The organism is Rhodococcus sp. NyZ502 (genome assembly GCF_041464245.1).
Classification (GTDB): Bacteria; Actinomycetota; Actinomycetes; order Mycobacteriales; family Mycobacteriaceae; genus Rhodococcus_F; species Rhodococcus_F qingshengii.
This window is the reverse complement of sequence record NZ_CP167156.1, coordinates 1-57671: the sequence shown is the minus strand read 5'-3', so window position 1 is coordinate 57671 and position 57671 is coordinate 1. Positions and strand designations below refer to the sequence as shown.

Annotated in this window: 53 protein-coding genes (1 of these 53 running past the window's edge); 23 read left to right on the top strand and 30 right to left on the bottom strand. The window is 60.6% G+C overall.

Going from position 1 to position 57671, the window contains the following annotated elements; all coding sequences use genetic code 11:
- The 13 genes from ACBG85_RS29260 to ACBG85_RS29200 form a co-directional block, all read right to left on the bottom strand.
- Positions 1-356 carry the 5' portion of a hypothetical protein gene (locus ACBG85_RS29260; RefSeq protein ID WP_064445001.1) on the bottom strand. The gene continues 211 nt to the left of window position 1, outside the view, so 356 of the gene's 567 nt are visible here — the first part of the coding sequence; it begins with the start codon at positions 354-356; its stop codon lies beyond the left edge, outside the window.
- A complete protein-coding gene (locus ACBG85_RS29255) occupies positions 353-3544 on the bottom strand; it encodes a LysM peptidoglycan-binding domain-containing protein (protein WP_372027930.1) in 3192 nt (1063 codons plus the stop codon). The genes ACBG85_RS29260 and ACBG85_RS29255 overlap by 4 nt, the downstream gene beginning before the upstream one ends.
- A complete protein-coding gene (locus ACBG85_RS29250) occupies positions 3541-3996 on the bottom strand; it encodes a TadE/TadG family type IV pilus assembly protein (protein ID WP_125053248.1) in 456 nt (151 codons plus the stop codon). The genes ACBG85_RS29255 and ACBG85_RS29250 overlap by 4 nt, the downstream gene beginning before the upstream one ends.
- Entirely contained in the window at positions 3993-4445 is a 453-nt protein-coding gene (locus tag ACBG85_RS29245; protein WP_125053250.1) for a pilus assembly protein TadG-related protein, read from the bottom strand. Before ACBG85_RS29245 ends, ACBG85_RS29250 begins: the two co-directional genes overlap by 4 nt.
- Complete coding sequence (locus ACBG85_RS29240; RefSeq protein ID WP_125053252.1) at positions 4442-4855, bottom strand: hypothetical protein; 414 nt, start codon at positions 4853-4855, stop codon at positions 4442-4444. The genes ACBG85_RS29245 and ACBG85_RS29240 overlap by 4 nt, the downstream gene beginning before the upstream one ends.
- Before the next feature lie 39 nt (positions 4856-4894).
- A complete protein-coding gene (locus tag ACBG85_RS29235; protein WP_125053254.1) occupies positions 4895-5209 on the bottom strand; it encodes a hypothetical protein in 315 nt (104 codons plus the stop codon).
- Positions 5210-5276: 67 nt separating this feature from the next.
- Complete coding sequence (locus ACBG85_RS29230; protein ID WP_241199220.1) at positions 5277-5534, bottom strand: hypothetical protein; 258 nt, start codon at positions 5532-5534, stop codon at positions 5277-5279.
- 154 nt (positions 5535-5688) lie between these two features.
- Positions 5689-5943, bottom strand: coding sequence for a hypothetical protein (locus tag ACBG85_RS29225; protein ID WP_125053257.1), 255 nt, complete (start codon positions 5941-5943; stop codon positions 5689-5691).
- Between the two features lie 116 nt (positions 5944-6059).
- Positions 6060-6959 (bottom strand): type II secretion system F family protein, encoded by a 900-nt coding sequence (locus ACBG85_RS29220; RefSeq protein WP_218694655.1) that lies wholly within the window; start codon positions 6957-6959, stop codon positions 6060-6062.
- On the bottom strand, positions 6956-7837 hold the full coding sequence (locus ACBG85_RS29215) for a type II secretion system F family protein (protein ID WP_225320446.1): 882 nt from the start codon (positions 7835-7837) through the stop codon (positions 6956-6958). The genes ACBG85_RS29220 and ACBG85_RS29215 overlap by 4 nt, the downstream gene beginning before the upstream one ends.
- On the bottom strand, positions 7834-9480 hold the full coding sequence (locus ACBG85_RS29210; protein WP_125053261.1) for an ATPase, T2SS/T4P/T4SS family: 1647 nt from the start codon (positions 9478-9480) through the stop codon (positions 7834-7836). The genes ACBG85_RS29215 and ACBG85_RS29210 overlap by 4 nt, the downstream gene beginning before the upstream one ends.
- Complete coding sequence (locus tag ACBG85_RS29205) at positions 9477-10274, bottom strand: hypothetical protein (RefSeq protein ID WP_011331693.1); 798 nt, start codon at positions 10272-10274, stop codon at positions 9477-9479. Before ACBG85_RS29205 ends, ACBG85_RS29210 begins: the two co-directional genes overlap by 4 nt.
- A 6-nt stretch (positions 10275-10280) precedes the next feature.
- A complete protein-coding gene (locus ACBG85_RS29200; RefSeq protein WP_125053263.1) occupies positions 10281-10985 on the bottom strand; it encodes an SAF domain-containing protein in 705 nt (234 codons plus the stop codon).
- A 206-nt stretch (positions 10986-11191) separates the two neighbouring features.
- On the opposite strand from ACBG85_RS29200, the gene ACBG85_RS29195 reads away from it, so the two are divergent.
- The gene (locus tag ACBG85_RS29195) at positions 11192-11668 is read left to right on the top strand and encodes a helix-turn-helix transcriptional regulator (RefSeq protein WP_125053265.1); all 477 of its coding nucleotides are present in this window, start codon (positions 11192-11194) and stop codon (positions 11666-11668) included.
- 266 nt (positions 11669-11934) lie between these two features.
- Complete coding sequence (locus ACBG85_RS29190; RefSeq protein ID WP_125053267.1) at positions 11935-12717, top strand: helix-turn-helix domain-containing protein; 783 nt, start codon at positions 11935-11937, stop codon at positions 12715-12717.
- Positions 12718-12729: 12 nt separating this feature from the next.
- Here the strand turns inward: ACBG85_RS29190 and ACBG85_RS29185 are convergent, their stop codons facing one another.
- From ACBG85_RS29185 to ACBG85_RS29170, 4 genes are all read right to left on the bottom strand, one after another.
- Entirely contained in the window at positions 12730-13533 is an 804-nt protein-coding gene (locus ACBG85_RS29185; RefSeq protein WP_125053269.1) for an alpha/beta fold hydrolase, read from the bottom strand.
- 139 nt (positions 13534-13672) lie between these two features.
- Positions 13673-14341, bottom strand: coding sequence for a TetR/AcrR family transcriptional regulator (locus ACBG85_RS29180; RefSeq protein ID WP_256933098.1), 669 nt, complete (start codon positions 14339-14341; stop codon positions 13673-13675).
- Positions 14334-14972, bottom strand: coding sequence for a hypothetical protein (locus ACBG85_RS29175; protein ID WP_182262187.1), 639 nt, complete (start codon positions 14970-14972; stop codon positions 14334-14336). Before ACBG85_RS29175 ends, ACBG85_RS29180 begins: the two co-directional genes overlap by 8 nt.
- A 131-nt stretch (positions 14973-15103) precedes the next feature.
- Complete coding sequence (locus ACBG85_RS29170; RefSeq protein ID WP_182262166.1) at positions 15104-16645, bottom strand: hypothetical protein; 1542 nt, start codon at positions 16643-16645, stop codon at positions 15104-15106.
- A gap of 173 nt (positions 16646-16818) precedes the next feature.
- Between ACBG85_RS29170 and ACBG85_RS29165 the strand changes: the two genes are divergently transcribed.
- Positions 16819-17298: a helix-turn-helix transcriptional regulator gene (locus ACBG85_RS29165; RefSeq protein WP_011331701.1), complete on the top strand. Its 480-nt coding sequence runs from the start codon at positions 16819-16821 to the stop codon at positions 17296-17298.
- A 26-nt stretch (positions 17299-17324) separates the two neighbouring features.
- Here ACBG85_RS29165 and ACBG85_RS29160 read toward each other — a convergent pair whose 3' ends face one another.
- Positions 17325-17690, bottom strand: coding sequence for a hypothetical protein (locus ACBG85_RS29160; RefSeq protein ID WP_182262167.1), 366 nt, complete (start codon positions 17688-17690; stop codon positions 17325-17327).
- Positions 17691-17912: 222 nt separating this feature from the next.
- Between ACBG85_RS29160 and ACBG85_RS29155 the strand changes: the two genes are divergently transcribed.
- Complete coding sequence (locus ACBG85_RS29155) at positions 17913-18710, top strand: type IV toxin-antitoxin system AbiEi family antitoxin domain-containing protein (protein ID WP_125053277.1); 798 nt, start codon at positions 17913-17915, stop codon at positions 18708-18710.
- On the top strand, positions 18710-19624 hold the full coding sequence (locus tag ACBG85_RS29150) for a nucleotidyl transferase AbiEii/AbiGii toxin family protein (protein ID WP_182262168.1): 915 nt from the start codon (positions 18710-18712) through the stop codon (positions 19622-19624). Before ACBG85_RS29155 ends, ACBG85_RS29150 begins: the two co-directional genes overlap by 1 nt.
- A 2-nt stretch (positions 19625-19626) precedes the next feature.
- Here ACBG85_RS29150 and ACBG85_RS29145 read toward each other — a convergent pair whose 3' ends face one another.
- Positions 19627-21984: an FtsK/SpoIIIE domain-containing protein gene (locus ACBG85_RS29145; RefSeq protein ID WP_225320448.1), complete on the bottom strand. Its 2358-nt coding sequence runs from the start codon at positions 21982-21984 to the stop codon at positions 19627-19629.
- 790 nt (positions 21985-22774) lie between these two features.
- On the bottom strand, positions 22775-23233 hold the full coding sequence (locus ACBG85_RS29140; RefSeq protein WP_182262170.1) for a hypothetical protein: 459 nt from the start codon (positions 23231-23233) through the stop codon (positions 22775-22777).
- Between the two features lie 487 nt (positions 23234-23720).
- Between ACBG85_RS29140 and ACBG85_RS29135 the strand changes: the two genes are divergently transcribed.
- A complete protein-coding gene (locus ACBG85_RS29135; protein WP_218694653.1) occupies positions 23721-24140 on the top strand; it encodes an SMI1/KNR4 family protein in 420 nt (139 codons plus the stop codon).
- Positions 24141-24316: 176 nt separating this feature from the next.
- Here ACBG85_RS29135 and ACBG85_RS29130 read toward each other — a convergent pair whose 3' ends face one another.
- The 8 genes from ACBG85_RS29130 to ACBG85_RS29095 all read right to left on the bottom strand — a co-directional run bounded on the left by ACBG85_RS29130 (position 24317) and on the right by ACBG85_RS29095 (position 34141).
- Positions 24317-24997, bottom strand: a complete 681-nt coding sequence (locus ACBG85_RS29130; RefSeq protein WP_182262172.1) for a hypothetical protein — start codon at positions 24995-24997, stop codon at positions 24317-24319.
- Positions 24998-25008: 11 nt separating this feature from the next.
- Entirely contained in the window at positions 25009-26727 is a 1719-nt protein-coding gene (locus tag ACBG85_RS29125) for a peptidoglycan DD-metalloendopeptidase family protein (RefSeq protein ID WP_182262173.1), read from the bottom strand.
- The gene (locus tag ACBG85_RS29120) at positions 26727-29075 is read right to left on the bottom strand and encodes a hypothetical protein (RefSeq protein WP_182262174.1); all 2349 of its coding nucleotides are present in this window, start codon (positions 29073-29075) and stop codon (positions 26727-26729) included. The genes ACBG85_RS29125 and ACBG85_RS29120 overlap by 1 nt, the downstream gene beginning before the upstream one ends.
- Entirely contained in the window at positions 29072-31567 is a 2496-nt protein-coding gene (locus ACBG85_RS29115) for an ATP-binding protein (protein ID WP_256933097.1), read from the bottom strand. The genes ACBG85_RS29120 and ACBG85_RS29115 overlap by 4 nt, the downstream gene beginning before the upstream one ends.
- A 37-nt stretch (positions 31568-31604) precedes the next feature.
- Positions 31605-32210, bottom strand: coding sequence for a hypothetical protein (locus tag ACBG85_RS29110; RefSeq protein ID WP_182262176.1), 606 nt, complete (start codon positions 32208-32210; stop codon positions 31605-31607).
- A gap of 139 nt (positions 32211-32349) precedes the next feature.
- On the bottom strand, positions 32350-32670 hold the full coding sequence (locus ACBG85_RS29105) for a hypothetical protein (protein WP_011331713.1): 321 nt from the start codon (positions 32668-32670) through the stop codon (positions 32350-32352).
- A gap of 26 nt (positions 32671-32696) precedes the next feature.
- The gene (locus ACBG85_RS29100) at positions 32697-33890 is read right to left on the bottom strand and encodes a conjugal transfer protein (RefSeq protein ID WP_182262177.1); all 1194 of its coding nucleotides are present in this window, start codon (positions 33888-33890) and stop codon (positions 32697-32699) included.
- Positions 33887-34141 (bottom strand): hypothetical protein, encoded by a 255-nt coding sequence (locus ACBG85_RS29095; protein WP_182262178.1) that lies wholly within the window; start codon positions 34139-34141, stop codon positions 33887-33889. The genes ACBG85_RS29100 and ACBG85_RS29095 overlap by 4 nt, the downstream gene beginning before the upstream one ends.
- A 340-nt stretch (positions 34142-34481) precedes the next feature.
- Between ACBG85_RS29095 and ACBG85_RS29090 the strand changes: the two genes are divergently transcribed.
- The 5 genes from ACBG85_RS29090 to ACBG85_RS29070 all read left to right on the top strand — a co-directional run bounded on the left by ACBG85_RS29090 (position 34482) and on the right by ACBG85_RS29070 (position 39010).
- Positions 34482-35321: a sigma-70 family RNA polymerase sigma factor gene (locus ACBG85_RS29090; protein WP_182262179.1), complete on the top strand. Its 840-nt coding sequence runs from the start codon at positions 34482-34484 to the stop codon at positions 35319-35321.
- Positions 35321-35578 (top strand): hypothetical protein, encoded by a 258-nt coding sequence (locus ACBG85_RS29085; RefSeq protein WP_182262180.1) that lies wholly within the window; start codon positions 35321-35323, stop codon positions 35576-35578. Before ACBG85_RS29090 ends, ACBG85_RS29085 begins: the two co-directional genes overlap by 1 nt.
- 23 nt (positions 35579-35601) lie before the next feature.
- Positions 35602-37602: a cutinase family protein gene (locus ACBG85_RS29080; protein ID WP_209922987.1), complete on the top strand. Its 2001-nt coding sequence runs from the start codon at positions 35602-35604 to the stop codon at positions 37600-37602.
- A gap of 143 nt (positions 37603-37745) precedes the next feature.
- Complete coding sequence (locus ACBG85_RS29075) at positions 37746-38411, top strand: hypothetical protein (RefSeq protein WP_182262182.1); 666 nt, start codon at positions 37746-37748, stop codon at positions 38409-38411.
- A 77-nt stretch (positions 38412-38488) separates the two neighbouring features.
- A complete protein-coding gene (locus tag ACBG85_RS29070) occupies positions 38489-39010 on the top strand; it encodes a hypothetical protein (RefSeq protein ID WP_232508943.1) in 522 nt (173 codons plus the stop codon).
- 261 nt (positions 39011-39271) lie between these two features.
- On the opposite strand, the gene ACBG85_RS29065 is transcribed toward ACBG85_RS29070, so the two are convergent.
- A complete protein-coding gene (locus ACBG85_RS29065; protein WP_003942447.1) occupies positions 39272-39559 on the bottom strand; it encodes a hypothetical protein in 288 nt (95 codons plus the stop codon).
- An 834-nt stretch (positions 39560-40393) separates the two neighbouring features.
- Between ACBG85_RS29065 and ACBG85_RS29060 the strand changes: the two genes are divergently transcribed.
- The 9 genes from ACBG85_RS29060 to ACBG85_RS29020 all read left to right on the top strand — a co-directional run bounded on the left by ACBG85_RS29060 (position 40394) and on the right by ACBG85_RS29020 (position 51901).
- Positions 40394-41068 (top strand): hypothetical protein, encoded by a 675-nt coding sequence (locus ACBG85_RS29060; protein ID WP_003942436.1) that lies wholly within the window; start codon positions 40394-40396, stop codon positions 41066-41068.
- A gap of 708 nt (positions 41069-41776) precedes the next feature.
- Positions 41777-42742 (top strand): ParA family protein, encoded by a 966-nt coding sequence (locus ACBG85_RS29055; RefSeq protein WP_003942441.1) that lies wholly within the window; start codon positions 41777-41779, stop codon positions 42740-42742.
- A complete protein-coding gene (locus ACBG85_RS29050) occupies positions 42739-43479 on the top strand; it encodes a hypothetical protein (RefSeq protein ID WP_037130214.1) in 741 nt (246 codons plus the stop codon). The genes ACBG85_RS29055 and ACBG85_RS29050 overlap by 4 nt, the downstream gene beginning before the upstream one ends.
- A gap of 537 nt (positions 43480-44016) precedes the next feature.
- Positions 44017-44292, top strand: a complete 276-nt coding sequence (locus ACBG85_RS29045; RefSeq protein WP_037130212.1) for a hypothetical protein — start codon at positions 44017-44019, stop codon at positions 44290-44292.
- A 198-nt stretch (positions 44293-44490) separates the two neighbouring features.
- The gene (locus ACBG85_RS29040; protein WP_182262183.1) at positions 44491-49803 is read left to right on the top strand and encodes a telomere-binding protein; all 5313 of its coding nucleotides are present in this window, start codon (positions 44491-44493) and stop codon (positions 49801-49803) included.
- The gene (locus ACBG85_RS29035; protein WP_003942446.1) at positions 49803-50534 is read left to right on the top strand and encodes a hypothetical protein; all 732 of its coding nucleotides are present in this window, start codon (positions 49803-49805) and stop codon (positions 50532-50534) included. The genes ACBG85_RS29040 and ACBG85_RS29035 overlap by 1 nt, the downstream gene beginning before the upstream one ends.
- A gap of 6 nt (positions 50535-50540) precedes the next feature.
- Positions 50541-51173 (top strand): helix-turn-helix domain-containing protein, encoded by a 633-nt coding sequence (locus ACBG85_RS29030; protein WP_037130206.1) that lies wholly within the window; start codon positions 50541-50543, stop codon positions 51171-51173.
- 21 nt (positions 51174-51194) lie between these two features.
- Positions 51195-51329 (top strand): hypothetical protein, encoded by a 135-nt coding sequence (locus ACBG85_RS29025; RefSeq protein WP_256931494.1) that lies wholly within the window; start codon positions 51195-51197, stop codon positions 51327-51329.
- Positions 51326-51901, top strand: a complete 576-nt coding sequence (locus ACBG85_RS29020) for a hypothetical protein (protein WP_003942445.1) — start codon at positions 51326-51328, stop codon at positions 51899-51901. Before ACBG85_RS29025 ends, ACBG85_RS29020 begins: the two co-directional genes overlap by 4 nt.
- A 63-nt stretch (positions 51902-51964) precedes the next feature.
- Here ACBG85_RS29020 and ACBG85_RS29015 read toward each other — a convergent pair whose 3' ends face one another.
- Positions 51965-54772, bottom strand: a complete 2808-nt coding sequence (locus ACBG85_RS29015; RefSeq protein WP_182262184.1) for a DUF4365 domain-containing protein — start codon at positions 54770-54772, stop codon at positions 51965-51967.
- 205 nt (positions 54773-54977) lie between these two features.
- Between ACBG85_RS29015 and ACBG85_RS29010 the strand changes: the two genes are divergently transcribed.
- From ACBG85_RS29010 to ACBG85_RS29000, 3 genes are all read left to right on the top strand, one after another.
- Positions 54978-55985 carry a DUF3560 domain-containing protein gene (locus tag ACBG85_RS29010; protein ID WP_182262185.1) on the top strand — a complete coding sequence of 336 codons (1008 nt, stop codon included), beginning with the start codon at positions 54978-54980 and terminating at the stop codon, positions 55983-55985.
- Entirely contained in the window at positions 55982-56338 is a 357-nt protein-coding gene (locus ACBG85_RS29005) for a hypothetical protein (RefSeq protein ID WP_003942448.1), read from the top strand. The genes ACBG85_RS29010 and ACBG85_RS29005 overlap by 4 nt, the downstream gene beginning before the upstream one ends.
- A gap of 194 nt (positions 56339-56532) precedes the next feature.
- Positions 56533-57519: a DUF4192 domain-containing protein gene (locus tag ACBG85_RS29000; protein WP_037130195.1), complete on the top strand. Its 987-nt coding sequence runs from the start codon at positions 56533-56535 to the stop codon at positions 57517-57519.
- Positions 57520-57671 lie beyond the last annotated feature (152 nt).

Sequence of the window (57671 nt, the reverse complement as noted above, 5' to 3'; positions counted from 1 at the left end):
ATCACGTTCTTGAGTACTTTGAGATCGCTTGGTGGCGTCGGGTTTCCGTTGCGACTGGTTGTGATCTCTTTCTTGGTCCTGTCGAGGAAACGGCCGGCCGCGACGGCATCGAGGTCAGAGAGCGGGGCAGCGGGGTCGGAATTCAATCGTGCGAGCACGGTGTAGTACTCGCTGATCTTGGCGAGGGCACCTTCTCCTGCTTGCTGTTCAGGTGATTTTCCCGATCCAGGGGGGCCGGTAAAGGTCGGGCCGCTGCTGGTGTCGAGGGTGCCGGGCTCCGGGCTGAGGATGCTGCAGCTTGCGGTCAGGCAGGCCGCCGCAGTGAGGGTGAGCATGGCTGCGAGGCGGCGGTTCATGATGCGGCTCCGATGCGGTAGTCGGTGGTGGTGTCGAGCTGTCTGAGAAGTTCGTTGGTCTCCGGGTGTGCGTCGACTTGCAGTTCGTCGAGTTCGCTTTTGAGGGTGTCGATGAGGGTTTGGGTAGTTTCGATGTCCCCGGAGAAGTGGGTGGCGATGATGGCTGCTCGCCAGCAGCCTTCGTGAGCACTGTCGACCGTGAGGCCGGCCCGGGCTGCCTTTCCTGCGGCATCGAGGTCCTGGGTGACCTGTTCGCCGCGGATGTAGCGGCCGGCGAGCTCTTCTGCGACGTCGGTGATCGCGGAGATCATTTCCTGCTTTATGTGATCTGCCCACCGGTAGGCAATCGGGTCGTCGCTGGTGAAGGGCTGACCGGTCACCAGCGCGAGAGCGGATTCAAGGCGTTCGGTTGTCGTCGTCGCAGGGTGAGCGTCGACGAGCTGGTTCCAGTAGTCCCAGTCTGTGGTCACTGAAGGGTGGAGGCGAAGTGGCGTTCGGCCGGTTCGGTCTCCGGACTTGATGAGCGCTGCGTCCCCGGTGTCGGTATCTCCCATCCAGCTGCGCAGTCGTGTGACGGCTTGGTTGCGGCGGCTACGGAGCCGCGCGTTTGCCGTCTTCGCTTCTTCGGCAGTGCTGGCCGCATTGACGAGTTCAACGTCGTGCGGCCACATCTTTGCGGTGAGCTCAGTTGCGGGCACTCCGCCGTCGCTGAATGCCAGTAGAGCTGCGATTTCGGTGAGGCTTCGCGAGTTCTCGCGGTCCGTTGAGCCCGGAGTAAGTGGCGCGAGGGTGGGCTCTCCGAGGACGCGAATCCAAATGTGTGGAGCCGCGGGAAGCTCGGGATGGGACGCAACAATCTCGGTTTCGGTCTCAGCCGCAGAGTCGGTGTCGATGTCGATGTCACCGACTGTCTCGGAGTTGATTTCCTCAAATACGTTGTCGTCGTTCCGAACTACCGTGAAAGCCGCAGGGTCGGTACTGGTGATGAGATTCTCGGTCGTGATCTCGCAGTCGAGACGTGCCCCCTCCCAACCGAAGTCCGAGGCCTCCGGTTCGACAGCTGGGGAAGAATCATGGGCGGTAGTGGCATACAGACTGACAATGCTCTCGTAGCCGGCTTCGTCGAGTGTTGTGACAGTGAGCTGTGCTGATGCGATACCAGGGCGGACCAGTGTTGCGGTGCCGTCGTCGGCGACATCCAATGTCCAGTCGGAGCGAGTGTTCGAGTTCTGCGTTGTGACTGCAGCGAACGCGATCCGCGGGGCGCTATGGGCGATCGAGGTCAGGATTTCTGTTTGTTCAGCTGTCAACGGGTCGGAGATGAGGACGATTTCCGGAGCAGTCAGCTCACTGGTCTCGTACACGCTCCGTGCCTGTGCGATGGATGCAACCTCGTTCTCGTCGAGGATGCCGGCGTCGCGTTCGAGATGGCGAGCCAAGCGCGCCAACACCTCGTCGGTGTTGTCGGAGTGCGTGATACGGCCAGTGTTCACTGCGCCTGCGAGGTCGCCGCAGTATCCGACGACGTTGAGGTGAAGGGAATCTGCCAGCGGCGATACGGCAAGCTCGACGGCCATCGCGCGAAGCACATTTGCGGTGGCGGTAGGTGTGCCGGTGATGGAGAGATGCCCTATTTCCTCCAAATTGAGCATGAGCTCTCGTCCATCGTCGCTCGTTCCCATCGCGGTCAGGGCTGGGTATGGGCTGACGTCGATGTCCGGGACCGAACGAGGGAACGCCCGTGGGTCGACCATCCACGTGTCGTCGTCTGATTGCATCCATGGCTGGGGCAGCGAGATCTCCTCGAGCAATCCGAGTTCGATCGTGTCGTCACCGATGAAAACCGCAAGGAGACTGGGGATGGAGATCTCGTTCGCTCGGCAGTACTGCGCGAGGTTCCGCAATGCAGTGTCGACATGAGCGGTGGTCAACGGATCGACAGCGGCCGTCAAGGCCTGTTCGGCAAGGATTGCTTCCTTGGCGGGCAGGGCGATGCGCTCGCCGCGGCGGCGGCGATGCTGCTGTTGCCGACGGCACAGCGCGAGATGGCCGGTCAGGCCGGCGGCGGCGAGCGCGGAGATACCGAGGGCGATGTAGACGACGCCGGACGAGCTGGAGGAGTCGTCTTCCGCGTCGGCGGTGATCACGGATGCTTCGGCATCAGGGGCCATATTCGCAGGCATCTGGGGCTCGATGGGGTCGAGTTGCCAGTTCGGTGTCGCTGCAACTTCTGGGAGGGGGTCCGGTGCCGCGTCGGGCACCTGCGCCTGGGGGGCTGGCACCGGCGCCTCAACCGGCGCAGGTACGGCCGCCGGCTGGGGGGCTGCCTCCGCTGCCGGCACGGGTGTTTGGGCGGACGCGGACGGAATGATCAATTGCTGTCCGACTGTGATCAGGTCTCCGGCTGGCGACCCGTCCGCAGTGGTGATCTCAGAAAAACGCAAAGGATCGCCGAGCTCTCGATCGGCGATGTCCCAGAGTGTGTCTCCAGCTTGGACGGTGTAGGCCCCTTGTACGACGTCCTGCACTGCCGCAGGGAGTTGCAGCGTCATTCCCTCTGCGAGGAATCCCGCTTCGGGCACAACGTCTTTGTTCAGTTCGAGCAGTTCGGTGAACAGCCTCCCGTCGCCGAGGTGAGTTTGGGCGAGTCCCCACAGGGTGTCTCCGCGGACGGTGGTCACGGTCGGGCCGGCGGGTTTAACCGCGGGCCGTGCAGCGCGCGGGTCCACCTGAGTGTGGGCGGGGCCGCTCGGGTCTTGCTGTGCGGCGATCGGTGCGTAGGGCGCAGGTGATGCACTGTCTACTGGTTGCGAGAGTGCAGGTGTCGCGGTTGCGGTGCCGGCTGTCAGCAGAAGCAGTGCACCACTGACGAGGAAAGTCGCCGTTTTCTGTTGCGACCCGAGAAGCCGGATCTTCGGTGCCTTGACGCCCCGGAGTGTGGCTGCGAGCTCGACAAGGATCGGGAGGGTAAATGTCGCCCACGCGACCCAGCCGACGAGCGGCAGAAGTGCGACGAGGAGGCTGCCGTCGTCGGGGTTAGAGAGCAGACTCTCGAAATCCGAAAAGGGGATGTCGAGAGGATTACCGCGCAATGCCCACAGTGCTGCGGGGATCCCTGCCACGAGCAGAAGCAGGATCAGGAGGTACCCGAGTCCTGCGAGGCGGGATCGGACTGTGCGAGCACTCATGGCCGGTACACCTCCCCCGCGTTGGTGCGGTTGAGGTTCACCGTTGCACTACCCGTGATCACTTTCGAACCAAGGGGCAAAAGCTTGTTGTCGTACACGATGCGGGTGGTGATCAGCAGTGTGCGAGGCCCTGTGGGGATGACCTCGCCCTCGACCCCGGCGTCGGCGAGGTAGCGTTTCGCGGCCGCCACTGCGCGTACGGGGTCGACAACCGTATCGATCCCTCGCGCACTGAGCGATCCGACGATCTGCTGTCCGGACGCGCGGGCGGCGTCTTCGGCGACGTTGTCCGCGCGTTGAGCTGCGGTGTGCATTCCACCGCCGTCGACGATGAGTCCCCACACGAAGAATATGAGGATGGGAGCGAGTATCACGGTCAGCAGCGTCACGGCGCCCTTATCGCGTTCCTCGGGGAGCCTGGAGGTGAGTCGCTTACGCAGGGTGGTGATCATCTGGTGCGCTCCCGGAAAGTGTCGATGGGTGAGATTGCAGTGACCTCGATAGTTCGTCCTCCGCTGACGCCGGGCCATCCGAGGGCGTCGTAGGAAACTTCACAACTGACGGTGACTTCGACGGTTGCGGATACTCCTGGGCGAGTACGGAATCCGGAGGTGTCAGCGCTGACGTTCATGGTCGTGCATTTGAGTCCTTGACCATCCATGGAGTCCAGGGCCGCTTGGTATGCGAGAGGGTTGGCTTGAGTGGCGGTACGTGAGAGTGATGCTGCCCGGGCGGCTTCTCCCGCGGCGTGCTCGACCTTTTGATGCGCCTGACGGTTGATGCCGTATGCGTACATCCAACCGAGTAGGACGAGGAGGACGATGATCGCGAGGCACAACTCGATGGTCACATCTCCTCGATCGTTTGAGCGGGCGCGAGCGATCCACTGGCTCAGCTTCATCCGACACCTCCGGGATTGGTCACGCGCTCAGTGGGTTTGGTGTGGTCGACGGTGATGGCGAATTCCAACCCCGGTACGAGGGACGGGGACTTTCCGGTGATCGTGACCGTGGTCTCGCGGAGTGTCTTGTTCACCGACACGACCGGCGATTGAAGGTCACCCGATCCGGATTTCGCGATGCACGCGTTCGCTGCGGCGAGGCCGAGCGCCTGGTTCCCTTGCTGAGAACGCGTGGCTTGCAATGCTTTTTCGGCGCAGGTGTTTGCGACGTCTCGTCCATGGAAGAACAGGGCGGTTTGCAGCATCACGGAGAACATCATCAGGAAAGCGACCATCGCGATGACGGTGACGAGCGTCGTGGGGCCCCGGTCGTCGTGGCGCCACCGGTCGATCAGCTGTTCCAGTGTCATGACTGTCCGTTTCTCTGCGGTCCGGTTGGCGAGGGTGGGCTAGGTGGCGAGCCCTTTTTGGGCTGCGGTACTGCGCTTGGTGTCGACGCGATTGCGCGCGAACATGGCAGTCCACATCGCGGCAACGACGAGGGCTATGGAGAGAGAAAATGCGGCCGCAAGTATGCCGAGCTGGGCTATGCCCGAGGTCTTCTCGTCCGTGATTACATTGAAACTCCCGAGCGTCAACGTGGGGACGGCGAGCGCCGCAACCATGGGCGGCAAATAGAACTTCAACCCGTCATCCGAGATGTAGAAGGCCCCGAACACCAGGAGATAGCTCGTCACTGCCAATACGATGATCGTGATAATCATTGGCCTTCTCCTTCACCCCTCAGGGCTTGTAGGTCTGTGAATTCTGTTCGTATGACGCAGATCCAAATCACTCGTTCGGCAACGAACGATCACGACGGAAGGTGGCGTAGCGATAAACGTAGGAAGCGCCCCCCGCGAGTGCGACGACACCGACTGCGGCCACGGCTCCCCAAAACAGGCCCAATACGCAGAAAGAAAGTGCCAGCACCATAACTGACCACCCCGCCCACAAAATCACTTCCTCCAGCGGTGACCCATCTAGAAGGATGATGAGGAGCAGCATTCCGAACAGCAAGAGAACCGCTACCGCTGTCAAAATCGTCATCACAGCATTTCCTCCTGTCCCATGCGGTTACTGCCGCCTGAGGTCGTGCATCGATAGCGCCGAGCACTGGAGAGCGACGTTGCACTCCATGTCCTCAGCGCTACCGATAGGCCCATGGTTTTGTTCTCCAGCATCCGAACTGCGCTCGGCAGTTTCAGTCGGGGATGGAGTCCGCGCGGGACTGGATCTTCTGGACGACTACAGCGCCGGCAGCGATGGCCGCGACGGCGAAGATTCCGGCGAGGATGACGTACTCGAGGGTGGACGGACCACGGTCCGAATTTTTACCGCCTGCACGCTGCAGAAGGCTGCCTGCGAGTGCGGCGACGAACATCATCGTGAGTGCGAGGTACGAGGTGATGGCAGCGCGGGTTGCGCGTCGGGTGGTGGTGATGGCCTTGGTGGTCATGGCGTGCTCCTTATTGGTGTGCTGGATGTGTAGCAGTTGTCCTGGACTGGATGAGTCCGGTCGATGGGTCCTTCTTTGTTTTGCCTGTTCAGAGGGCATTCCTTTCTTGTTGTTGGTTAGCCGCTGATGACGGTCACGGCCGGGATCAGGAGTAGTGCCATGAACAGGCCGGCGAGGCCGGCGAGGGGCATGGCGAGCTTCTCTGTTGCCTCGACGGCGGCGGACTGTTCAGCGGAGGTTTGTGCGGAACGCAGGCTGGCGGCTTTGGCTCGCAGTGAGGTGTAGACGCTGGCGCCTTTGTCGCCTGTCATCGTCATGATGTCTGCGAGGTCGCCGAGTTCTGCGAGTCCGAGCTGCTGAGAGACGCGAGTGAGGGCACTCCAGGGCGCTTCGCCGGAGCGGCCGGCTTCGTACAGTTCCTCGTCCAGTCGTAGGAACACCCAGCTGTCTCCGACTTGGGCGGCGATCTCGAGGGATTGCGTGGATCCGATTCCGCCTCGTCGGCATAGCGCGACCAGGTCGATGTAGGAGCTGAGGGCTTGTGCGAATTCGGCGCGAGCCGCAGCTGCGCGGCGCCGAATGTCGATGTCGGGAATCACGAAGAGGAAGACGGCGGTCGCGAGTGAGAGGATCGCCGGCATCGACCATGCCAATCCCAATCCGAACGCGGTCAGAACCAGATTCAGTATCGGGAAGATCAACAGACCGAAGAATGCCGCGACAAGTTTTTCGCCGAGTACGTGCGCCGGATCTTTGTGCAGCAGTGAGAGGTCCGATGTGGGGAGGGTGAGGAATCGGCTGTCTTGTAGGTAGGGATGTACGCGCAGGCCGAGCTTGTTGGCGAGCCCGTCGACGAGTGATGTCCCTGCTGTACTTGCCTTCTCCGGCGCGGGTCCGGACATCCTGGACATCACGTCGGTGAGGGCAGGTTGGGTTCGCAGGAAGTACAGGGCGACGAGATAGATGCCGATTGTGCCGACGCTGGTATAGACGATGATCGTCATGGTGATACTCATCGCTGCGCTCCTACAAGGTCAGTGCGTTCGACGCGGTCATTGGTTCCGATGAACCGCGGGTAGGTCGGCGGCTTGGTGGCTTGTTTCATCCAGTACAGATCTGCAGCGAAGAGCGTCAGCAGGATCAGTAGGACGATCTGCATGCCGCCTGAACGGTATGGCTCCATGAAATTCGTGAAGGCGAAAGCTGCAGCAAGGACGGCGATGGTGATGATGGTGACCCATTTGGCTTGTGTTCGAGTCGATTTGCGGTCCGCTTCGATGCGCCGGCGGCGGGCGACGGTATCGCCCACGTCTTCGGCGAGGCCTTCGAGAACATTGGCCAGACCGACACCACGCAGTTGCATGGCAAGGAGGAGGGCGCCGCAGATCTTATCTCCGACGCTGTCGTTGAGGTCGGATGCAAATCGTGTGACCGCTTCGGCCGGTGGGACATTGTTGCGGAGCCTGTTGATGAAGGCAGTGATCTCGTCTTTGAGCGTTTCCGGGATAGGAGTCGAGATGATGGTGTGTTCGATTCCGGAGCCAGCTCGCATGCTGCTCGACAAGTTGCGCGTCCATTCGTCCATCGCGGACAGACGGCGGATCTGGTGTTCCGCTTCCGGTCGGCTCAGGAGGTAGGGCAGACCCACGAGAAGGGCCGGGACGAGGAAGAGCGTGAAGAGCCATCCACTCAGGTAGTAGACGCTGGCACCTGCCACGATCCCTACCGCCAGGAGCATTTGGGTGGTCCCGGATATCTTTACTCTTTCGCCCTTACGTGGACGCTGCCGAGTGGGGGCTGTGGGATCGCGGCGGTCCCTCCACCCCAGGACAAGGCAGCCGACTCCCGCGCACAGAAGCAGGACGAGGAAAACGCCGATTTGCTGGTACATCATGCAGCTCCTTCGTCGTCGAAGAGTTCACGTTCTTCGTCGAAACTCCGAAGAGTGTCGGAGGGGAGGTTCAGTCTCTTGAATCCGCCGGCGAGAAGCTTGCGTAGCAGCGGCTGTGGGATGGTGCCGAATACCCCTGTGCCGTCGGAGTATCCGCGGTAGATGGTGGAAAAGCTGGGTAGCTTGTCGTCGCCAGGTTCGACGTAGACGACTTCGGAGACATACCGGACTGCGGTTGTGGTGCCTTCGCGGTTGACCCTGACCTTCGTCGCCAACTGAACGATCACATCGACGTGTTCTGCCAGCTGCCGTTCGATGTATTCCGCGGTGGCGTTCATCGGGGGCTCTTGGGCGAGGTTGGCGAGTCGGTCGATGACGCCGCGGGCGGTGTAGGCGTGGGTAGTGAAAAGGCCACCATTGGCTGTTTGGAGCGCCTTGACCAGGGCGAGGATCTCGTGGCCGGCGATTTCGCCGACTACGAGGTAGTCGAGTCCCTGGCGGACGAACTCATAGAGAATTGCGCTCAGGCTGAAGCCGCCGGCGAGCTGTCCGTCTGGACCGCGTTCGCCACCGCCCATGATCATTTCGGCGTCGACGACGAAGTCTCGCCGGCCGGGCAGTTCGTCGAGGAAGAGTTCTCGTTCGGTTTCGGCCACTCCGATTCGTGTGTGAACGGGGAGTGCGTTGGCGAGAGCGCGGGCGAATGTCGTTTTGCCGAAACCCATTCCGCCGCCGACGCCGGTCGACGCTCCGCCTCGCATGGCGCATCCGAGGATGTGCGCAAGTTCCGGAGGCATCATGTGGTGATCGAGCGATAGCTGCTCGAGGGTGATGTTGGTCAGGCGGTGGATGCGGATCGCGACGGAGGGCCGGATGGTGGTGTACCCCAGGACCGAAAGTCGATGGTTGCCTTGCATGTTGAGTCGAAGCGAGGGATTGATTCTGGAGAAGGGCCTGCCACCGTTATCGGCCCTGGATGCGAGCAGGCTCATCCACTCGAGAAGTTCGTCGCCGCTGTCGACGACGGAAGCTCGGTATTCGTAGTGTCCGTCGGGGTATTTGACGTATACGGCGTCACCGTTGAGGTAGATGTCGGTGATGTCGGGTTCTTCGACGAGATCTTGGAGGGGCCCGAGGCGGAACTGGGCGTCGAAGATCGCCTTGATGAGGGCATGTTCTTGGTCGAGGTTGAAGGCTTCGCCGCCGGAGCGGATCGTCTGTTGGACGTGGTTTTTCACCAATCCGGTGATTGTTTCTCGGCCGTATTCGCGTTCTTCGTCTTCGGTGAACGGCACGACGAGTTTGGTGTTCTTCGGATCGTTGAGCTCTCGGTCACGCTTGGTGCGGTGTTCGCGCAGTAGCTCGGCCGCTTCTCGCTGCAGGGCGCGGACGAGTTGTCGGTCGACCGCGATTTTCGGGGGCGTACTCCGCCGCGACCGCACGGCCTCGTCCGGAGGACTATGCCGTGGTGCTGGAGGTAGGTCGTGAAGGTGGTTGGTGCGGAAGAAATCAGCGGTCTCTGCCGACACCGGGGTTACTGGTTCGGGGGAAGCCGAGTGCTGATCGACGGAAGGAAGCGTCGCGGAGAAGAACGGGAGATCGGTGATGTTCTTGTGCGTACTCTGTGCTGTCTCGTCAGTTGTCATCGTCGGTCTCCTGTCACGGCGAGGCTGGACTTCCAGTCGGCCTGGTGGGTGGCCGCGAACTTTTCGATCTTGGGCCACGTGGTTCGGTGCAGCGCATGGAGATACAGCGATCGGCGGCGGCGCCACTTGGTCAGCACCTCGCCGTCGGAGAAGACCTTCGCGTCCTTCGAATCCGGGATGACGGCGATGACATCGAGTCCCGTGACCTTGGCTACTTCGTCGGCGTTGTACGGAGATTCACCGATGAGGATGAGTCCGAGGCTTGCCGTGGACTGTGTCGCTGACAGTTGTTGACGCAATCCGTTGATCGAAGCGCGCAGCGCCGCCAGTGCCGGACGGGTCGTGCGGGTAACGATGGCAATGGTCGTGGCGCTGACGATCATTTCGACAGGTGAGCCGTGTTGTCCGATCCGGCCGGCGTCGACGATGACGTTGGCATCGTCGACGGCAAGTCCTGCGAGATGGATTCCGAGTGGACTCCAGACGCCGCGCATTGCATCGACTTGAGCGGAATGTAGAAGGCCAGGGAGGACAGAGACCGTGGTGTCGGGGAAGGTGATCACCTCGGAGGCCAGCGCTGATTTGAGGCGTCCGTGGCGGTTGGCGTCGACGAGGTTGATCAATGATTTGTCGTGGTAGCGGCCGCCGAGGAGGTATCCGGCCAGCACGGGCGAGGATCCGATTGGATCAGCTTCGACCAAGAGCGTGTTCTTACTTGGTGAATTCAAGGCCAGAGCGAGTGCTGTCGTGGAGACTCCTGGTGCCCCGGATGCAGAGATGAGTGCGAGGTACATGGGAAATCACCGCACTCGGTTGTCGAGGACGATGGACACGCGCTTGGTCGCAGCCCGCGCGGCGACCCAGTTTGCTTCGGCTTCCGGGACCAGGAGGTTGAGAGTGGTTTCGCCCGCTTCCGCGATCGTGGTCGTCGAGTAGACCTGCGCCTTTGTGTTGATAGGTCCCGTAACCGGCGGGTCATCGCCTTCTCGGGGGGTGTCTACGACGCGAATCATGTCTCCGGGAAGAATTGCTTCCGACGGTAGGTGTGGGTATCCCACGGTGATGCCGACCATCGTCAAGCCTTCTCCGGGCACCACCTGGTCGGTGACGGCCGCGGGCATCAGCACTGTTCCTGCCGGCAATCGAGTGCCGGCACTCATTCCGATGACACGACCTCGTTCACCCGCCGAGAGGGCACCCAGGTCGGCGTCGACGTTGACGGTTTTCACCGCGAGGTCCTTCGATTCGATGATTTGGCCCTGTTGGACGTCGCGCGCGAGGACGAGAACGTCGGTCGTGGCGCGCATCGCGCTGACTGCGGCGAGCATGCCGATGACGGCGACGACGACAAGGGCGACGCCGATTGCAAGGTAGATCGGGCGTCTGCGCACTCGCGCGCGGGTAGTCAGGTCGGGTGGGCTATCCGGGTCTGCGCCGTTATGTGCTGGTTGTTTGTCACCGGACGAGCGGATGGAATCGATCTTTTTGGTCAGTAGGGATGCCATGTGTGGTGGTCCTTCACAGTGGACGAGTGGACAGGGTGGGCAGGTCGTACGGGGACAGTAGGTCGGGACCTGGACTGGCTGGCGCCAACTGCGCTGCAGAACGGTTTGCCTCGGCTTTTCGGTGGCGGTACGTTCGCCGCAATCCCTGTCAATCTTGGTGACAAATCTAAAAGCCAATCTGGATGGCATATTAGAAGGGTTGCGGCATGGTGTCTAGCGATGGACGGACCAATCCGATGAGCCGCAACGTCCTGCGCGGCTTCGATAAAGACGCATTCGCAGCTGCCCGAAAGGCAGCTCGGATGTCCCGTGGCGATGTCGCCCGCCTGGCGGACACGACCGCCGCGACCATCCGCAACTGGGAGATCGGCGCCGTGTCTCCTCAGATAGATTTCCTGGCCAGAGCCGCGAATGCGTTGAACATCCAAGTCGGCGACGTCGTCGTCACGGATCCAGAGGAGCGCTTTCTCAGTGACTATCGATGCTTGGTCGGACTTACCCAACCCCAGCTCGGCAAAGTGTGCGGGTTGACGACTACGACGATCACGCGCATCGAACGCGGTGAGATCGCCCTCACCGACAAGATCCAGACTGCTTTGGCGGAGGCGTTGGGGATTTCTGGGGAACAGGTGAATCGGGCGTACATGAAGGCCAAGCGGCGACCTCCTGGAACGCCTGCTTGAGCCTCGCCGTAAACGTGGCATGGCTATCCCCCTCTGGAGCAACTCCGAGGGTCTCCCCACCCCGGTGTTGACTCGCCTCCCTGCTGGTTTCACTCTCCTGCCTGCCACGCAGCTGTGAGTCTTTCGCGAAACAGCACAGCAGGTTTGTGTTACCGGCGCGAGTCTGGTCGGTACCACTAAAGAGTGTTACCTGCGAGTATTGACTTTTCGCCGTAGGTCAGCTTTTGGGTGTTTGTCTCGTTACAGATACTCACGAAAGGTCATGCATGGATACCGTCCGACCGCCCAACCTGGGCGATTACCTGCGCGCGTTGCGCACCAGATCCACACCGCAGCACCCGGACGGTCTGACGAGGAGCGAATTCGCGGCGAATATTTTCTGGAGCGTGAGCCATATCACGCAGATCGAACGTAACGAATCGCCGAACCCTTCAGTCAAATTTCTGGAAGCAGCATCACGGGAACTCGGCCTCGATCCGGCCCAGCGCCGACACCTGTACAACCTTGCTCGCCGCACTCAAACGGAACGGGAAACATCGACCACCCCGTGGACGATCGAGCAATACCGATCACTCATCACACCCGAGATGCGCACGGTCATCACAGCGCTCAATCCACATCTGGTGGCTTATCTGGATGAGCGATGGAATGTCATCGAATGCAACGCTGCCTATGATCGCGCCTTTCCAGGCCTTCTCGACGACGGCAATGTTTTGCGCTGGTTCTTCTCCACACCGCAGTCCAAGCAAGTCATGGTGGAGTGGGAAGCCGAGACGACCTTGACGGTGAACTGGTTCCGCGCATTGATGGGACGCTATTACAACCCTGAATGGGCGATCGAAACCCTGGAAGAACTGAGCAAGTTCCCTGCATTTCGGCGCCTGTGGGGCAAAGAGGATGTTCGATTCGGCCGACACCAGCCATTCATGCATCTGCGCGATGCCGACACCGGCGAGGAATACCGCGTTCATGTCCAGGTACACACGGAAATGCGTGGTGACTACCCCGTACAGATGTACCTAGGCGTGCGAATCCCGGGAACCGAATAGCTGCTCAAACTTCTACAGCCAGCCTGTTTCAACCATCGTCACGAAGGCCGCGATGGTCTCGTTCACGGGCTGCGGGTGGGTCCAATTGGCTGCGTGACCTGCGCCAGGAATGGTGAGGACTGGAACTGCGAGCGGTAAATGGTCGTACAACTGTTTTGCTTTGGCCGCAGGCGCGGACATGTCGTGTTCGCCACGGATGATCAACGCCGGCACCTCGATAGCACTCAACCGGTCGACGACATCGTCGCGTTCGATCAAGCACTCTGCGGCCGGTCGAATCGCTCGACGATCGCTTGTCGTCCATTTCTCGATCCACGGCGCCCACGACTCTCGCGAGTCACCGCCGATCAATTGTGGTGCCAGAGCTTCGACAAGCGGTTCGATCGGGGCATCGCTGCACCACTGATCGAACATGGCCTTGTATCCGGCTTTCTCGCCATCGGTGCAGGCAGATGCTTCGGTGTCGAGTAGCAGGAGCGCTTGGACTCTCTCGGGAGCGAGCAAAGCCGTCCGTAGCGCGGTGTAGCCGCCCTGCGACATTCCGCCGACGATTGCTGTCTCGATCTCGAGATCGTCGAGGACCGCCAGGGAGTCTCGAGCCAAATCCCAATACGTGAATGCGGCGCCGTGATCGGTTGTTCGTCCGTGTCTGCGCGAGTCCCAGGCAACCACCCTGACATTGCTGGCGAGGGCATCGATCTGCGGGGCGAACATCGACGAATCCATGAAGAATCCATGCCCGAGCAGCAGGACGGGCCCCTCTCCCCCACTGTCGGTGTAATAGATATCGGCGTCGGGCGTTCTCACGTTCGGCACGAACCCGATACTAGGGGTGACCTTTTCCGACCGGGGATTCGAGTCCGCTCACGTGCATACAACACGGGCGCGGTAGATTTTCAGGCTCCGTGGGAAGATCCAGGGCCTCTGCGGGGCGGCGTAGAAGGCGAGGTTTCGGCTAGTCCGGACCGCCGGTAAGTCCGTCGAACACGTCGACTATCCGTGTTCGCAGATTGGGTGAGCCCACATCAACCGAATGAAGTTGAGCCCCGCCAATGAATGTCGCGCACACCTGATCAGATAGTCGGTAGCTTGCGGGACGGTCGCTTATCTCGCCTGACTCTATGGAGCGGACAACCAATTCATCAATGCTCTTGTGCCACTTCATATATGCAGTTTTCCCGCCCGTAACGGATGGTTCGACAGTGAGAAGTAACCCAGCACGCAGGATGGGATCGGCATCGATACGGTGCGCCATCTCGCTGCAGAACCGCACCAGCTGGCGGTAGGGGGACCTATCACCAGCCTCTCCGAGAGCCACGTACTCGTCATTCACCATATTTGACCATCGTTCGATAACCTGTTGTGCCAGTTCCTCTTTGGAAGAGAAATGGAAATATATTGCACCTTTGGTCAGGTTCCCGTTTTCGATGATGGTGTTGATACTTGCCGCGGCAAATCCACAAGCATCGAACTGACGTGCGGCGGCGTCGACGATTTTCTCGCGAGTAATCCCCGCCCGTTTCTGCCGTCGCCTTCCTTTGACCGCGCCCCCGACGACGGATGGGCTGGGTGAACCGAAATGACCTGGACTCATCGGCTCTGATTGGACGACGGTTTCACGCATTCCCTCTCACTTTCAGCAGTGTCTTCTCGCTACATCCTGCAGAAACAACGGAAGCATTTGCAATCTGCCTATTGTCAGCGTTAGTGCGCGATTGTGCAGATCGGAGGCCTGACTGATCCGATTCTGTCCTCGCGACCCATTCTCCGATTGCAGTCAGAATCCAACTTCTGGACACCTCGCGGTCGACGGCCACCACCGATGTCAGCGCTTCGAATGCCAGCGTGACGGCGACCGAAAAATCAGGATGCGGAGTGTCCATTGCTTCCAGTGCGATGTCGTTGGCTGCGGAGAGCGCGAGGTGCAGGGCGTCTGCTGAGATCACCGCAGGGTCTTCTACCAGCGCTGTTGTGGATTGGTATGCCGATATCCAGACCTGCGGGTCTAGCGGATGCTGTGCTGCGGCGTGGCACATACGGGCAGCTTGCTCCAGTTCGGACATGACCGGCTCGGTCACGATGGGCGCGAGCCTGCCGGTTAACCCCCATTGCGAGTCGAGGAGATCGGCGAACCAGTGCCAGCGCATTGATTCCGGTGCGTCATCGAGAGCAAGCTCGACCGTTCCGGCAGCAAGACACATAACAGCGTCGCCGGGTGTCATGGTGTTGAGCGCGGAGGCGAATGTCGTGTTCATGAGCAGGTCCCGTCTGGGGTCTCGGGTCGAGACCGGAGATGTCTGTATATGAATAGAACGTGATGCGATTTTGTAATCCGCTGTCAAGAAACGCTTTTCAGCGTCCAATGGAGATCTTGCCGAGATGTACTTCAGCCGGTGTCGGCAATGTCGATCGGGCGCAAGTATCCCTGCGGTTGACTGCCACGGTTTACCTCTCGCCGCAGCTGACCATCCACCGGGCCGTATGTGAATGCCCTCCCGCCGGCCCCTGCGAAGAAGAGACCTCGCCGCCGCGAGGCGCGTGCGGGCGCCGATGGCGAGCGCAGCATTGCATCGTCTACATGTTGATTTGGCTTGATGGATCGATCAATCGGATTGGGACGCAGTATGTCTCGGCTGGATGTGTGGCGGGAAATGCCGCCAGGGCCTACACGGGGGCACCGCGTACTCAGAGTGCGCAGCATGTGGCGCGGCGGGCGGAGCGGTGTCGCGCCATTCCTATGTCCCGACCGAGAACCAGACAACTGGACTCGTTCGACCCTCCGGTTGAGCGCGGCGGACGCGCGAGCGCTCGATGTCGCATCTTCCAGCAATTCCTCGTCGAGCGAGATCGGTTCCAGCTCCCGACCCGACAGGGGCTCGACAGGAGACAGTTCGTCGGATTCTTCGCGAACACCAAGGACTTCAGCGGCCGTTTCCTGTGGGCCACTCTCTTCTGTCGATGAATCGCTGTTGGCCGCTGCATCACGTGCAAGTGCGCGCCGGTAGCGGCTCAATTCGGTGACTGCCGAGTCGTATTTGATGGAAAGCCGTGCCGCGAGCTCGGAAGGAGACCAACCTCGTTCGAACGCAATGCGCACGATCTCGCGTCGCTCGCAGAGGCGTAGCGGCAACTGCTCCCCACCGAGCCGGCGGATCACGACTGCCTCGTCAACGGGAACACCTCCCCCACCGTGTCGCGGTTGAACTCGTTCCTGACTCCGCGCCTTGGGGTTGTCGATTTCGTCGTCGTCCCACCCGAGCGGCGGCACGATGCCATCCGCGCGTGATCGGTCACGAATTTCGGCATCCGGGCCCGGGTGCATGGACAGCTCGTCGTAGATACCGGCGATCGCCTTCCATAGCCCACTGGAGATGAGGCTCTTGGTCGGCATGCCAGTGACGACGTCGATGTCGACGCCGAGACGAGCTGCCAGGAGACCGTCTCCATAGCCCATTGCGTTGAGTGCACGCAGACGTCGGTGTGCTCCCACCGCCGGCGTGAGATCGCGGCCGCGGCTGGGGCGGAAGGTGATTGAAAGGACGGCGTCGACGACACGTTGTGGTGCTGACGTCGTGGAAGTCTTGCGCAACGCCCGGATGATTTCGACGGGCAGTGATGCAAGTTGAGCGATCAGCTCGGTTGTCATTCCGGCGCACATCAGAGCGTTGACGTGGTAGCGAACGTCTGCGAGGTCGACTGATGTATCGACGTGACGGGCAGGTGTCCAAGCCTGCCCGTCACGTCCCCCTGAACCCGATTGTCGCGATGTCTGGAACCACCCGTCGTCGCGACTGGGTGTAGTAGACCGGGCGGGGATTCCGGCTGTATTCAGTCTAGCTACCGACGCTTGGCGTGCAGAGGAACGGCAGCCGCGTCGGCTGCTGGAGATTTCGGACGTGCGTTGTGGTGCTGCGGTGCTGGTGGTCATCGGAAGCTCTTTTCCGTTAGCGGCTGGTCAGGCCGCATGTACGTGTGAACAGTTCGTACTCGAGCGCACCGGGTGGTCGAGAACAGCGAATGGTCGCTGGTTGAGGCCGTTCTGGTGTTTATCACTGGAATCTAAACCCGGTATGCAACGATGGTATCTACATCTTCAATAGGATGTCCAGCGATGAACGGACAATCCAGGTGAGACTGCCTTTGAACGGCTTCCAGCCGAAGGCCCTCGAAAAGGCTCGAACCGCGGCCAAGATCAGCCGTGGCGACCTCTCCCGCGCAATCGGCGTGGACCCGACCACCGTTCACAATTGGGAAACCGAACGATCGCAACCGTCGCCTGACCATCTGGCGCGCGCCGCTGAGCAACTCGGCATCCCTCTTGATCAACTGATCGTCGTGCCAGAGAAGAACAGGACGATCGCTGACCTGCGCAATCTCGCGGGAATGACCCAGAAGGATATCGCCGGCCGCACAGGCCTGAGCACCACGACGATCGGCAGGATCGAGCGCGGCGAAGGGACTCTCGCCGATCGCCACGCCACCGCACTGGGCGAGGCTCTGCATGTGGAGATCCAGACGATCCGTGCCGCGTTCATCCGAGCCCGAACCAGACCTCTCCGCCCCCTTCCCAAGACCAGCTAGCGCGCATCCCGGACCTGCGAGTTTCCTCACCCTTGATCACCCACTCGCAGCCGCTGCTGACGACGACGATCAACTGCCTGGCGTAAGCCGCTGACCGCCAGGGCTACCGCTACCGCAAGCACTGCGGCCACGACGATGAGCCGGCGGATATCGAGGCCAGCGCCTTCCGCTCCAGGAAGGGCCAGCAAGGGCGATTCCGCTGCGGCGATGATCATGTTGTGTTCGAGAAGCCAGGCCGTGGCCCTTGCCGACATGGCCGGCATGGCGCCGACGACGATCCCGAAGATCAGTGGGGCTGCCATCAGCAGGGACATCTGATCCGCGTCAGACAGTCCTGCCGCGTTCGCCGTACCCGCGGTGGGCCGCTGGGGTTCTGACTGGCTCTCGAACATGACCGATCTCCTCGTGTCGCCGGAATTGGGCTTCTACGAGTAGGAAGATCCGGTCGAGACGTCCTGTGTGACACGAGTCGGCAAACAAATTTCGGCCCCTGGGCGGCGCACGTGACGGGCAGGTGATTGACACGCTTTCGGTCTGCGTCCGATGCGGGGCAGTATCACTAAAACTCCGTTTTGGGTCGTCGATAATTACACCTAGAGTGATATTATTGGTGCATGAAAGGTGATGATCGATTCCTGGCGCTGGCTGACCTCGCCCAGGACCAGTGGGGTATGTTCACCTCAGCGCAGGCCGCCGAGTCGGGCGTAAGTGCGCAACACCTCAAGCGGTTGGCAGACCGATTCATCCTCACCCGCATCAGACATGGCGTGTACCGGCTGACAGGGACGCCGATTCACCCCACCGATCACGTGCGCGCCCAGTGGCTTGCACTCGACCCGACACGCTCGGCGACAGAGCGCATCGGCAGTGCCGATCCCCGCGGGGTCGCCTCTCATCGAACGGCTGCCGACTTGAGACAACTCGGCGACATCGATGCTGACATTGCAGAGTTCACCGTTCCGCGCCGGCGCAACACACGTAGCGACGGAGTCCGTTTCCACGTCGCCACGCTGGACCCCACACACTGGTCTCTACTCGATGGCCTGCCCGTCACGACGACAGCAAGGACGATCGTCGACCTCGCATCTTCTCGAACAGACGGTGGACACCTCGCTGGCGTGGTGTGGGATGCATTGCGCACCGATCAGGTCTCGCGGGGGCAGTTGGAGTCCGAACTGCGCCCATTTGCGCACCTCTACGGCGCACCCCTCGGTGACGGAGCAGGGTTGATCGCCGCCCTCATCGACGATGTCGCCGCCTCGGACCTGAGGTCCGCACCGACCGATACGAGAGCCTCTCGCCAGGAGGAAGCCGCTGGCGAGGTCGGGCACGGTCCCGGCGTCCTGAATATTCTGCGTGATCCCGCCCTGCCCGCCGCACTTCGCGCGCTGCGTAAACAAGGAATCGTATAGTGGCACAACACTATCCGTCGGCAGCAGCATTTCACCGGGCACTGCTGGCACGCCTGGGAAGCCAGGCAAAGACATCCGGTCGCACGACTGAGGAACTTCAACGCGAGTACTTCACCCAGCGGTTCCTGGCGAGGGTGTTCTCGTCACCTGATTCGCGGTGGATCCTCACCGGAGGCGGTGGAATGCTCGTTCGCATCCCTGGGGCCCGTCACAGCCAAGACGTCGATCTGCTTCATCCCGGAACAGACATCATCGGTGCCGTCGACGAACTACGAGCTCTAAGCGTCCGCCCGGACCTGGACCGGTTCACTTTCGAGATCGAGGCGAAAGGATCACTGACCGGCGTCAGTCGGGGTGCTCAATTGAAAGCAACCGTTTATCTCGGCACTACGCGCGTAGGAAACTTTCCGATCGACATTGCGATCGAACGCACCTTGATCGGACCGGTGGAACGACTACAGCCCCGCCCTGCCGTCGAGATCGCAGACGTCTCGACGCTGCCGGCCTTCACGGTCGTACCTATCGCTGACCAGATCGCTGACAAACTGTGCGCGATGTACGAACTTCACGGGCCTCAGAAGGTCACTCCCTCAACGCGATTCCGTGATCTCGTTGATCTGCTACTCATCATCACCTCATGCACGGTCGACGCCAAAGACACTGTGAACGCACTACGGGCCCAACAAACCCGCCGCGTGCTCACACTCCCCCACACGCTTGCATCTCCCGGGCCGAGCTGGGCCGCCGGCTATCGTGCACTCGCGTCGAAGACATCGTTGAAATCCGAGCTTCATACGCTCGACGACGCACTCGCCGAGCTCAGCCGTGCACTGTCTCCATTGCTGTCGGGGCGGAGATCCACAGGGACATGGGACCCCGCCGCGCGGCAGTGGGTGCCGGCCGAGCTCGACTGAGGTCACACCAGTTCAGGTACCTGAACAGGCTTGCGGATCGAGACGTAGGAACTGTCCGGAATCGCAAGATCGCCCACCTCGTCGGTGTCACTGCGCCAGGTCAACGAGAGCAACGAGTCTTCGATGATGTCGGGCTCGGGTTCGGTGTCGACAACGACCCACTCGTCGGTGTCCTCCATCAACAACAGATCACCCAGTGCCACGTCAGCGGCGCGAACATCCTGGACAGGTCCGTATTGGTCCTCGTGTTCGTCTCCACTGGCGAATGCATAGTCCGATTCCTCGCTTAGAGCCGCATCATCGACCGCCTCCTTGACGACGGTGAGTCTGGTTCGGGTCTGGTCGAGGTTCGACTGTTCTGTTCGGATTGCAGGATCGGCCAGTTTGTCGAGAAACGCCGCCGCAGCTGCGGGATCGTTTTTCGCGAGCGTCGGTCTGCGGTAGGTGTCGAGGTCGACGAAGTCCGCCATCGCTGGTCGCTTCGTCGGAGTTTCGGGCGCCCCCAACAGACCCAACAATGCGGTCGGCGATGCGATTCGGCGATCGGTATCGCGGTTCATCCGTGCTCGCTTGAGTACCGGGTCGAGGTCGGGCCGGTCACTGGCAAGGACCCAGTCAGCGGCGACGTAGTCGAAATAGGTCAAAGGTGCGGGTTCTGACGTTTCGTCGGAGGCGTCGATGTCCGGGAGAGATTCCGGAGGAACGATCAGCAACCGCGGGTGTCTGGTCACCGGTGGCCGGAGCCTGTCGAGGAGATCGGCGTCCGGAGTACCGTCACGGGTCTTTCGTGGATCCGGCACGCGGTAGCACTGGATTTCGAGCGGCTGATAGTTGTCGGTGACAGTGGTGCCTCGCCCGCGGCACTTGCGCGGAACGCTCGTGCCGATCGTCGGAGACTGCCACATCATGGTGGCCGCTTGAGGTGAGAGCCGTCCCATGGAGATGCGCATCGCGAAGTTGTCGCGCATGTCGCCGAGGAAGTAGATCGCGTCGGGACGCTGAGTACCGAAGACCAGATGCACTCGCGAGGTACGCGCTTTGCGTGCCATCGACGCCAGCATGGCGAGCACCGGTGGTTGTCTCGGGCCGCCTTTCGGTTTGACCGAGGTGTACCAGTCTTCGACATTGCCGCGGAATTCCGCCCACTCGTCGAGGAACACCAGCACCGGTTCGAAATCCGCTTCCGTTGCCTCGCCGGTGACGATCTTCTGGTAGCGGTACTCCATCAAGTCGCGTGCACGATGCACCATCGCAACTTGCTGCTCGATGGTCGTGGCGACCACTTGGACGTTGGGCCAGTCCTGGAAGCCGAGGAATTCGACATATTTTCCATCGAGCACCCAGATCGGCCATCCGCGGCGCGAGAAGTTGACCAACAGGTTGTGTGCCGTCACTGTCTTGCCGCTACCGGGAGGTCCGATCAGCATCAGATTCGGATCGATCGCGGGGCGCCACACCACCTCGTTGCCGTCTTCGTCGACCCCGTAGGGGATCTCCACTGAGTCGTAGCTGGCCAACAAATCGACATCCGGGTCGATGTCCGGGGCGGGCAGCCAAACGCTGTCGGGGAACGCAGCACGTTGCTCGAACGTCACCTCGTCCGTGTGATGGTTCCACTTTGCACGCCAGCGTCCGGGGAACATCGCATTGATCGCGCGTTCGACACGAGTGCGATAGCCATCAGACACGAGCTTCGATCCGATTTCGTGCCGCACCATCATGGAGGTGACTTCACCTGTCTTGGTATCGACATCAATCGCAGTCACTGTTGCGGTCGGTCCCAGCAGTTGCCCGACATAGCGTTTTGCACGCGCCACCGCTTCACTGTCAGAGGGCTCTCGTTCCGGCTCCGCTGCGGGCGTGAAGATCAACCGCCGACGGTTGGGATCGTGCTCGGCGAGTGCAAAGAACCCCCACCCCTGGTCTTCGAAAACCTCGCAAATGTCGTCGAACCATGTGTCGTCGTTCAGCGGCTGCGCCGACGTGTAATACACGGTGAGTTTTCCCGGCACGCCCGGAGTCCCTCCGCTCCACTTCGATACCGACAACACCGCCCGCGTCGCTTCCGGGATTCCCATGACTGGGCAGAGTCGTTCGATTACTTCGTCGACCTCGACATCGCGCAGTTGTTTTTTCTTCCCCGCGACTCCGGCGTACACCGCGCCTATCGACAGTCCTGCGGCCGCCGGAACTGACAAGGCGGCATACCCGAACAGCGGCGCCCCGGCGCCGACACCCACTGCCGCGCTTCCGAGGCAGAAGCTGTCGCGAACCCAAGTCCGCGACCGCGCCGGCAGTGAACTTATGCGAGGGGTACGAGCGAATCTGGCGGGAGCCTTTTCCTGCGCAGGACTCGTCATCGCCGACCCCCGATCACCCGACGGCGATCGAATCCGGTCTGCATCTGCATGGCGCTCCTCCTGTGGTCGGCCAACCGCGCGCACGCGCAGTTGCCTCGAATGGTTCTTCTACTCGCAGGAAGATCCCGCCAACCCGAGCTGAGTGACATCGCGGCCGAAGAAATCTCTCTCCACTTTCACTCAAGCCGGAACAGCTACGTGTAAATCCGACACCGCCCCGCATCAGATGCACCACGAGTGAGATGTTCATGGGAGGCATCCCATGGCACTCCCACGGCAACTCCCCTTCGCGGAACTCGTAGAACAACTCGCGCTCACATCAATAGCGAAATGACACCGTCACCCCTTGACACGTGGGTTACGCTCCGAACAGCGCAACGAAGTGAGCATGGATCGGAGCGACCCCCCCGCGTAGGGGATAAATTCTCTCCCCGGCAACTACACCGATTCGCGCTGCTCAGCAGGTTGCGGGGCTCCGGAACGAGGATCCGAGCCGTCCATCTATCCCACGCCTCAGCCAACAGACAATCTGAAAAGAACCTTCTCCCGTGGGCGTCCCAAGCCCGTCCCCTTAGCCAATCAACGGCCACGCACCTGTTGTTCAACAGCCTGCGATGTGTCCGGTCGCGAGCTGTTTCGCGCGAGTCTCACCCACACAAGTTCGAGCAGATTCCCGCATCGCAAGTTTCGGCACACAAGTTGGGGAACGTCCTCGCCGGTCCTGCAGATGCCTTTCGACCCTGACCCAGGCGACGGGTCGCGCCTAGGGGTCCCGGGCAATGGCTTCAGTTCAGGTCCGCTTGCGGCTCGCGATCTCGTCGGAGAGCCGCTGCACATGGGCGGCGCCCGCGTCCCTGGCAAGGGCGACGTAGTGGTCCATGACGGCCGGCCGGTAGCGCACGGGCAACGTCTGTCCCGGGGCGAGTCGTGTCAGCTCGGTGATCGTGAGGTCTTCGTCTGCGATACCGCGAAACAAGATGCCGTCGGAGGTCTCCACGTCGAACATCAGGACCACGCGTGGATTGCTGTTGACCTCCCGCCAGTCGACGAGAACGCCGAGCGCAAGCACCCCCGTCCGCAGTTCCGCATTGCGCTTGCGTGCATCACTGCTCATGAGCGGGTTCGGGGCGACGCCCGGAAAGTCGGGCCCGACGCCGAGCGATTCCCGACTCAGGTCAGGCCTGAGCTTCGACATCACATCGTCGAGCGTCATCTTCGAATCGTTGCGCTTCTTCTTCCAACCGAACATCCTGACCCCTCCCTCACAGCGGCGCCGGAATCTCGGCCTGGAGCTTCGCGCTCGGTGCGATCGTAACGGCCGGCATTGCCCGAATCAGACAGATGACCGACGCAAAAACATGCCGATGCCGACTCGTTGGATCCAGCGCGGCGATCTGCGGTGGTCTCCGGGTGGCGGGGTTCGACGCTGATGTTCGGATCCGAGCACTGGCCGTTATTGCCAACGATCATTCGAGCTGGTCAACGTACATTGCTGGCGAGATCCTGCAATCCGAAAGTCGTCATGAGCCCGACCTCGCGGAGATCGCGTGGTCGAGCTGTGGCAACAACACCGGGGCGAACAGATCGAGCAGTTATTTCCTCTCCGGATCGCAGCCAGAGCGTTAGTGCGGGAGGGGAGCCAGCATTACCCGCGCGGATTTGAAGCGATGCAGCAGCTGCGCCGTCAGTTTGAGATGTCGGGGCCTAGTGTCCTGCGCCGGTAGTAAGTTTCCGATATGGCTCTCGGAAACGGGTTGGTCGCTCGCATCGAGCGGACCGTGGACTTCTACGGTCCCGGTCGTCCGATTCCGGCAGACGAGCTTCACGCGCGATTGCATGCACTCGACATCGTCCCGGACAAAGACTTCACCGAGTTCGTGGGACGTTGGGGCGGATGCTTCGTGGGCGTGTCAGTGCACGCATGGGACAACGCCGAACTTATCGGTCGTGAGACATGCATCGAGCTGACCATTGGGGCACGTGACGCATACGGCGCCCTCATCGACGGGGTGGTGTTCGCTGACGACGGGTCGGGGAATCCGATCTGGATCGCTGCGGACGGAAGCGTGCGCTTGGTCGACCATGACAACGCGAACACAGTTATTCGACTGGCTGCCAGTTTCCGCACGCTGTTGGAGGAGAACGTCGACGACTGACTCACGAAGGCATCCGCGCGATGCCGGCTGCCTCTTGTCGCCCTCGCGGGCTGCATGTCCGCGGTGGTCGCCCCAACGACCGGACCTGTCACCGAGATGATCGAAGGCGTTGCGGGCGTCGTGGCTGGGGCCGGCCTACGGATACACGCATGTCGCCCCCTCGACGGGGCACTAGTTCATCGGACGGCTACTGCGCTTACACGCCAGACGCCGATTTTGACGGCACTCATGTAGACGGCGAAGGTGTTTTTGCTCAGTTCTTTTCCATCAGGTCCGGTGGCAGTTTGTGTCACTGCGAGCACACGGGAAACTTTGGCTGGTTGATCAGCAGGGTGTTCGTCGCCGGCAATGCTCGCTGTGGCAATGACGATCGCGTGGTCGTCTGCCCAGTTCTGCCATTGCTTACCGGTGATCGGTGCAAGCGCAATGAATGAGTCGGCATTCGCGGCGTAGTACCTCTCGTCGAGGAGTGGCGCCGCCCGTTGAGCTGCCGCGGATTGGTTTACGTCCTTGCCTGGGGCGTAAGAGAGCATGGTGCGAGCGGCGGCGAGCATGACCGATTCTGCATCGTTCTCGTTGGCTCCGGCCAGTGTGTCGGGGAGCGCTGGAGGCGGAGTGGTGGTCAGGGCTGGAGGGGCGGTCGGCGGCGACGGAACTGTCGTCGGCGCCGAGCCGGATTGGCTACTTTCAGCGAGGACGTCTGTCGATGGGAGTGGCGGTACCGTCCACGAGCTGTCGGATTCGGCGCTCGTTTCCACCGGATGATCTTCGGGTTCGTCGCTTCCTCCGCACGCTGTCAGTACCAACGCGGCAGATGTGAGAGCAGCAAGAGCAATCGAGCGTTTGCGAGTAATCATTATGAAGGTTCCTATCCGAATCGTTTGACGTACATCTCTTCGCCGGCCCAGCCGGAGAGCGGCATGATCGAGACGCTTTTCCCCGATTCCGGGGCGTTGAGCAACATGTCCTGTCCGTTTTCGGTGCCGTAGAAAATGCCGACGTGATGGGTGTCGCCGCCTGCGCCGAAGTAGATCAGGTCACCTGGGCGCTTCTGGTCGAACGGAATGTCTTGGCCGCGGGAGTCGTACAGCTGGCCGGGGTTGGAGTGACTTCCGGTGAAGTGAGGGAGCAAAATTTGGCCACCGGAGGCTTGGTAAACCGCGTACAACGTCAAGCCTGAGCAGTCGAAGCCGACCTTGTTCAAATCGCCGTTCGCATCTCCTGCCCCGCCACCATCACTGATGCCTTTCGTTGGACCGTTCTGATCTCCGCCTCCCCACGCGTACGTTGTTCCGATCCATTGGGAGGCCGCAGCGATCACGTTCGCTCCGAACGGCCCACCCGGCTTGAACTGAGGTCCACCGGGGTTCGAGGTCCCAGGCGCGCAGGCGCCGCCGTCGATGATCGTTGTTGCGGCGCCACCCTTGACGATGTCTGCCAGCTCCTGCGGCGTCAGGTCTTTGCCTGAACCTTTGAACTGCGAAGCTAGTTGCCGAGCGAGCGTTTCGTCGTCGGCGTATGCCTCCGGGTGAGCCGATCCCTGCACGGTTTGGGCGGCGACGGTGACTGGCATGGATTGCCAGCCCGAAACTTTGAGCAACGCGTCAAAGAATTTGACGTTCGCCGTTACGGGGTTCATCAGCTCTTCCGCGGTGCCCCAGATGCCGACTTGTTGTTGGTATTGATTGACCGAGAGGTGGTCGCTTCCGACGCCGTCGTGGGGATATTGCAGCGACTCGGGCACGTTGGAGCTGGCGAGCATTCGGTAGGTCGATTCCTGGCTCATGGTGGCCAAGGCAACTACGATTCCTTGATCAGGAACGCCCATGGACTCGCCTATGGCGACAGCTTGTTTCGCCAGCGCCGTTTGGCTTGCGTTGAGACCACCCGTGCCGGCGGGGGTGGATTTCGCCACCAACTCTGCATCGGGCTGAGTTGGGGCGGAGGCTGCTGCAGGGGAGGCGGTTCCTTGTTGCTTGAGCCAGGGAACCGGGTCGACTCCACCGCCCATCGACCATTGTCCTGGGTAGATACCAAAGTGCAGGTGCGGGCCGCTGGATTGTCCTTCGCTGCCGACTTTGCCGATGAGTTGGCCTGCGGTGACCTTGTCGCCGGCTTTGACGAGCACTCCTGCTGCGGTCATGTGCCCGTAGAGAGATTCGACGGTCTGCCCGTCGATGGTGTGCCGGATGCGGATCCAGTGTCCGTAGCCCGAGGCCGGTCCAGCGACGACGACTTCACCGTCTCCTGCAGCGTAGAAGGGGGTATCCAGCGGGGCCGCGTAATCTTGTCCGTCATGCATTCCGCCTTCTCGCATGCCGAACGGCGAGCTGATCGTGTACGTACCTTCGGCCATCGGAACTGCCAGAGATCCGGGTTTCAGACCTACCAACGATCCGTCTGCACGAATGTCGGTACCGGTCGGCTGACCGCAGGTGGTGTCCTCACCGGTGAGGGACAAGATGACGAGAATCGGCGCCATCAGCACGACCATGCACACGATCGGCACGGAGATGAGGATCCACCACCACCACTTCTTCGACGAACTTTCCGAATCGGGGGATGGTGGTGCGGCGAGGAGCGTCATCAGCGAGGCCGCCGGGTCAGCGAGCTCGGCTGCGGGGTCCTCGCGTTACCCGCTCCTGCTTGAGCTGCCGCCGCCATCAGTCCGGCAGTTCTGGAGCCGGATCCGGTGGGAATGTTGACGGCGGGAACAACTGGAGCGGCGGGCGGACGTGCCGGCGCGGCGGTTGGCTTCGGCGCCTTCGGGGCGCGGGTGGGAGTGGTGGGCAACAGCAGCGGCGCACCGGAATCGGTGGTGAATTCGCGGAAGGCCCGACCGTCTGGTGCAACGGTTTTCGATGCTGAACTGCGAACTTGTCCACGCTCCGGAGCAAGACCCGACGGCGCCGTGCCAATCGACTTCTTGATGCCCGGTTTGTCTGCGACAGCCGATTTCGAAAGTCGACTGCGCACCGCGGCCGCCGCGCTATCCGCACCGGTTCCACGGCTCGGTGAGCTCGTAGAGGACCGTGAACCCGAGGACTGTGAACGGGCCATCGTGGCCGGGTCGGAGAGATTGTCGATCGACTTCTTGGCCTTCTTCGCTCCGGAGACTGCTTTCGTGCCCGCCCAGACTGCGGCAGCGACGCCTCCCGTTACCGCAGTCGACGTCGCTGTGCCAGCTACTGAGCCAACGGCCTTGGTCGATGTGGTCGCTTTCTTCGCGATCTTGCCTGCGCCCTGGACCGCGGCCTTGCCGCCACGGTAGATCTGCCGGCCCTGCGCAGCCATCAACGCGATATCTCGACCCGACGTAGGGGTAGATCTGGTGATGGATGTCGGTGCGGCATCGGGTCGCTTCGCCAAAATCGACGCCAGACTGTCCGACATCCGTTGCAGACCCTTGATCGCGCGACGGAAGAGGAGGAGTGCGACGATCAGGAAGATGTCGACGAAGAAGACGGTGCGGATGAGATTCGATTCGTCTGAAGCGAAAAGGTCTTGGACGACGAGCACGTATCCGACCAGGAAAACTATGGAAAACATCATCTGCAGCAGCGACATCGCGACGTTGGCGATCGTGCGCCAAAACTGTCCACGCATCGACGGTGCGATGGCAACGACGATGCCAGGGATGGATTTGATGGCGTTGCCGATCGAAACGCCTACAGCGAGAACCAACCTGCCCGCCAGGTAGATCGCGAAGAGCATCAGCAGAGTGCCGGCGAAGATCAAGAAGAGCAGACCCATCGCTTGACCAGGGCCAGGATTGTCGGCGTATTGCTTCATCGGACCGTCATCGCCATCACACGCCGCGATCGCGTCTTTGATGCGATCTTCAGGCTTGTCATCCGGATTGAGCAGATCCAGGGCCGCCCCCGCGCCGGGAAGAATGTCACCAACCTTCTCTTGCACCTTGTCCATGACCCCGGGCCCGTCCGGGGTCGCGGCGTAAGCCTCGTCGAATTCCTTGACGCACTTGCCGTTGTTGTCCGGCGCATCAAGCACGACCCCGAAGTTGATCAGCTGAGTGGGCTGGCGCAGGAAGGTATCTACGAGGGTCGATTTGATGGTGTCGATCTGCTGATCGGCGTTGCCGCTGGTATTTCCACCGTTCGCCAGTCCCGACGCGACTTCGAGTCCGGCATCGCGTGCAGCGAAGACCAGGCCGTCGTTACCGACGACCCGGTCGAGGGGGTTGGCGAGAAATCCGACGGCCGCGGCCGCGATGACACACGACATGAGCAGTTCGTAGATGCCCGTGGAGAAGCGCCCGCGTACGAACCACACGGCCACGCTGAATCCGGCGATGGTCAACATCAGTGGGGTGAGCGCGAATTGGTCGGTGATCGAGGTGACGGAGTCTGCGATGGTGCGGACCGGCGTGAGAATCATTTCGATCCAGTCGAAGGACAACGCGTAAGTGATGAACCAGATCGCCGTCGCCATCATGAATCGGAAGACCTCGTATTCGAGGGTGATGATGTACGCCCAGATCATTCTCCAGCCGCCGCCCATTGAGGCGTTGCCCTTGTCGATCGAGAGGAAGTAGCTCCAGGCGTCGATTCCGTGCGTGTCCTTGAGCGCCATCCATGCGAAGAACGGTGATGCACCTCCTCCTCCGCTGGGGTCCGCAGCCGCGGGCGTAGCGAAAATCAGCAAAAGTGCACCAAGAGCGTGCCATCCCGCGGCCACCCGAATGAGCAGGCGGCTCCACCAGCGTGACCACAGCCAGCGAGAGATCGGTTTGCTCACGTACATGATGACGACCAACCAGGATTCGGGAATCCACGCTTGGGCGATCCGGCTGGCGGAGTGCAGGAGCCAACGCAGTGAGTGTGTGACCGCGGCGCGGACGCTGAAGTACTCGCGGGCTTCGGGACTGCCCTCGACAGCGTCCTGGTCGAGGGGGTGCGCCGCGGTCGAGGTCATGCCTTCACCAGCTTCTTGTTGTCTTTCGGGGTAGTCAGCGCGGCTTCACGGCGCGATTCGGTGGCGGGGAGAAGAGTTTTGATGCGGCCGACGTTTCCGCTGCCGTCTCGCATGTAGCCCTCGCCTCGGCGGTGCGGCTCGACGTAGCCGTCTTTTCCCGTGACCGGCGCTGTCTGCTCCGTGAGCTCTTTGACTAGGTCTTGGTTCTCTGGGTCCAGGCCCAGCCACTCGATCGCGCGCTTGGCGAGGCCTTCGTCGGTGTGGCGATGAACAAATCGGGTTTTGATGAGGCCGCGAAGTTTCGGCGTCCCGAACGCGCAGTCCTGATCACCTAATCCCACTGCTGCAGAGGACTTTCGGCCTTGAAGTACGAAATCTTCGACGATGTCGATACCGTCGTCGGCGTTGAGAAGGTGATGAGCTTCGTCGACGAGGAACAGCGCCATCTGGTCGGCGTCGGCGAAGCACTGACCGCGGGCGATCTTCGCGATGAGTGTGTAGACGGCGTGACCGAATCGCTTCTCGAGCGGCAAATTGTCGTACAGGTGCTGCTTCTCTGTCTGCAGCTGGGTGGGGAGCTCCACGCGGTGGGTGCGGAAGATAATCGCCGGCGCGGTGATCGGCAATGCCGGAAGGTCTTTCGCGAAGAGCGCTGCGGCATAGGTCAACCGGGCGTAGACGTTCATCTCCTCGCCGAGGTCGTAGGCACCGTCGATCAGGCAGTCGGCGGAGAGGAGGTGCTCGGTGAGCTCGCCAAGCCCTGCGTAGGGGTGCTTCGCGCGATAGGACGGTTCGAGCACCTTGGCCAGCGCCTTGCCGTGCGTTGATGTCGGCTGGATTCGCAGCAACGCCAGCATCACCGATTGCGTCATCTCCGCCGCGATGTTGGGCGGGAAGATCCGCAGTGGGTCGGTGCTGTAATCGGGCTCGACCAGATCGACGATGACCGCATCCGTGACCGCCCGAGCCCAGTTGGCGTATTCACCGAGGTCACTTTGATCGATACCGATGACCTGGCCGCCGCAGTCGACGACGTGACCGGCAATCACCTTCATGGTGACGGACTTTCCGGATCCGAGCTCCCCGGTGACAGCCCACGAAGAGGACTGGTCGCGGAGGGACTTACCGAGTATGTCGTTGTGTACCGCACCGATCCGGGCTGCCGTGATGTTCAGTGCGAGCAGAGGTCCGGAACTGTCGCCCAGATCGTTGCGAGTGAACGGCATGTAGGCAGCAAAATGTGTCGAGGTGGTGATGTGCCCGAATTCGCGCACGATCTTCGACGAGGGAACGCCGGGAATCATCGCCCACCACAAGTCCTCTTGAAATCCGAGCGGCGCGACCAGCTTGTAGTCCTGATGTTCAAAGGACTTCTTCACTGTTTGGGCTTCAGCGAGGGCCTGCTCTTCGGTGGGCGCGCCTACGGCAAAAAGCGCTGTCCAGGCGACTTCGACCTCGTCACGGTTGGTTTCGAGAAGCGAGCTGTACTCGGTCAGTGCAGAGGCTGCGATATCGAGGGCGCCCTGTCCGCCTGCCAGCTCGCCTTCCCGCTGCTCGTACTGTTCTTTGAGGTTTTCCAGCGCACGCTTGTTCGCACGCATCACGTCAGCGCCTGCTGTCACCTTGAGTCGAGCAACGAAATCGACGTCGATGTCTCCGAAGTCATCCGCCAGGGAAAAGAATTCCGAGCCGGGAAAGAGGACACCACCGGAGGGCATATCCGCTAGCGCGAGAATCACCTGGTACGACGCCGGCCGATCATCGATGTCGTAGGGCTGGTCGACCTTGAGAACTCGACTGAATATGGGAACCTTCGGACGCCACCAAGTCGTGGGCGCATCGCGATCTGATTGCGCGCCTTCGTCGAGTCGTGCTGGGGCGAGCGCCGCTCCCGATTTCGGGGAAGGCGTGGACGCGGCGCCAGGCATGTCTCGATCGACATGGAGGCCGCGGGTCATGGAGTGCTGCCAGAGCCAAACCATCTGTGCTGGTGTTGCCGGTCGAGCTTCGAAGACTGCGGGGATATCGGCGACGATGAGATCCGCTTGGCGAATACGCGCCCGGACCTCGTCTTCGGGGACGGAGGTTCGAGGGAGTCCGATGAAGTCCGACAGCGACGTCCATGCCGCGTGCGTGGCGGCTTTTGCCTGTCCTGCGAGTCCGGTCGTTGTCAGGGGGATGCTCAGATAGAACACTCGTTGGCCGGGGCGATAGAGCTCGATGGAGTCGAGGGTCGCTTCGCATTCGATCGCCCAGTCTGCGTGGACGTCGAGATCAACCCCTTCGGTCATCCTCGCCACGACCGCTTCCGCACTCAGCGACGACGCGATGCCCATCAACATCGATTCGCCGGGCAGTGCGCGCACGAGCATCGTGTGCAGAGTCCGGGCGGTGCGCTTGTCGACGTTGGGTCGGTAGCCGTAGTCCATTCCGCTCAGTACGTAGTCGGCCCACACGACACCGGATTTCGTCCACCGGATATTTGCTGCCATCGACAGAGTTGGCTGTTCCATTGCGGCGGATCGCTTTCTACTCGGGGTTTCCGGCGTTGGCCAGTGCAAGGAGTTCCTTGACGCTTGATCGGCCGGGGCGCGGGGCGGGGTCGTTTGGTGAGAGGGTGGGCAGTTCATGAGGTCGCGACCGAGTGCCGACAGCGTTGTGTGCGACCGGTACAGATTCAGAAGGGGATTCGGGTTCCACAGCAGCGACGAGTTGGTCCTCGATGCGCGGATCGGCAGTGATGTAGCCGCCGGCGTGAACGAGGTGCGGTGCTCGGATATTCACGCGTTTGCCGTTGATCTTCAGCTTGGCCTCAGGCGGCGCGAAGACGGCCTTTTTGACCCCTTGAGCGACAGATGCTGGGCTTCGGCCGGCCAATCGGAGCTTGCCGACGACGAACACCGTGCCGCCGCAGCATGCGACGAAAAATCCGACGTTCCACGTGATGTTGTCGCCGAGCCACAACGGATGCAGGAGCCACAGGATTGCTCCGACAGCGGCGCCACTGACTGCTTGCGGGACTGTGTAGGGGCCGAAAGGGAGCTTCTTACCGTCGGGTGTGCGGCCGATCAGCTGAGGGATTTTCCGAGCTGTTGTGAAGTCTTTGATGACTTCGACGTTGTTGTCGTCGTTCATGCGGGCACCGACTCGCGTGAGGAGTTCTGTCGGTGTGCTCGTGTGGTCGCGTCCGTTGCCGCGGTGGTTACCTCGGACATCTGCAGTCCTCCTTGTCAGGGTCGGTGAAGGGCGATTCGAGTGGGCGCGCGGTCGCCGTTTACACCGGCAGATCCAGACTCGGGTCCGGCGCTTCTACGACCTGCACGACAGAGATGGCCAGGTCCTCTCCGGTTCGGTCCTTGAGGGAGTCCATGTTGAAGACAACCCAGAGCGCTGCAGCACCGATGAGGGCGGAGACGACCAGCCGGGCGATCGTGAAGGACTGCATCAAGTTCCGGAGAAGGAAGTACAGGACCAGGCAGCTGGCTGCAGATTGGAGGGCGACCTTTCCGTTGTTGGTCAGCTCTCCGATCTTTTCGAAGACACCGGCGGCGACGATCGCGGTGTTGGGGTCAGCGGCGGCTAGTGCGAGGGACATGATGGGTCACCTTTCGGTTCGAGGGGTCAATTTCCTGAAGGGGAAAACAGTGGGACTTCGCCGACAGCTGGAAGCGACGATCCGGGTGTTTGGCTTGGCGCGGGAGCCTGAGCCGGCGCTACGGATGTCGGTGCGGAAGTCGACGGAGCGTTCTTCGGAGTCGACGGGGACGGGGCGCTCGTGGTCGACGAATTGACTCCGCTGCGAGGAGCAGTAGCGGCAAAGAGCGGCGTTGAGTCGATGGCGCTGACTTCCCAGCGACCGCCGCGGGAAGTCATCGTCAGCGCGTACTGACCGTTGACAGATTCGGCGTCGGTGATCTTCAAAGATGCAGTGATCAACAAGCGCACGACGTCGCCATCTGAACGCGGTGCAGCCGAGTTCGACGCACTGAGATCGACCGAGGAGAGCACATCGGTGAGTGCGATGCTGCGGTACGGCGCCGGGACGATCGGTGCGATGGAGACCCCCGGCGTCAGGTAGCGAGCAACCTCGCCGTTGCCTGTCAGAAGTGCGGCGAGGAACTGGTTGGCCGAGGTTCCGATCGGGTGATTCGCGACTCGGAACTTATATCCGAGTTGAAGGTCTACAGCTGTCGACGGCTGCGCAACTTCGGAAGGAAGTGTGGCGGCGCGCGCACCGGATTCGGTCACAACAACAGGAACTTGGAAGTAGCGCCGAACGATTGTTGCGGAGGCATCGTTGGCGGGGCGTACCGAGACCGATACCGTCACGGCGTAGGTTCGTGCGTCGCGATCGAAGACAATTGATGCGATGGCGGGGTCCGTCGCAACGTAGAGCGCAGATGCCGGAATATTCGGTGGCGTGGCAACGAACCGTTCGATCTCACGCTCGTTTCCTCGGCTGCCTTGAAGCCACGTCACGACCAGTTGACGGGCTACATCTTCGGCTTGGGCTTGTGCTGCGGTGTCAATGCTTTGCGCTTCGTTGTCAGTTGCTTTGACGACTGCCGGAGTTGACGACGAGCCGAATACGACGAGCAGCAGTGAGACAATTCCTGCGACGAGAGCGGCGATGATCGCACCGCGAATTGCGCGTGTAGTCCACTGCTGACGAAGGCCCCACTGGACTCGCTCTGCGCGCACACGCTCCTCTACTTCATCGACGATCGTCTCGGTGGAATCGGCGGTTGCGGAACCATCCTGCTTCGGTTTCGGAGTGCGCCCGAAGTTGTTGATCTTCTTCCAATCAATGTTCATCGGATACCTGCCTCGGACGGCTGCTCTGACGAGTCGAGTTCTGATTCGCCATCCGGGATGTCGGCGCTCATTGCCCGCGCAAGCGCTGCACGAGCGGCCGGCACCTCTGCGAATACCAACAACGAGAGCGCGGCGCTGGCATCTTCGTCGAATGGGTTTCGTGTGAGAGCCGCAGCGACTCGACGGATCTCCTCAGCAATGGCATGGGCGTAGCCGAGATCGTGCAGTAGCGCTTGCATCGAGTCGTGCATCCGGTCCTCCTGGCGACTGGCGAGTGTGAAAGCCGCACCGATTTTGTGGGCTTCTACTTGTAGGAAGATCCGGGCGCGAAGACCTGAGTGACAGAGCTCGCCAAACTTTTTTCAAAGTTTTTTCCGAGCGCGGCCAGTTGCTTGTTGCCAGAGGTTCAAACGTGCACGTCGATGCCTTCGATGCACGCGCATCTACTCACGGCAAAGCTCGCGGCAACAACATCTCCGGCAACAACAAACACTCCCCTGGCAACAACAAACGTGCAGGTCAGAGGCAATATAGGGCTGCTCTACTGGGCGCGAGACCAACCTCGCACGCGCACAGAGGAGACCCGTGGAAATGTCCACCCACGCAGCAACCGCCCCCAGCCATTCGTCGTCCGCCTTGCCGTCCCATATCGCGGCTCGAGGCGACCTTTACAGCCGTCTGAACACCGAATGGATGCAGCTGTGCGCACGACCCTCAGCAGCGGCAGAGGTGCTCACATGGTCGGTCAATCAGCCGGCCTTGAATCAGGTTCAGGAACTCAACGACTTGGCCGGCGCCCATCGTCTCGATCGCGACGCCGTACTGCTGGCACTGTTGACCCTCCACCAGGAGGGCAGCGTTCTCGCGGGGCGAGCGCTGTTGCAGCTGATGCTCGGGAAGTTGATCTCGTTGACCCGTCACGCGCGGGTGGCCGGCTTCGATTCCTACCACGCTTACGACGAGCGTGCGGCCACCACAATCGCCACTTTCATGTCATTGATAGCCGAGTATCGCCCGTCCGGCGAGAACATTTATGCAGCTCTCTTTTTGCGGACTTTGAAGAAGATCGCACACGAGAACACCTTTGCCGGTGAGATCCCCGCGTCGGATCTGATGGATCGTTCCGATGCTCCTGAGGCGGAAACCGAGAACCCATTTCTCGCCCAGGACTTGCTCGCTTGGGCTGTTCGGAACGGAGTCATCACCGGCACCGACCGAGCTTTGATTCAGCGCGCATATCTCGACCAGACCGACACCGATCTGACATCGATCGCGGCTGAGATCGGCATGACCTCGGCCGCACTTCGTCAGCGGCTCTATCGCGCTGTGTCGAAGATTCGGAACAGCGTAGGAACTTCGAATCAGACGTCGGATCATGCGCGCTTCGCCCGTGCATCGCGCAGCGCCCGGCCGATCGAACAGGCTTTGTGATGACTCGAACTCTCGACGCAGTTTCGTTGCTGGTGTGCTTCCTGATCGCTGGCTTCGTGATGAAGGAATCGTCCCTTCTTTTCGAGACTGCTGGAAGTTTCGACGCAGCGCTACGTATCCCTTCCGTGAGTCATCCCGAACTTTTGGGACAGCTGATGTCGCTCGCTCACCGCGCCGTCTTCACGGTCGTCGACCTTCTGCCGAACACCGTGACCGCACATTCGGGCAGCGGTCTTTCCACTTTGCCCTCGCTGTAATCGATGACGAAAAGAGATCTGTCATGACGACCATCGCTTCCCCATCTACCGACTACCGACGCGCCCGTTCGGTAGGTTCGGCGGCCCTTCTTACAGCAGCCGTGGCGTCAACTCTGCTCACGATCTCAACGCCGGGGACCGCTCATGCCGCACCGGCTTCTGCAGGCTGCCCCACTGCGGAGGTGGTCATGATGACGGGGACGTTCGAGACAGATTCGGGAGCAGATTCTTCGGTGGCGACGGGCCTTCTCAAGCAAGTGACTGATCCGCTTGTTCAGCAGTTCGGAAGCTCCATCAAAGTCACTTACCCTGCCTACGAAGCATCCGCGTTCAACAAGGGCAAGACTTACGGAACGAGTAAGGCCACCGGAATAGAGGCTGCCGCGAAAGTCATGCAGACCCGGGCAACGGAGTGCCCTAGTACTGTTTTCGCTCTCGGTGGTTACAGCCAAGGGGCGGATGTCGCGGGCGATCTGACGTGGCTGATCGGGCACGACAAGGGTCCGATTCCCGCGGAGAAGCTGATCGCGGTCGGCTTGGTTGCCGATCCCCGACAGAGTCCGAGCGAGGACAACACTCTCGTCGGTCCAGCTGTCGACGGAGTCGGTATTGCGGGGGCGCGGCCAGGCGGATTCGGAAAGACAGCCTCGGTAACGCGGTCGTACTGCGCACCTGACGACCTCTACTGCTCGACGAACAGCAACAAGGACGGGTTACTTGCCGGTCTCGGCCGAGTACTTTCACAGCCCCCTACTGCATCCGGTCCACAGCAGAGTGATGGCTCTCAGCCCAACACAGCGACCCTGCAGAACGCCCTGGTTTCGGACTACTCGAAGGTTGATCTCCCGGGCCTTGCCGGCAACGTCGACACTCTGCAGAAGCAGCTCCAGTCTGGTTCTCCCGACCTCGCCAGCGTGAGCGCAGCGGCATCCGACATTGCAAACACTCTGGTCCCTGTAGCGGATACGACCAAGTGGGTGACTCAGAATCCCGCCGTCGAACAATCACTCAAGTCAGCGGACGCATCGACGCCCGAGTTCACGGCCGGCAAGATCGTCGAGACGGTCAAGGGTATCGATGTGGCCGGCGCATTGAAGGCCGCCGATTCGATAACGAAGGCAGTCCAGGGAGCCACAGGCGCGGCGCAGGTGCCGCAGTTGCAGGCTTCCGTCGATGCTCTCGCCAATCAGGTTTCACCTTTGACGTCCACCCCGGCGGATGGGCTCTCCGTTGCCGCGAACGCGCTCTCGATCATCAAGCCGAGTGTCCTGATCGATCAGGTCACCCACATCGGGACGAATGCCTTCGCATTGGCCAACAACATTCCAGCTGTCGCCGACATCTTCACGACTCGGATCCCGCAGATCGTTCTCGATCCCGCGCTCGATCCCATGGCGAAGGTCAAGGCGGTGCACGCCGAGTTCGACCGAATCAATGTTCTCTTCGAACCACTCGTCAAGCTCGCTGCAGGACTGGACTACAAGACCGCAGCATCACTCATCGCGATGATCCCCGACCCGTCCGGTACCGCTCAGATCGTGTCGATGATCGTCGGACTCGTCGGCAACCTCGATATCATCGGTTTGGCCAACTCCGCCGGCGAACTGCAGAAGCAGCTCTGGCACGCGATCGAAACCGGCGATGTCATCGGAGCCGGTCTGGGTGCACTCCCCCACATCCTCGACTTCGCGAAGATCGCGGTAGGCACGCTCGGGGGTGGACAGAAGACTGATCCGGCCAAACTCGGAGCAGCGTCCGCATCGTCGGCGACCGGCCAGCAGCTAACTCAGCAGTCCCAGACAGGGGACCTTGGTGGGCTCGCTTCGAATCTCACCGCGCTGGCAGGTTCTGACGGCGCCGATGCACTGGCACAGATCGGGACTGAAGGACTGAAGTTCGCTTCGTTCATCGGTTCCGGAGCTCACCAGAGCTACGGAGAAATGGTCATCGACTCCGCTGGAACGACCGCCCTCCAGGATCTGACCAACCACTTCCGCGACGCGATTGCGAAAGTGACCGCCTGACTCCCCTGACCTCAACTCTGCACAAGGTCAGCAGTCAAACAATGAACCGCACGGCCAGGGAAGGGTCTCACCGTCCAAAGGTGGGGCCCTTTTCGCTTTCCCATTTTCTACATATCCACTCGTCACGTGCGAGAGAATTAGGGATGAGCAGACCGAGTGACGACGTTCGCCTGTTGACGATCTCAAACACTGTTTCGGATCGCCTCAAGTCACTCCCCGCAGACTATGAGGCCGCTTCAGCACTGATTGCCTCAGCTGCCTTTCAAGTGGGGTTCACTCGCATAGCTGCGGGACTGGCGCAAGAGATGGCTGGCCCCAAGGGTGACACGTACATCCATGAACGCTTCGCACCCGAGCAATTCGATGTCCTACAACTAGCCCCGATCGATTTTGCCTCGCGCACGGCCCTGACTTGCCTCGATCTTTGCGCAGCTGCTGCGTATCGACTGCGACGAGCAGGGCGGTTCGATCCCCATGGCGAGTCTGACCTGGAACACCTGAGGGAGGCGATCAGGAAGAACGGTGTGCAGCTCCACGAAGGCCAGGAACGGTGGCGCCAGGCCTTAATGGGCGATAACAAGTTCAGACTCCTCAAACTGGTGCGGGACCAGGTCACTCATCGAGCGCTGGAGAGACACACCACTATTGGCGAGGGCCCGCCGAAAACAACAATCACGATCGAGGGCAAGCCATACGACGGGACGGTCGCTACTCTTTTCGCCGACTTCGCGGAGTCCCAGTATCAGGCGTTCACCACCGCAGTCCTCGCCGATTATCCTGATCGTCGGTCCCCTACACAGAACAACTGATTTCGACACTTCAGATCGACAATGCCGCATCGGCAAGGATCGCAATCCAGTCCATGCTGGCAGCTACCCTCCACGCCATGGCAACTCCTTCACCGTTCGGCAACAGCGGTCGCGATCTGTTTGTTGTTCACGTCAATACCGCAGCGACCGACAACGGCGAGCGCCCGGTACGGGAAATTGCGGCAATAGACACAGGCAGCGGGCGATCGTGGGAGATCTCGCTGGCCAGTGGAGGCGCCTTGGTCGACGACGCGGCGGCCCTCCCGCTCGCAACGCTGGCCCGCAGCATTGAGGGACATATCGCGGGCGGCTTCCATCCGGAGGAACACACAGGGCTACTCAGGCACCTGTTCTCACAACTGGATCTGTTCCCAAAATGGCACCAGAACTCTGATACACGGCAGCTGACAGCCGGCGCATTGGGAATCCCACCTACCCATATGCCCACCACTGAACAGACCTGCAATCTATGGGGTGTTTCTGTACGGGCGCGCGGAAGGGCCGTCCAAATGGCTGAAGCGGCGGCAGCGTGCTTTGACGCGCTTGCCTACTTTTCTGCCAGCGACCGACTCCGCATGGTCGATATCCAACTGAATTGAGCCAGCTATGCCAAACCGAATGTCGAGACTGAAACTGCCTGTGGGACTGAACCTGTTCTTGCGGCGGTTGCGCTGGCGCCACGTCGCGTTCCTGTGGCTCGTCGCAGCCCTTCTACTGACTTGGATCAACAGGGAGGTGGAGACAGGGACAGTGACGCATTGGGTACTCGCCGTCCCTGTCGCCTTCTCCCCCGTGCTTGTTCTTTTCCTTTGGGTACTCGCAAACAAGAAGCGCTGAAGGCGCCCTCGTCGCTCCCCTCGTCATATTGCGGGCTCGTCGTCTTTGAAGAAATATCCGGTCAGCGCCGCCGCGATCAGATGCGAGCGGGATTTTGCGCCCAGTTCCGCCACAAGGTGGTCAATCACGTCGAAGTCGGCATGAAATAGTCGGTAAGTTACCTGCGTCTCACTATCGTCACGTGACGTTTTGGCGCGAATGCCGCGGGCTGCGAATAATCCCCCACCGATTCGACCGCCAGGGTAGAGCAGTTCCGGCAGTCGATCATGAGTCTCCTCGATCGCGACGATGAAAATCTGACCGTTCGTCATCCCCGTGCTCGCCCGCATCTCCTCGAGCTTCGCATGGCACCTTGCCGGCACCCGAACACTTGACGACTTCCCTCCCCCATCCAGGTCAGAGGAACGGTCGATTGACTCCCGATCTTGTTGGCTTCCAGCAGGTTCAGTCTCGGCGGGGCGATCCACATGCGCGGGTACTTCCGACCCTTGTTCAATTTCGTCGTTGTCACCCTCGATGTACGCGGAAGCGATGCTCTCGACCGATCGGGCCGCGGCCGAACGGAAGGTCCCGGCGAGTGGTCGGTGCCCGCCAGCCGACTGAGACGGGCCTTGGTTATGCGTGCTACTCACGTCAATCTCCGATACTGAACAGGGAACGAGACACGCTCGCTCAAAACCTAAAGTGATCTTGCTGAGAGTTATACAGCCCTCCCTGGACAGCTCGGGTGCGACGAGACACCTCACCCAAGACCCGCGAATCTTGCACCCAAGTCATATCCACAGCCGTTAGAGAAACCTATCGGATCATTTCGATACGACCAAGACGTAAGCGCCTAATTGCCTACATATGCGGAAGTGGCAAGCTCGATTCCATCACACGACCATATGCATGGCGTCCCACAAGCGTCCCAACCTCACATCAAATCCAATTCGACTGGCACATTATGCGACATTGGGACGCTTCTGGGACGCCTTTGAAAGTGAGTGGCAATGTTTGCGAAGCCGCTTGGCTGGTATGTCGGTATGACTGGCATGCGACCGTTGGAATGCCTTCAAGTTCCAAACAAGGCGATAAGCATGATTTGTCGGGACGCAACTAGTACTACTGATGACACACCACCGGTGTGGTGTCATCATTGTTCTATGACCGTTCCTGGCAGCGAGATGGGCCTCAAGCTCAACTCGGCATGGATCGACGATCTCCGCTGGCACCGCGACCAATACAGGCAGTCTCGATTTCAATGGACGAGCAGCGACGCCCTGTTGGCTGCGACCGAGTTCACTCGCGGACGCCAAAGCTTCACCACCCTGTCTGAACTGCGCGAACTAAGCCAAGCGCGACGTTCAGCCGCCGCATACGCCACAGTGTGCCAACGGGCATTCGGCGAGGCCGCCAGACATGCGCGCAGAGGCCTCGAAACGACCACATCCTGGTCCGCAGTTGCTCGCGAACTGGACACGACTGTGGTCACCTGCTCGGCGAGTTCCCACTTTTCGATCTGGTCGCAGGCGCACGAACGCACAAATCCCCAGGTAGCCCGGGTGCAAAAGATCGTCGACGGGCTCTATTTCTCTAATCCCCTGATCCGCGCGTGGGAGCTCAAGCAGCTCTGGGACCTATATGCGGCTGCCGAGGACATCCTCGAAGACACTTTGGTCGATCTAGCCGTCGAACTCGACGGATTTCGCCGGGCTGACGCCATCGCTCAGGCCGCAGATGTCCGCACCGTCGCCGGCCTCGGACATCGCATCAAGGCACAGCGTGCACAGCGTGGCGCCATCGGCGATCCACGACGAACCCCACATCAGTACAGCTAAACGGCTATTTCACGCACACCTTCACGCAAAGCAAGCCATGTTGAATCACGCAGAGTGAGTAGTGAGTCCGGGGCTCTAGAATTCTGATCACGCACCCGGTCACCCTCGCCTACAAGCAGGCGGATCCGTACGCCAATTGGCAACTGATTCCGCCTGTGGCACAGCATGTAGACCCGCACCACATGCCGTACGAGAACCCTTAGTACCACCCCGCACGCAAGCCCATCCTTCTGCACGCACATCATCCTGCGAGCGGTCACGCAAAACATCACGGATGTACACCCGCACATCAAACCGCTGTGCACTCCGCACCTGATCATGCGGAGTCTCACGCATAGAACCACGTTTCATCTCCCGTATCACCCCAGGCAGTCCAACACGCAGAAGACCACGTTTCTTTACACGCCATTTCATCCGCGTGTGTTCACGCATCATTATCCGCATTTCTTCACGCGTGATTCCCTGCAGCGACTCACGCGTGTTTACATACGTGTTCACATACGTGTTCACATACGTGTTCACATACGTGTTCACCTGCGATTACATCGGCATGCAAACACGCGGCATTACACGCGGCGCCGCTTGCCGACCCACATGCCTGAACACATACGGCCCCACACGCGTGGCATACCGCGAGTTGTCCAGGACCCCTGCTAACTTTCCTTACAGACCACTCGTCAGAAACCAACGTCCATTGGGAGAACCACCATGTCTGTAGATGCCGTTCCAACGACACCCACTCATCAGCAACTGCCTGCCTGCTTCGGATTCTTCAACGGCAAAGGGGGAGTGGGCAAGACCTCACTCTGCGCGAACACCGGAGGCTTACTCGCTGCCGGCGGCTACCGGGTTCTCTTGCTTGACTTCGACCCCCAGGCCAACTTGTGCCGCGACCTAGGGTTTGTGAAGGAGGACGGCGTGCCCTTGTTCTCAGCCCTCTTGAGCGGGTCGGCACCGCCGATCATCCAGAACGTCGGTGGTCGCGAGAATCTCGACATCGTTCCAGGCGGCCCGGCAATGTTCGACCTTGCCGCAGTCATGGTGTCCAGGCAGCAACGCCAGGGAGGCAAACGACTAGGACAGCTTCTACTGGCCATGTTGCTGCAAGTGGCCGCAGACTACGACGTCATTATCTTCGATACCCCTCCGACGGATCTCACGATCATCGAAGCAGTGATGGAAGTAGTCCACGCTGTGGTCATTCCAATCCGCGCAGATGATGCCAGCCTCGACGGCATGGAAACGATCGCCGGCCAGTTCTCGGCAGCACGAGACGGAGATCCGGAACGAAACCTTCCTGCCGTGAACCCCCAGCTCCAACTCGGCGGGATCTGCCTCTTCGGCGTCAGCTCACGCGCAACCAAACTTGACGCAACGATTCGGGAAGCAGTCGAGGAGATGATCGGCGATTCGGCCCCGACTTTCGAATCTCGGATCCGCACGATGGAAACCACCGCCTTCGACGCGCGACGCCAAGGACTTCTGGTGCATGAGCTCGAGGAACGATCGGCCGGGGAAACCGCATCACGGATCGCAGCGCTGAGGAAAGGCACGAAACCAAAGGATCTGATGCTCTCGCGAAACGCCTCTGGCCTGGCCGAGGACTACTCGAACCTCACCCGCGAGATCCTCGTACGGATGTCGACCATCACCGCTGAGAGGGCTTCGGCATGAGTGAAAATAGGGTCCGCAACCGCAAGAGCATTGCCAAGTCTTTCGCCCCGAAGCCCAACCGAGCAGAGGGACTCGCTGGTCTCTTGCCCCCGGCCGGCGGGCTGCAGCCTCGCCGCACTACGAGCCCACAGACACCGGACACGGCTCAACCCCAGATCGACTCCACAGCTCCTCACCCGCCGACTCCCAAACGAGTCACCGACGCCCCTCAACCCGCCGTCTCGGCGCCTGAATCTCCAGTGCGGGTGCAGCCGATGGAACCCGAAGCTGTCACCGTTCCAGTCGCACCACCCCACGCGCCTCCTGTTGTCGTCGAGTCTCCACCCGCAGTCACCGAAGCGCCCCCAGCCCAGATTCTGGAAGAAGGAAATCCGCCGGCTGCAGATACCTCGAAGGTGACTGTCACGGCCTACCTGGATCGCACCACTCGCGACGCCTTGGTGAATCGTGCAGCCGAACGGCGATGCGATCACGCCGATGTTGCCATCGAGGCATTCGACGCAGTAGGCATCGAGCGACTGCGAGCCCTCTTTCAACCCGTCGCGGGCAGATCGTCCTCAGGGATTCCAGTCCATCAAGAGCCGTTCACGGTCAAAGGACCCGTCGAGACCTGGTTCCGCTTCACCACCGCTCAACGTGACTGGCTTGACGAGCAAGTGAAGGTCGTCGGTTCCAAATCGCGCAGCCGATTGCTCGCGGGCGTCTTGTCGTTGCACCTGCGGTCGCCCGCACGATAGTGGGGGACGACCTTCGAGGAGCAAAAAGTAAGCCTCGGAGGTCGTCTCTGCTTCCAGGCCCACATGAACGGCAGTCGAAGGTGGCATCGAATCGCCTGCCTTCGTAGCCTAAAAACAGATCGTAGATCCGGGCGAGCGCAAACGGCCGATTCGTGTCTTTGAAGCCGCTCCCCACCCCACTCCCCACCCCGCTCCCCACCTACGTGGGGAGCGGTTTTTGCCGCCTGAACTGCTGTTTCTTTCCACTCCCCCCACTCCCCACCAACTTCGCAGATAGGTCACACGTAGTAGTGGGAAAGTGCATGCCTCGCTAACCTGACTCCGCTTCGACTCGGCCCGTCCAGGTCTCGCGACATGATGCGCACGAAGATTTGTTGACCCCATCTGTCACACGGCGCGGGGCACGCGGATCTTCCTCTAATCAGAGGCATTCATTGCGAGGGTTGAGGGGATTTCAGACATGAGCAGCGCCGGGCACGACACGCTGACACAACCAGCATCACCGTTTCTGAATCAGAATCGATTTACGCTCATCCCATGGGACGACCAAGTAAAGGCGCGCGCCGGTGCCTCTCCGTGCGCGCACCCCTCAACCAGGCCAAGGTCTACGAACGTCGGGCAGACGAACTCGGGATCGATCTCGGGGACTACTGGGTGCTCGTCATGGCGCGCGCCTCGAACCTCGACATTCCTGATTACATCCTCAAGAAGTTGGATCCGGAGCGACTCCGCATCCACGACGCCCGCTATGCAGTTGATCGAACCCAGGCTGCTCGCGAAGCGACCGACGGCGAACTTTCGGTTCCAGCATGAGTTGGCCCTAGACAGCGAAAAACCCCCACTGCTTTGCCGGCCGGAGGGGGTTCTTCGATTCGATTTCAGTCCCGGGAAGCGACTTGCGAGGTCACTTTCCGAACTTCACTTACTCAAGTCCAGAGGACTTATGGCCATTCTAACCAAATTCCGAGCACACTCGCCATCCTTGGCGACGAGTGTCGCTGAGGCAATCGCATGACGGCGGCTGCATCGAGCGGCGCAGCGACGGGTCCTATGTCGTCGTTCGACCGCGTACGCATCGCGGTCGAGTCCAGTGGTGGGGTCCAACACCGAGGCCCTCACGAGTTGATGGCCTTATGCCCTGTCCACGCGGACCGACATGCGTCCTTGTCAGTGAGCTGGGTCAACGGTCACCGCGGCGGCATGGTGCTTTTGCATTGCCACGGCTGCAACGCCTCTGCTTTGGAAATTGCCGAAGGCCTTGGCCTGACCATGGTCGAGCTGTTCGACGAACCTCTTCCCGAGCGCGATGCACTCACTCGGGTCGGCCGTTCGGCTCAACAACGGAGTGCGGGTCGACGACGTCCTAAAGGCGGGCGGTTGCCGGCTCGAATCGCCGTAGCTGCACCAGACCCCAAGATTGAGCACAGTTGGGTTCGAGTCAGGGTCTACCCATACGTGTCGGCGGACGGCACCGTCGTCCAAGAAGTCATCCGCGAGGAATGCAGTTCCTGTGACGGCGCACGTCACAAGCAGTTCCGGCAGTTGTTTGTCAGTGCCAACGGCACCCGTCTCAAGCGCAAGCCCGACGGTTTTGATTCTGTCCTTTATCAGCTTCCCGCCCTCTTGTCCGCCCTGTCTGAGCGGTCACCGGTCTGGTTGCTCGAAGGCGAGAAGGACGTCGAGACCGCTGAGATATTGGGGTTGGTCGCGACCACCAATGCGCAGGGTGGGCTGAGCTTTCCAGTTACCTCCGCTGAGCTCTTCGAGGGTGCAGAGGTCCGCGTCGTCCTCGATAGAGATGGCGCTGGATGGAAGCGCGGCATAGAACTTGCGTCATTGCTAGGTGGAGTTGGCGCACAGGTTCAGTTGTTGCTCCCTGCGATAGTCACCCCGAAGTCTGATTTCACCGACCACGTCGAGGCTGGGCTGTGGTCGGACGAGGACGAATGGGGTGGGTTTACTCCGGTCCGTCCTGGAGAAGTCGCAGCACATAGCTTCGCTGCTGACGTGGTCGAAAAGCAGGCCCTTGTCGAGGTCGCGCTCGCTGAGGCTGTAGCGCGTATCGATCTAGCTGACACGCAGGTCGAGTCCGATGAAGAGTTGGTGCGCGCTCAGCGCTGGGCTTTGGAGGCTGAGCGCCGTTTTGAGCATCTGAGCGAGCTCGTGGACAAAGTCGTTCAGCAGGCAGCCGAGGAGGGGACCGAGTGGGCTGGCGAAGCCGTCGAGTCCGCGACGATTGCTTGGAATGCGTCTCGGGTGGCGGCGCGAGCTGCTCATGAGGTCGCCGGCGTCGCGATCCCTCCGCTGCTGCAGGATCCGGAGCTCGAACCCGCGCCAGTCACTGAAGCTAACGCGGACGAGGCCACCGCGGCGAACGGTCCGTCTGCGACATCGGTCGTGGTTCGCAATGGCATCCGCGGAACCAATTTCATCGCCCCTGTCTATCGAATCATCGAAGGGAACCTCGTCGAGATCGTCACCAGGAAAGACGGCGATCAGCAGGCAAAGTTGGTGCTGGATATCGATGCTCGCATCGTCGAGATGGAATATCTCGAAGTCACCGACGATGGGGTGGACGTCGACGAGCCTGATTTGATGGGCCGCGAAGCGATGGCCGGTCAGAGTGAAATTAACCCTGCCTCGCCGCAAGAGCTGACTGCGGTGATCATCGGATACACGCATCCGGACAGCCGTGAGTTTCTGCGGGTCCGGATCCCGGCAAAGGAGTATCGGGACTGCGCGTGGGTGGAAACACTGCCAGGCCCTCCTGCTTACGACAGCCGTCCAAGCGGCGTTGCAAAGCTTCGTGATGCACTCAAAGGAGCTGGCGGACGCGAGATTCGACGCGTTGTACGGTATCGATCCACCGGATGGCGACGGGACGCGCAAGGAAAATATTTCTTCGTACACGCCGGCGGTGCTATCGACGAGAACGGCGGACGGGTAGCACCTGTGCTGTTGACCGGCCCATTGAGAATGTTCGACTTACCTGCGCCCAGTTCGGATCCTGCGCGGATCCGGGCCGCGTTTCTTTGCGACTCGGCATCGATGCTCGAACGCACGCCTACCCGGGTCTCGGCAGCACTACTCGGGCATGTATTCAGGTCCGCGCTAGGCCCAAACCCGTGGGTGATGGCACTTGTCGGGTCTCCAGGGAGCTACAAAACCTCGCTTGCCTCGTTGGCGATGCATCACTGGGGCGAGAAATGGGACCGTCGACGTCCTGCTTCATCGATGTCAGGTAACGGTGACACGTTGAATGCACTGCGCATCAAATTGAATGCTTCTAAAGATGCCCTTTATTGGGCCGATGACGTCGCTCCCACGCGTGACTTCGCCACCGCCCAGAAAGCTCTCGAAGAGTTCGCTCGTCTGGTTCACAATGGTGAAGAGCGGTCACGGAGCACCCGGGACGGTCTCGGAATCCTTGACGGGACACCACCCCGCGCTTCTGCCCTGATTACGTCGGAGATCATGCCGAGGCCAGGGTCAGCAGCTCAAAGAATGCTCGTCATCCCTCTCCAGGCGTCAGAGATCGATCTGAATGTTCTGAAAGAATTGGATGGCCCTGAATCCCGCCACGGACGTGCCCTGGTAATGGCCACTTATTTGCAGTGGCTGTGCCCCCGCTTGGATGAAGTTCGTTCCGCCGCTTTTGCAGCAGGCGAACAGTACGCCAATCAGCTGAGAAAGGGCGGCGAAAGCGTACGTCAAGCCGACGCTTTGGGCTCATTGTGGGCCGGCTGGCATGCCATGTCACGCTTCCTTGTCGAATTGGGCGCGTTGACGGAAAACGAAGTCGCACATATGGGAGACCTCGTAGCTGTCGGTCTAACCGATGCCGCGTCCGCGGCGGTCGATCCTGACCTCCCGATGCGACCGGGCGCCCGGGTACGTGAGCTTTTGATACACGCATTGAGGAATGGGCAAGCATACGTCGACGACGTCGAAACTGGTGAGGCGCCAAGTGACTGGTCGTTGGCCAAGCGACTTGGCTGGCGGCGCAGCGTTGTCGGGGAAACATCTGATGGCACCGCTCGGTGGAGAGAGGAGGGTCGAGGAATCCGTCTGGGTTATGTCGTCGCCAACCCACGGCCCTGCGATGGGGAACCGCAGATTCTCATTGATTTGCTGGCCCTTGAGCAGGTCCTCAAATCCGCCGGGCAGATGTTGACCGATTCCTTGCAAATTGATCGGGGCACTGCACTGCGCGCACTATACGACGAAGGTGTGCTGATCGCGGAAGAGCGGAAGGGCCGGATGCCCCGCTACACCGTGCAGCGAATGATCAAGTGCGAGAACCGTCGTCAACGAATGGTCGCACTACGCCTGCACAAGTTGTTCGGCGAATGTTCGGACGATTTTGAGGTGAGAACGGGATCTGACGATCCCCACGGTCCGGTACCGGATAGCAAGCCTGCCGACCTTCCTACAGACATCGATGGACGGGACCTTCACGATTCGCCAGATGAAGCGCGAGCGAATTCGTCCATTACCGGGTTCGCAGTATCTTCGCCAATCCCGTCCAACGAAAAAAAGGGTCTAACCAGCTCTGTCACTGACAAGGAGCCTGAAATGGCGATTGAAACCGATGCAGAGGGATTCTCCGCAGACGGGTTCCAGATCTCACCTACATCTACCTGCGCTCTCTGCCATGGCGACGAAGCTGGCTGGGAGATCGACGGACTCGTGATGCACCTCCCGTGCTGGTGGCAGAGCACCGCTGCTTCTCGGGCGATTGCAGCTGGCACAGCCGAAAATCAGGAAGAAATCGAACCTGCTCCCGAACCTTCACCGCTGGTAGCGCTGGCACCGAAGGGCCCTGAGACTCGCCCGAAGGTAGTGAAGACGGCCGGCAAGGAGAAGGCGGCCGCGTTCACTGCGCCGGCTGCAGTACTCGATGTCGACGGTGTATGGCTGCCGGACGGCACTCGCCACGAGCTGGCTACTCCGATCGCGCATGTCGGAGATGTCGCCGAGTTGGTCACGACGCTGAATCTCGGGACGTGGACGTCTGACACGTGGTCTGTGCCTGGTCAGATCTGGATCACCGATGCGATGGCGCAGAAAGTTGGTATTGACACCAGTTCGTTGGGGAAACGCAACAGGAATGATCGACTCAAGGAGCTGTCGGCTGAATCTGCATTTGTGACCGATGCGCTGGCTCAGGGATGGCAGCTTGGCGGGCAGCCGGGGGACCGGCTAGGGACGTGGACTCGTGTGTGGCGAGGCGAGGCACGTGGCGTGTGGGTAGCTCTGATTTCCGGGATGAGTCAGGATCCGAAAGAGATGCCTGTACTTGGTGACTCTCCTACCGCAGCCACGTTGGCAAGGCGGCTTGCGTTGTTGGCCGGGGCGCTCCGATTCCCGTGGGCTGTGAGTCCTGCATCGACCGGGATCGACTTGATGATCGCCGCGCGCCCCAAGGAATGGAAGCGGATCTTCGCGCCGTCCGACTCGGATTTTGCGAAGAAGTTCCAGATCTTTGAAGCCGATATCGATTGGTCGCGAACCCTTTCCGATTCAGAGGCGAAATGCCGCTACGTTCATGCCTTCGATCGCGGCGGTTCCTATGCTGCCGGTATTGCTGGTCTCGAATTGCCGATCGGGGAGCCAGAGCATCACCCGGATGGGATGGTGTTCGATCGCAAGCTTCCGGGATACTGGCTGATCGAAATCCCCGACGCAGCGGACTGGCGTTACCCGAATCCCTTGAATCCGATGGGGCTGTCTGTCTCCGAACCGAAGTGGGTGACCACTCCGACTCTCGAACGCGCTGCCCAACTCGGTTACGAGCCGGAGATCTTGGAAGCATTCGTCTGGCGAGATCACGGGCGCGTTCTGGTGCCGTGGTACGAACGCATTCGCGATGCGCGAACCGCCTTGGATATCGAGGGTGACACCGATGCACTGTTGGCGCGTGAGCAGAACAAAGTGATTTACACGCACACCATTGGCATGCTCAATTCCGACATGCATTTGGCCGGGCGACCCGGTTACTCGCCCGAGCGGCACCACCATATTGTCGCTAAATCTCGCGCGAACATCATGTATAGGATCGCGAAGATCGGCGAGGACAGCGGAGTGTGGCCTGTAGCGGTCACCAAGGACACCGTCCTGTACGTCTCCGACGAGCGCGATCCACAATTGGCGTGGCCTGGAGATCAGAAGCAGTTCGGGCGGGGGTTCGGGAACTACAAGCCGGAAGGATCGGCGCTGTTGTCCGACCACCTGCAGTATTTGGACGGCAAAGGTTATCGGGGGAAGTCGGAGCTGATTGCTCCGAACGAGTGGGCAGCTAGTGCGGAGGGGAGTGATTCCTGATGGCACGCAACCCACTCAGTAGGGCGTCGTATTCGCGCATCGCAGACAGTCTTTCCGACTTCGGGTCTGTCGTGGCCGGCCGAATCAATATCTCGCGAGCAGCCAAAGAGCTTCGTGTCACTCAGACTGCCATCCGGGAAGTCTTGCGGGGGGAACGAGGAAAACTTCAGGGGGAGTTCTTCGGGAAGTTGACCGGCCGGCAAGGGGCCGACATTTCCGGACAGCCAAATGCGTCGAACCTGAAGGCTCAGCTGCTGGCCGCTTACGGACCGGGAAAGCGCAGCGAAATCAACACCGCTGCAGCGGCACGTGATTTGGGTGTCTCCAAACGAACAGTCGAGCGTTGGCTGGCTCCCGAGGGCCGACAGCGAATTGCGAAGCCACGCACCGAAACCTTGAATGCATTGGCCCGCAAAGCGAAACAGTCCGCGTCCACTCGAACCTCACGTAAAGAAGCGATGTCGAGCGTACGCAGCAGCGCACGAGGAAAAGCACTGTCGAACTTCGGCGGGAAGATCAAGATCGACGCGGTACAGGGGCCCGGCACCCGGGAGTATGCGCGGGACCGAATGATCACCTTGGCCCTGACACCCGACCAGGTTGAATCCATGTGGAGCGCCTACGAAAATGGGGGCGACAAGGGAATGATCAATTGGATGAACAGCCGAGCCCAAGACTATGTCGGCGGCTGGGAGTTCTACCAAATCAATAGCTTCGACGTGGAACGGTAAGCGGCGATGACTTCTCGGCGAGGGCCGCGGTGGACACGCAAGCGACTCGAAATGATGCTCCGGACCTGTTATGGCGAGACCGAGCGCGGGGGAGTGGACGTCGCGGTCGTCGCCGAGGCTTGCGGGGTTTCAACGCGCACCGTGCGACGGTGGCTTTCTGGCACCAACCGCCAGCTTGCGGCGATCCCTTCTCCTCGGTTGGCGCAGTTGCGTCTGCCGGCGCCGGATTCGGAGCTGCGCAGCCAGCAACAAGCCGATTACGCCCGCGACGCCATAACTTCGATCGCATTACCAAAAGGTCGAGGAGTTCTGCCAGCGTGGCGTGATCGTGGATGGCTCGATTCGCACGTGGTTGCGATCGTGGACCTCGCGGGCAAGCCGTGGAGGCAGGTTGTCATTAGTAACGGTTCAGCGCGGTCGATGAAGGAGTTCCGCCGTAGAGGCTCGATCGTTGACCTCACGACGCTGCCTACTCGTTTCCATGGTGTCGTGCTGGCCCACGAGGTCATACAGGAAGTGGAGCCATGGCGTGTTCACCCCCGACCTCAAATCCTGGCTCAGGGCCGAACGCAGGTCTGGTCCGATGACGCGCCGGCTGTCGACCTCTCGGTGTTAGCTGTGGCGAGAGAACTGAAATGAACGGCAGATAAGGACATGAACATGAATCCCACCAACAGTGCAATCGAAGCTCGCGTCAGCGCTGTGCTGTCCGAGTTCTTGATCGATGACCAGGCAGGGGCGTCGCCGGCCGGCGCGACTGATGTGTCGTGGCCGGCGGAGAGCCTTCCGTCGTGATCGAATCCGTAGGCCCACAGCCTTGGCAACGCGTCAAAGATCCACAACCCCTGCCGACGGCGTCGAAGCCGGCGCTCCTGGCGGGGCACTTGCGCGACCTCGATGACGAAGCGCTCGGCCGGTTGATCCGCGATCACCTCGTACCGCTCGACTCCGAACGCGGATATCGGGTGCGGTGGAACAGTTTCTGGGCGACCTTGGGTTTCGACCCAGTTCTACGAAACCGTGCCACCTCTATCATCAATGGGTTTCTCGACCTGGCCGAGTCTGCGCTCGCAGCAGATGATCAGGATGCCAACCAGTCCAAACGGACCGGGAAATTCTTCGACCGATGCGAAGGTGCGTTGGACCGCATTCTCAACCGCGCCGACGAACCACTGGCTTGGGCCGGCGCCGCTGCGGCATCGTTCAATCCGGCCGCAAGGATCGTGATCGACAAGCTGATCTCAGCCATCGATCAGCACCGCCGCGATGGTGACAATGAAACCCTCTGGGCGACACTAGATCACATCAAAACTGGGGATCTAGGAACGTCCGCACCGCGGCTCCGTCGCTCTCAATATCGAGAGTGACGGAGCCCCATCAGTCTGAAGAAACTCGATCCCTCGACCACTTTCGCTAAATTGCTGGTGAAATCACTCAGGATTCCGTTTTGCGTCGTACGCAGCGATTGCTCGTCGCACTCCCGCAGAGAAGTTTCCGCGGAGCATGCCAACCACTTTGTCAGTGCCATCATCAGGTGGCGACGAATTGATCGTGCTCGCCACCATCCGCGCAACCAGGGTTCCTTCGTTTGCCAACAGCCGACGCAGCAGATTTGCGCGGTCTATGTCGCCATCGACTGGCTTTTCACGGGCTATCTGACGCGCTATCACTGCGCGCACCCACGGGTCCGTGTCCCGCGACATCGCAACAAGGACGTCAAATCTGTTCGCAGATTTCTTTCCTGACACTACTTCGACTGCCGCTGCACGCTGGTATACGTTGCCGCGCATAAGGTCCCACAGTTCCTCATCCGAGATCGCGTCAGGTCGAACAGCCGCCAATGCAGCTGCCGCGGAACCTCGCACGTCCTCATCACTGAAACTAGGCCCCTCTGAGGGAAGGGCGACCATCAAGTCATGGAGCGGACCTGCAATAACATCGACCACCTCTGGAGGAATCTTTTTCCCCAGAATTGCGATCCTCGCTAGCACTCCCTGGCGGTCAGAGACGAAAGGCAGTTCCGTCGTCAATAGGTCGGAGATCGAATCCCACGAAGCGAGCTGGGGATACCAGACATTCAGTGTGACCAGATCGGATGCAAAGTCCTTCACTCCCATGGCGAACGAGCCGCTTTTGAGGTCGGAGATCCGCTGGGTGGTCGCGGAGGACAGCTTCTCAATAACGCCCTTCGCTATGTCGTCATCTAGGTCTCGTACATCTCCAAAAGCACTGAGAGCGGACAAGTTCCCTTCTTCAATTCGCTTCTGAATCGTTTCCCGATGGGCGGAATCGTGCTTGGCGAGGATTCGATCGAACGCTTCTTTGAGTGCCGGGCCGTCCTTGCTGCGCACGGCAACCGCCGTTCTGTCGTCGCTGGTCCATTCACTTATTGGCACGTTCTCCACGACGCGTGCCCAATCGTACGAGGAGCCGATATCCCCTTGCTGTGGAGATTCTTTGATGTGTTCGATCACCTCACGCAGGACCGGCGCTGAAATCACGGAAACAAGATTCGACAAAACTTTCAGCAGTGCATGCTCCAGTGAGAAGGTCGGCTGCAGCCGAGTTGCCAAGTCGCCAGTATCATTCAACCTCGCCAGTATCCAGCGTGCATGCGTGTCTGCCCAGTCTGTTTCAAGGACATCGGAGGCAGACGAAATCGTTTGCAGGTCAGCGTGTAGCGAAGTTCGAGTCCCGAGTTCAAGTCGCACTACGCCCGCTGCAGCGCGGACCGCGGTTGCGGGCCCCACCCTTAGTAAATGCCGCACAGTGTCCTCGATCAGCTTGTGTTCACCTGCGTGCCTCAGCGCAGCCAGCGATTTAGCGATCTCCTCAGCTGAGCTGTCGTTCATGAGCGTGTACTGGGCCAAGAGTGTGTGCGATCTTCGCCAGGATGAATGATCCGCAGCGATCCCGGCAAGCAGCGTCGCCGACCGGAGCCTCAAGCTGGTCGGATCCAGTTCTGGGCCCTCGGAATTACCCACCCATACTTGGAACTGGTCGGTGAACTGAATCTCCAGGCCGTCCGCTACCTCCTGCCGACTCCACCACGACGCGAGGGTGTCACGGCCCTTGATCACTTCCTCAACACCGATAACTTCCTTGCTGTCCGTCGACCATGGGTTGAGTCTGAAGATGAGATCAGTGCCCGATCCTGTGATTGCCATAGCGGTTGGGTCATCTACCGCTACATTTCGAATTTTTTGGACGTCGACGGCACAGAGACGTGCATTTGCGAGATCGCCGAGCTCGGCTAGACAACGGCCTCTGTGCAGGAGGAGCCACGCCCGATCGACGTCGCTGTAATCGCTATGGGTCAGAGCGCCGTCTACGACGTCCAATCCGCCTTGTGGGTTTCCGTCTTCGACGGAAAGAGCACAGGCGAACACTGCGGCTGCAGCCCGTTCCGATGGCGCCTTGGCGTCCTTGACCAGTTTTTCGAGCGCGTCAATGTTGGCGTCACCGCCCAGAATGTCGTGCGCTGCAGCATAAAATCGCCACCCCCACGTGGTCGAGCTTCGGCATTCCGCGAGGTCCGGTGCCGGATCCTTAGTACTTTTGGCCAGCGCGTCAACCGCCGTGCGCGGTGTCAGGTGCCTCAGCCGCATTTTGATCAACAATGCGATGGCTTCGTGGGGTTCCAGTTTCGTCACTGGCGAGTTCGGGTGGGGGGCCACCAGGCGCGGCGTCAACATCGCATAGCGGTAACGATCAGTCGACAACACATCTGCACTACCCCACGCAGTCCCTTCCCATTGTGAGTGGATTCGGCCTTTGGTCGCGATTTCCAGGAGGTCTCCTATGTGGTGTTTGTCGACAGTTGAATCAACGCGGACCAGAATCTTGGCACCTTTGCCGGTACTTTTAACTGAATCCTGTGTCACATGAACCCAATACGATTTTTCGGTGGACTCCTCATGCAGGAACAGGATGAACGGCACAGAGTATTCGAGCCAATACTTCAAATGCTCACTGTTGGGATCACGGAACCACCATCCAACAAGTTTTCCGTCCGCATCGAATTCCGGATAATCGAACCACGTGTCCCCGTTCTTCACCTGACCAGCGATGAGTGCACCAGAATCAATGCCTGTTGCCGTCCGCGGCTGCAGAAAGACATCTGTACCGACTTCGCCGGCAGGGTTGGGGGCTACGTGCCAATTCAATTTCGTGAACTGGTAGCCGATGGCTAATTCCCCAATGTTTCCGGTTTGGACGGTACTACTGGCTTTTATCATTGTTTCGCCTCATCTGCCGCGTTCCCTGATGGTTCCTGTCTATAGACAATCACAACCTGCGTGTATGTCCCCGGCACCGGGTGCGGCGGGGACATACACGCAGGTGAATGCATGTTTTTGTCGGATATCGAGGGTAGGTTTGGAGGTGTCCAATTGCTGACGGGCGGACTGACTACCTGCCCCACTGTTAGGTCGGAGATTCGAAGTGACGTTGACGATTTCGCACACTGCCGCGGATGGAACGCTAATTGACGGGACCTCTCGCGGTGATGGTTCCGGAGATGTATTGGCGGCGCACGGGTGGAGGTGGTTTCGCAGTATCGGTTTCTGGGGGATCCGGAGCAGTAGGGATCGGGCTCCGAAGGTTCGCCTGATTGAGTTGACTGCAGAGGCGTTGCGCGCGAGTGGTTTCGATGTCGAGATTGATATCGACTCGACAGCGCGGCCGACGGCCGAGGTCGAGGCCGATCGCATTGATCGTCAAACTGCTCGGGTGGAAGCGCTCGCGCTGAAGGCGGGGCGCCGGTCAGAACAGGCGGAGTCGGCTTGGGAGGCAGAGCAGCGCGCGGCTGCCCAGCTTCCTCCTGGGGGTGAGCCGATCAAGGTCGGGCACCATTCGGAGGGGCGGCATCGGCGAGCGCTCAAGAAAGTCCATCAGCGCCTGGGACAGGCTGTGGCAGCCGAGGGGAATGCGGAGGAAGCACGTAGGCGCGCGGAGGCGACAGCGGTGACCACAGCGGCTCGCTACAGCCCGGTGACCGTGAAGAATCGGATCGACAAAATGCACGCAGAGCAGCGCGCGGACCAACGCGAGCTCGACGGTCACGAGCGGACGCTCTTCGTGGTGCGTGGCGTGAAGCTGATCGAGAAATTTCCTCCGGCCGAGGGCACCTACCGTCAGGCGTTGATTACCCGTATCGCCGAGCGGGCCGACCAGATCACCTATTGGGAAGGAATCCGCGCCCAGCAGATCGCGTCAGGTCAGGCCAACAATTTCGGGCCGGACACGATCGCGAAAGGAGATCTGGTCAGGTGCTCGGGTGTCTGGTATTCGGTGGATCGGGTCAATAAGAAATCTGTCACTGTTCCGGCGAGGATTGGCGGCGATTGGACGGACACTATTCCGTATCACAAACTTGCTGGACACAGGCAGGCGAAGGAAGCCGAAACAGCTTCGGCCAGTTCATCTTCCATCAAGGAGGTTCGGTCGTGAACAGTCTCCGGGACGAGATTCACAGCGGAGAGTTTCGGCAGTCGCGCCACTATCCGGTTGCACGTTCCGTGGAACGTGTTGCTGCCCAAACATTTATGCGACTCCACCCCGAGACCGAGTGGCCACCGGTTAACGGCCACTTCGCGGACGTGTACCGCCTCGCCAGCTGGCGTCTGCTCACACCGCTCGAGACTGTCGCCGCTCTCGATTACGAAACTCTGACGGCGAGCTCGTGGGACGCTCTGCCGGACGATCAGCGCGAAGCCTGGTTCGAGCATGTGCGCGGCACCAATTCTCGTCTGTCACGCACCCGGATCGGCAGATTCACAGCCGAGGTGATCACTGCCCCTTAGCAGCTAAGACTACGGGAGGCCGGCGCTTTGCGTCGCCTCCTGTGTCTATGTCCCCGGCACCGGGTGTGCCGGGGACATAGACACAGGTCAAAGTGCCTTTTTGTCGTAGGCGTGGGGTAGCTTTCAAGTGTTCGTCAGTCCAATCCATCGGGTGAATCTGACCAGTTCGCCCACCGACCCAAAGGGGTTCCGTAATGCCAGCTTTCCGAATGACCAGCCCGTCCGATGTTGTCGCCGGTGCCGTGGCTATGGGTGGCCATCTTCCCGAGGACGAGTTGGTCATCATCACCCTCGATGTGCACCCGTGCAGGGTCGCCATGCTCCCCCTCCTCAATCTGCTCCCTGGCGTGTCGGAGGGAATTCTGAGTTCCTTGCGTGTGACACCAGCTCTGGAAGAGTGCCAATCGATGCTTGTGGTTGTCTTTGGCACGCTCGAACGGGGCAATGACGTAGCCGAAGCGCTCGAAACATTTCGGCCCGATTCAGTTCCGCCTGTGTTCGTTTTCACCGATGGTCTGGTACGTCAATGGACGGGCGCGGGATCACTTGCCGCACAGTCGGGTACACCTGTCGATCTTGCAGCACACCCACTGATCACCGAAGCGTTGTTCGAGGGCACAACGATTCTCAAGACCCGCAGCGAGATCCGAGCAGGGTTTACCGCCGCGCAGCACGGCCCGGAACGCGCTGCCGCGGCCTCACGGGCCTTCGGCGCCAAGCGCATCGTTCTACGCGCCATGGAGCCACAGCGAGCGGCCGATCGGGTATTCGATCTGGCACTTTCGCACTACCTGGACGGCACGTCACAGCACGGCATTACCGTTACCGATGAGCACGCAGCCGTTATTGCTGCTGCCATGCATGACGTGACGGTGCGCGATCTGTTGTTCGCACACATCGACGAAAACAATGCCGATGCAGCCGCCGAGGTAATGCGGCAGGTCGGCGCACTTTTACCCGAGGATTTGGCCGGTCCGCTCATGGTGTTCGCCGGAGTCTTCAACTGGGTCAATCGCCGCTCTGCGCTGGCACGTGAAGCACTGACGAGTGGCCGCCGACTCGACCCGTCCCACAGCTTCGGGAAAATGTTCGAGCAGGTTCTCGACAACGGTCTGCACCCCGCGATCTGGGAACAATTGCGGACTGCGGCAGTTCTGGCACATCAAACCCAGGCGCAGTAGATAACGAATCGGTGGCGCAATGCATTTCGTGACTGCGCCACCGATTTTCTTGCCCTGCGCCAATGGAGCCGAGCGACGATTCTCGTTTCGCCGCGATTTTCTAAATTGCGTTTTAGCGCAACGAAATACCCGCAACCCCGGCCGCGCAGCGG

Excerpts from the sequence above, each read along its gene's own strand:
- ACBG85_RS29125 (WP_182262173.1), bottom strand. The coding sequence starts at position 26,727 with ATGACGCTCCTCGCCGCACCACCATCCCCCGATTCGGAAAGTTCGTCG.
- ACBG85_RS29235 (WP_125053254.1), bottom strand. The coding sequence starts at position 5,209 with ATGATTATCACGATCATCGTATTGGCAGTGACGAGCTATCTCCTGGTG.
- ACBG85_RS29165 (WP_011331701.1), top strand. The coding sequence starts at position 16,819 with ATGTCCAGCGATGAACGGACAATCCAGGTGAGACTGCCTTTGAACGGC.
- ACBG85_RS29180 (WP_256933098.1), bottom strand. The coding sequence starts at position 14,341 with ATGCGTGAAACCGTCGTCCAATCAGAGCCGATGAGTCCAGGTCATTTC.
- ACBG85_RS29095 (WP_182262178.1), bottom strand. The coding sequence starts at position 34,141 with ATGCACGACTCGATGCAAGCGCTACTGCACGATCTCGGCTACGCCCAT.
- ACBG85_RS29195 (WP_125053265.1), top strand. The coding sequence starts at position 11,192 with ATGGTGTCTAGCGATGGACGGACCAATCCGATGAGCCGCAACGTCCTG.
- ACBG85_RS29170 (WP_182262166.1), bottom strand. The coding sequence starts at position 16,645 with ATGACCACCAGCACCGCAGCACCACAACGCACGTCCGAAATCTCCAGC.
- ACBG85_RS29015 (WP_182262184.1), bottom strand. The coding sequence starts at position 54,772 with ATGATAAAAGCCAGTAGTACCGTCCAAACCGGAAACATTGGGGAATTA.
- ACBG85_RS29145 (WP_225320448.1), bottom strand. The coding sequence starts at position 21,984 with ATGACGAGTCCTGCGCAGGAAAAGGCTCCCGCCAGATTCGCTCGTACC.
- ACBG85_RS29110 (WP_182262176.1), bottom strand. The coding sequence starts at position 32,210 with ATGAACGACGACAACAACGTCGAAGTCATCAAAGACTTCACAACAGCT.
- ACBG85_RS29065 (WP_003942447.1), bottom strand. The coding sequence starts at position 39,559 with ATGACGAACGGTCAGATTTTCATCGTCGCGATCGAGGAGACTCATGAT.
- ACBG85_RS29070 (WP_232508943.1), top strand. The coding sequence starts at position 38,489 with ATGGCAACTCCTTCACCGTTCGGCAACAGCGGTCGCGATCTGTTTGTT.
- ACBG85_RS29120 (WP_182262174.1), bottom strand. The coding sequence starts at position 29,075 with ATGACCTCGACCGCGGCGCACCCCCTCGACCAGGACGCTGTCGAGGGC.
- ACBG85_RS29190 (WP_125053267.1), top strand. The coding sequence starts at position 11,935 with ATGGATACCGTCCGACCGCCCAACCTGGGCGATTACCTGCGCGCGTTG.
- ACBG85_RS29205 (WP_011331693.1), bottom strand. The coding sequence starts at position 10,274 with ATGTACCTCGCACTCATCTCTGCATCCGGGGCACCAGGAGTCTCCACG.
- ACBG85_RS29115 (WP_256933097.1), bottom strand. The coding sequence starts at position 31,567 with ATGGCAGCAAATATCCGGTGGACGAAATCCGGTGTCGTGTGGGCCGAC.
- ACBG85_RS29200 (WP_125053263.1), bottom strand. The coding sequence starts at position 10,985 with ATGGCATCCCTACTGACCAAAAAGATCGATTCCATCCGCTCGTCCGGT.
- ACBG85_RS29055 (WP_003942441.1), top strand. The coding sequence starts at position 41,777 with ATGTCTGTAGATGCCGTTCCAACGACACCCACTCATCAGCAACTGCCT.
- ACBG85_RS29215 (WP_225320446.1), bottom strand. The coding sequence starts at position 7,837 with ATGATGTACCAGCAAATCGGCGTTTTCCTCGTCCTGCTTCTGTGCGCG.
- ACBG85_RS29210 (WP_125053261.1), bottom strand. The coding sequence starts at position 9,480 with ATGACAACTGACGAGACAGCACAGAGTACGCACAAGAACATCACCGAT.
- ACBG85_RS29035 (WP_003942446.1), top strand. The coding sequence starts at position 49,803 with ATGGCACGCAACCCACTCAGTAGGGCGTCGTATTCGCGCATCGCAGAC.
- ACBG85_RS29105 (WP_011331713.1), bottom strand. The coding sequence starts at position 32,670 with ATGTCCCTCGCACTAGCCGCCGCTGACCCCAACACCGCGATCGTCGCC.
- ACBG85_RS29080 (WP_209922987.1), top strand. The coding sequence starts at position 35,602 with ATGACGACCATCGCTTCCCCATCTACCGACTACCGACGCGCCCGTTCG.
- ACBG85_RS29175 (WP_182262187.1), bottom strand. The coding sequence starts at position 14,972 with ATGAACACGACATTCGCCTCCGCGCTCAACACCATGACACCCGGCGAC.
- ACBG85_RS29155 (WP_125053277.1), top strand. The coding sequence starts at position 17,913 with ATGAAAGGTGATGATCGATTCCTGGCGCTGGCTGACCTCGCCCAGGAC.
- ACBG85_RS29250 (WP_125053248.1), bottom strand. The coding sequence starts at position 3,996 with ATGATCACCACCCTGCGTAAGCGACTCACCTCCAGGCTCCCCGAGGAA.
- ACBG85_RS29160 (WP_182262167.1), bottom strand. The coding sequence starts at position 17,690 with ATGTTCGAGAGCCAGTCAGAACCCCAGCGGCCCACCGCGGGTACGGCG.
- ACBG85_RS29085 (WP_182262180.1), top strand. The coding sequence starts at position 35,321 with ATGACTCGAACTCTCGACGCAGTTTCGTTGCTGGTGTGCTTCCTGATC.
- ACBG85_RS29000 (WP_037130195.1), top strand. The coding sequence starts at position 56,533 with ATGCCAGCTTTCCGAATGACCAGCCCGTCCGATGTTGTCGCCGGTGCC.
- ACBG85_RS29225 (WP_125053257.1), bottom strand. The coding sequence starts at position 5,943 with ATGACCACCAAGGCCATCACCACCACCCGACGCGCAACCCGCGCTGCC.
- ACBG85_RS29040 (WP_182262183.1), top strand. The coding sequence starts at position 44,491 with ATGACGGCGGCTGCATCGAGCGGCGCAGCGACGGGTCCTATGTCGTCG.
- ACBG85_RS29140 (WP_182262170.1), bottom strand. The coding sequence starts at position 23,233 with ATGTTCGGTTGGAAGAAGAAGCGCAACGATTCGAAGATGACGCTCGAC.
- ACBG85_RS29060 (WP_003942436.1), top strand. The coding sequence starts at position 40,394 with ATGACCGTTCCTGGCAGCGAGATGGGCCTCAAGCTCAACTCGGCATGG.
- ACBG85_RS29230 (WP_241199220.1), bottom strand. The coding sequence starts at position 5,534 with ATGACGATTTTGACAGCGGTAGCGGTTCTCTTGCTGTTCGGAATGCTG.
- ACBG85_RS29100 (WP_182262177.1), bottom strand. The coding sequence starts at position 33,890 with ATGAACATTGATTGGAAGAAGATCAACAACTTCGGGCGCACTCCGAAA.
- ACBG85_RS29240 (WP_125053252.1), bottom strand. The coding sequence starts at position 4,855 with ATGACACTGGAACAGCTGATCGACCGGTGGCGCCACGACGACCGGGGC.
- ACBG85_RS29075 (WP_182262182.1), top strand. The coding sequence starts at position 37,746 with ATGAGCAGACCGAGTGACGACGTTCGCCTGTTGACGATCTCAAACACT.
- ACBG85_RS29245 (WP_125053250.1), bottom strand. The coding sequence starts at position 4,445 with ATGAAGCTGAGCCAGTGGATCGCTCGCGCCCGCTCAAACGATCGAGGA.
- ACBG85_RS29135 (WP_218694653.1), top strand. The coding sequence starts at position 23,721 with ATGGCTCTCGGAAACGGGTTGGTCGCTCGCATCGAGCGGACCGTGGAC.
- ACBG85_RS29255 (WP_372027930.1), bottom strand. The coding sequence starts at position 3,544 with ATGAGTGCTCGCACAGTCCGATCCCGCCTCGCAGGACTCGGGTACCTC.
- ACBG85_RS29130 (WP_182262172.1), bottom strand. The coding sequence starts at position 24,997 with ATGATTACTCGCAAACGCTCGATTGCTCTTGCTGCTCTCACATCTGCC.
- ACBG85_RS29220 (WP_218694655.1), bottom strand. The coding sequence starts at position 6,959 with ATGAGTATCACCATGACGATCATCGTCTATACCAGCGTCGGCACAATC.
- ACBG85_RS29030 (WP_037130206.1), top strand. The coding sequence starts at position 50,541 with ATGACTTCTCGGCGAGGGCCGCGGTGGACACGCAAGCGACTCGAAATG.
- ACBG85_RS29050 (WP_037130214.1), top strand. The coding sequence starts at position 42,739 with ATGAGTGAAAATAGGGTCCGCAACCGCAAGAGCATTGCCAAGTCTTTC.
- ACBG85_RS29090 (WP_182262179.1), top strand. The coding sequence starts at position 34,482 with ATGTCCACCCACGCAGCAACCGCCCCCAGCCATTCGTCGTCCGCCTTG.
- ACBG85_RS29045 (WP_037130212.1), top strand. The coding sequence starts at position 44,017 with ATGGGACGACCAAGTAAAGGCGCGCGCCGGTGCCTCTCCGTGCGCGCA.
- ACBG85_RS29025 (WP_256931494.1), top strand. The coding sequence starts at position 51,195 with ATGAATCCCACCAACAGTGCAATCGAAGCTCGCGTCAGCGCTGTGCTG.